General features: G+C 43.4%; 61 protein-coding genes (2 of these 61 running past the window's edge). 35 read left to right on the plus strand and 26 right to left on the minus strand.

The genetic code is table 11. The annotated features are described in order from the left end of the window. From J6I44_RS10290 to J6I44_RS10315, 6 genes are all read left to right on the plus strand, one after another. Positions 1-754: the 3' portion of a TolB family protein gene (locus tag J6I44_RS10290; RefSeq protein ID WP_265766011.1), read on the plus strand. 299 nt of this gene lie to the left of the window's left edge; the window shows 754 of its 1,053 coding nt (coding positions 300-1,053); the start codon falls outside the window, past its left edge; the stop codon is at positions 752-754. A 140-nt stretch (positions 755-894) separates the two neighbouring features. Next, positions 895-1,248, plus strand: a complete 354-nt coding sequence (locus J6I44_RS10295) for a hypothetical protein (RefSeq protein ID WP_265766012.1) — start codon at positions 895-897, stop codon at positions 1,246-1,248. A gap of 256 nt (positions 1,249-1,504) precedes the next feature. Next, positions 1,505-2,221: a CPBP family intramembrane glutamic endopeptidase gene (locus tag J6I44_RS10300; RefSeq protein ID WP_265766013.1), complete on the plus strand. Its 717-nt coding sequence runs from the start codon at positions 1,505-1,507 to the stop codon at positions 2,219-2,221. 306 nt (positions 2,222-2,527) lie between these two features. After that, the gene (locus tag J6I44_RS20860; protein ID WP_265766014.1) at positions 2,528-3,337 is read left to right on the plus strand and encodes a helix-turn-helix transcriptional regulator; all 810 of its coding nucleotides are present in this window, start codon (positions 2,528-2,530) and stop codon (positions 3,335-3,337) included. An 82-nt stretch (positions 3,338-3,419) separates the two neighbouring features. Continuing rightward, the gene (locus tag J6I44_RS10310) at positions 3,420-4,067 is read left to right on the plus strand and encodes a hypothetical protein (protein ID WP_265766015.1); all 648 of its coding nucleotides are present in this window, start codon (positions 3,420-3,422) and stop codon (positions 4,065-4,067) included. Further along, a complete protein-coding gene (locus tag J6I44_RS10315; protein WP_265766016.1) occupies positions 4,042-5,148 on the plus strand; it encodes an erythromycin esterase family protein in 1,107 nt (368 codons plus the stop codon). Before J6I44_RS10310 ends, J6I44_RS10315 begins: the two co-directional genes overlap by 26 nt. A 149-nt stretch (positions 5,149-5,297) precedes the next feature. Here the strand turns inward: J6I44_RS10315 and J6I44_RS10320 are convergent, their stop codons facing one another. Further along, positions 5,298-6,104 (minus strand): hypothetical protein, encoded by an 807-nt coding sequence (locus tag J6I44_RS10320; RefSeq protein WP_265766017.1) that lies wholly within the window; start codon positions 6,102-6,104, stop codon positions 5,298-5,300. Positions 6,105-6,170: 66 nt separating this feature from the next. Next, complete coding sequence (locus tag J6I44_RS10325) at positions 6,171-7,274, minus strand: serine hydrolase domain-containing protein (RefSeq protein ID WP_265766018.1); 1,104 nt, start codon at positions 7,272-7,274, stop codon at positions 6,171-6,173. 299 nt (positions 7,275-7,573) lie between these two features. On the opposite strand from J6I44_RS10325, the gene J6I44_RS10330 reads away from it, so the two are divergent. The 15 genes from J6I44_RS10330 to J6I44_RS10400 all read left to right on the plus strand — a co-directional run bounded on the left by J6I44_RS10330 (position 7,574) and on the right by J6I44_RS10400 (position 20,444). Further along, a complete protein-coding gene (locus J6I44_RS10330; protein WP_265766019.1) occupies positions 7,574-9,100 on the plus strand; it encodes a serine hydrolase domain-containing protein in 1,527 nt (508 codons plus the stop codon). A gap of 577 nt (positions 9,101-9,677) precedes the next feature. Then, positions 9,678-10,796, plus strand: a complete 1,119-nt coding sequence (locus tag J6I44_RS10335) for a sensor histidine kinase (RefSeq protein ID WP_265766020.1) — start codon at positions 9,678-9,680, stop codon at positions 10,794-10,796. Beyond that, positions 10,789-11,562, plus strand: a complete 774-nt coding sequence (locus J6I44_RS10340; protein WP_265766021.1) for a LytR/AlgR family response regulator transcription factor — start codon at positions 10,789-10,791, stop codon at positions 11,560-11,562. The genes J6I44_RS10335 and J6I44_RS10340 overlap by 8 nt, the downstream gene beginning before the upstream one ends. Before the next feature lie 124 nt (positions 11,563-11,686). Continuing rightward, positions 11,687-12,175 (plus strand): YybH family protein, encoded by a 489-nt coding sequence (locus J6I44_RS10345; RefSeq protein ID WP_265766023.1) that lies wholly within the window; start codon positions 11,687-11,689, stop codon positions 12,173-12,175. A 19-nt stretch (positions 12,176-12,194) separates the two neighbouring features. Continuing rightward, positions 12,195-12,788 (plus strand): serine hydrolase domain-containing protein, encoded by a 594-nt coding sequence (locus J6I44_RS10350; RefSeq protein ID WP_265766024.1) that lies wholly within the window; start codon positions 12,195-12,197, stop codon positions 12,786-12,788. A gap of 10 nt (positions 12,789-12,798) precedes the next feature. Continuing rightward, a complete protein-coding gene (locus J6I44_RS10355) occupies positions 12,799-13,284 on the plus strand; it encodes a serine hydrolase domain-containing protein (RefSeq protein ID WP_265766026.1) in 486 nt (161 codons plus the stop codon). Between the two features lie 184 nt (positions 13,285-13,468). Beyond that, entirely contained in the window at positions 13,469-14,344 is an 876-nt protein-coding gene (locus J6I44_RS10360; RefSeq protein WP_265766027.1) for a transposase, read from the plus strand. Positions 14,345-14,593: 249 nt separating this feature from the next. Continuing rightward, the gene (locus tag J6I44_RS10365) at positions 14,594-14,878 is read left to right on the plus strand and encodes a type II toxin-antitoxin system Phd/YefM family antitoxin (RefSeq protein WP_265766028.1); all 285 of its coding nucleotides are present in this window, start codon (positions 14,594-14,596) and stop codon (positions 14,876-14,878) included. Beyond that, on the plus strand, positions 14,879-15,181 hold the full coding sequence (locus J6I44_RS10370; protein WP_265766029.1) for a type II toxin-antitoxin system RelE/ParE family toxin: 303 nt from the start codon (positions 14,879-14,881) through the stop codon (positions 15,179-15,181). A 237-nt stretch (positions 15,182-15,418) separates the two neighbouring features. Further along, positions 15,419-16,180 (plus strand): metallophosphoesterase family protein, encoded by a 762-nt coding sequence (locus tag J6I44_RS10375; RefSeq protein WP_265766030.1) that lies wholly within the window; start codon positions 15,419-15,421, stop codon positions 16,178-16,180. 415 nt (positions 16,181-16,595) lie between these two features. After that, positions 16,596-18,077: a serine hydrolase domain-containing protein gene (locus J6I44_RS10380; RefSeq protein ID WP_265766031.1), complete on the plus strand. Its 1,482-nt coding sequence runs from the start codon at positions 16,596-16,598 to the stop codon at positions 18,075-18,077. 350 nt (positions 18,078-18,427) lie between these two features. After that, a complete protein-coding gene (locus J6I44_RS10385) occupies positions 18,428-18,646 on the plus strand; it encodes a hypothetical protein (RefSeq protein WP_265766032.1) in 219 nt (72 codons plus the stop codon). Between the two features lie 294 nt (positions 18,647-18,940). Continuing rightward, a complete protein-coding gene (locus tag J6I44_RS10390; protein WP_265766033.1) occupies positions 18,941-19,273 on the plus strand; it encodes an ArsR/SmtB family transcription factor in 333 nt (110 codons plus the stop codon). Beyond that, positions 19,263-19,769, plus strand: coding sequence for an SRPBCC family protein (locus tag J6I44_RS10395; protein WP_265766034.1), 507 nt, complete (start codon positions 19,263-19,265; stop codon positions 19,767-19,769). The genes J6I44_RS10390 and J6I44_RS10395 overlap by 11 nt, the downstream gene beginning before the upstream one ends. A gap of 81 nt (positions 19,770-19,850) precedes the next feature. After that, on the plus strand, positions 19,851-20,444 hold the full coding sequence (locus tag J6I44_RS10400) for a dihydrofolate reductase family protein (RefSeq protein ID WP_265766036.1): 594 nt from the start codon (positions 19,851-19,853) through the stop codon (positions 20,442-20,444). Positions 20,445-20,951: 507 nt separating this feature from the next. Here J6I44_RS10400 and J6I44_RS10405 read toward each other — a convergent pair. Then, a complete protein-coding gene (locus J6I44_RS10405) occupies positions 20,952-21,533 on the minus strand; it encodes a TetR/AcrR family transcriptional regulator (RefSeq protein ID WP_265766037.1) in 582 nt (193 codons plus the stop codon). 145 nt (positions 21,534-21,678) lie between these two features. Then, on the minus strand, positions 21,679-22,434 hold the full coding sequence (locus J6I44_RS10410) for an SDR family NAD(P)-dependent oxidoreductase (RefSeq protein WP_265766038.1): 756 nt from the start codon (positions 22,432-22,434) through the stop codon (positions 21,679-21,681). A gap of 620 nt (positions 22,435-23,054) precedes the next feature. Between J6I44_RS10410 and J6I44_RS10415 the strand changes: the two genes are divergently transcribed. Continuing rightward, positions 23,055-25,499 carry a hypothetical protein gene (locus tag J6I44_RS10415; protein ID WP_265766039.1) on the plus strand — a complete coding sequence of 815 codons (2,445 nt, stop codon included), beginning with the start codon at positions 23,055-23,057 and terminating at the stop codon, positions 25,497-25,499. Between the two features lie 44 nt (positions 25,500-25,543). On the opposite strand, the gene J6I44_RS10420 is transcribed toward J6I44_RS10415, so the two are convergent. Continuing rightward, positions 25,544-25,669 (minus strand): hypothetical protein, encoded by a 126-nt coding sequence (locus J6I44_RS10420; RefSeq protein WP_265766040.1) that lies wholly within the window; start codon positions 25,667-25,669, stop codon positions 25,544-25,546. 426 nt (positions 25,670-26,095) lie between these two features. After that, positions 26,096-27,211, minus strand: a complete 1,116-nt coding sequence (locus tag J6I44_RS10425; RefSeq protein ID WP_265766041.1) for a winged helix-turn-helix domain-containing protein — start codon at positions 27,209-27,211, stop codon at positions 26,096-26,098. 162 nt (positions 27,212-27,373) lie between these two features. Between J6I44_RS10425 and J6I44_RS10430 the strand changes: the two genes are divergently transcribed. Continuing rightward, positions 27,374-28,474, plus strand: coding sequence for a hypothetical protein (locus J6I44_RS10430; protein WP_265766043.1), 1,101 nt, complete (start codon positions 27,374-27,376; stop codon positions 28,472-28,474). A 129-nt stretch (positions 28,475-28,603) separates the two neighbouring features. Here J6I44_RS10430 and J6I44_RS10435 read toward each other — a convergent pair whose 3' ends face one another. Then, positions 28,604-29,011 carry a nuclear transport factor 2 family protein gene (locus tag J6I44_RS10435; RefSeq protein ID WP_265766044.1) on the minus strand — a complete coding sequence of 136 codons (408 nt, stop codon included), beginning with the start codon at positions 29,009-29,011 and terminating at the stop codon, positions 28,604-28,606. A gap of 507 nt (positions 29,012-29,518) precedes the next feature. Between J6I44_RS10435 and J6I44_RS10440 the strand changes: the two genes are divergently transcribed. From J6I44_RS10440 to J6I44_RS10490, 11 genes are all read left to right on the plus strand, one after another. Beyond that, positions 29,519-29,962, plus strand: a complete 444-nt coding sequence (locus J6I44_RS10440) for an RrF2 family transcriptional regulator (protein ID WP_265766045.1) — start codon at positions 29,519-29,521, stop codon at positions 29,960-29,962. 18 nt (positions 29,963-29,980) lie between these two features. Next, positions 29,981-32,428 (plus strand): heavy metal translocating P-type ATPase, encoded by a 2,448-nt coding sequence (locus J6I44_RS10445; protein ID WP_265766046.1) that lies wholly within the window; start codon positions 29,981-29,983, stop codon positions 32,426-32,428. Beyond that, a complete protein-coding gene (ccoS, locus tag J6I44_RS10450; RefSeq protein WP_265766047.1) occupies positions 32,419-32,610 on the plus strand; it encodes a cbb3-type cytochrome oxidase assembly protein CcoS in 192 nt (63 codons plus the stop codon). The genes J6I44_RS10445 and ccoS overlap by 10 nt, the downstream gene beginning before the upstream one ends. Further along, positions 32,610-34,808 (plus strand): cytochrome-c oxidase, cbb3-type subunit I, encoded by a 2,199-nt coding sequence (gene ccoN / locus J6I44_RS10455; RefSeq protein ID WP_265766048.1) that lies wholly within the window; start codon positions 32,610-32,612, stop codon positions 34,806-34,808. The genes ccoS and ccoN overlap by 1 nt, the downstream gene beginning before the upstream one ends. A 4-nt stretch (positions 34,809-34,812) precedes the next feature. Further along, positions 34,813-35,010: a cbb3-type cytochrome oxidase subunit 3 gene (locus J6I44_RS10460; protein WP_265766049.1), complete on the plus strand. Its 198-nt coding sequence runs from the start codon at positions 34,813-34,815 to the stop codon at positions 35,008-35,010. Continuing rightward, on the plus strand, positions 35,007-35,624 hold the full coding sequence (locus J6I44_RS10465) for a cbb3-type cytochrome c oxidase N-terminal domain-containing protein (RefSeq protein WP_265766050.1): 618 nt from the start codon (positions 35,007-35,009) through the stop codon (positions 35,622-35,624). Before J6I44_RS10460 ends, J6I44_RS10465 begins: the two co-directional genes overlap by 4 nt. Before the next feature lie 48 nt (positions 35,625-35,672). Then, complete coding sequence (gene ccoG / locus J6I44_RS10470; RefSeq protein ID WP_265766051.1) at positions 35,673-37,124, plus strand: cytochrome c oxidase accessory protein CcoG; 1,452 nt, start codon at positions 35,673-35,675, stop codon at positions 37,122-37,124. 10 nt (positions 37,125-37,134) lie between these two features. Then, complete coding sequence (locus tag J6I44_RS10475) at positions 37,135-37,617, plus strand: FixH family protein (RefSeq protein ID WP_265766052.1); 483 nt, start codon at positions 37,135-37,137, stop codon at positions 37,615-37,617. Between the two features lie 3 nt (positions 37,618-37,620). Beyond that, a complete protein-coding gene (locus J6I44_RS10480; RefSeq protein WP_265766053.1) occupies positions 37,621-38,259 on the plus strand; it encodes a sulfite exporter TauE/SafE family protein in 639 nt (212 codons plus the stop codon). Between the two features lie 156 nt (positions 38,260-38,415). Further along, positions 38,416-39,729, plus strand: a complete 1,314-nt coding sequence (locus J6I44_RS10485; protein ID WP_265766054.1) for a two-component system sensor histidine kinase NtrB — start codon at positions 38,416-38,418, stop codon at positions 39,727-39,729. A 20-nt stretch (positions 39,730-39,749) separates the two neighbouring features. After that, positions 39,750-41,105 carry a sigma-54-dependent transcriptional regulator gene (locus J6I44_RS10490; RefSeq protein WP_265766055.1) on the plus strand — a complete coding sequence of 452 codons (1,356 nt, stop codon included), beginning with the start codon at positions 39,750-39,752 and terminating at the stop codon, positions 41,103-41,105. A gap of 67 nt (positions 41,106-41,172) precedes the next feature. On the opposite strand, the gene J6I44_RS10495 is transcribed toward J6I44_RS10490, so the two are convergent. The 4 genes from J6I44_RS10495 to J6I44_RS10510 all read right to left on the minus strand — a co-directional run bounded on the left by J6I44_RS10495 (position 41,173) and on the right by J6I44_RS10510 (position 43,857). After that, positions 41,173-41,376 carry a YgaP family membrane protein gene (locus J6I44_RS10495; RefSeq protein ID WP_350356692.1) on the minus strand — a complete coding sequence of 68 codons (204 nt, stop codon included), beginning with the start codon at positions 41,374-41,376 and terminating at the stop codon, positions 41,173-41,175. A gap of 117 nt (positions 41,377-41,493) precedes the next feature. Beyond that, positions 41,494-42,477 (minus strand): universal stress protein, encoded by a 984-nt coding sequence (locus J6I44_RS10500; RefSeq protein WP_265766056.1) that lies wholly within the window; start codon positions 42,475-42,477, stop codon positions 41,494-41,496. Between the two features lie 29 nt (positions 42,478-42,506). After that, positions 42,507-43,235, minus strand: coding sequence for a YceI family protein (locus J6I44_RS10505; protein ID WP_265766057.1), 729 nt, complete (start codon positions 43,233-43,235; stop codon positions 42,507-42,509). Positions 43,236-43,254: 19 nt separating this feature from the next. Then, positions 43,255-43,857, minus strand: coding sequence for a YceI family protein (locus J6I44_RS10510; RefSeq protein ID WP_265766058.1), 603 nt, complete (start codon positions 43,855-43,857; stop codon positions 43,255-43,257). A gap of 381 nt (positions 43,858-44,238) precedes the next feature. On the opposite strand from J6I44_RS10510, the gene J6I44_RS10515 reads away from it, so the two are divergent. After that, positions 44,239-44,643, plus strand: a complete 405-nt coding sequence (locus tag J6I44_RS10515) for a response regulator transcription factor (protein WP_265766060.1) — start codon at positions 44,239-44,241, stop codon at positions 44,641-44,643. A 196-nt stretch (positions 44,644-44,839) separates the two neighbouring features. Here J6I44_RS10515 and J6I44_RS10520 read toward each other — a convergent pair whose 3' ends face one another. From J6I44_RS10520 to hemN, 15 genes are all read right to left on the minus strand, one after another. Next, positions 44,840-46,159 (minus strand): hypothetical protein, encoded by a 1,320-nt coding sequence (locus J6I44_RS10520; protein WP_265766061.1) that lies wholly within the window; start codon positions 46,157-46,159, stop codon positions 44,840-44,842. Between the two features lie 438 nt (positions 46,160-46,597). Further along, positions 46,598-47,884 (minus strand): acetyl-CoA hydrolase/transferase family protein, encoded by a 1,287-nt coding sequence (locus J6I44_RS10525; protein ID WP_265766062.1) that lies wholly within the window; start codon positions 47,882-47,884, stop codon positions 46,598-46,600. A gap of 68 nt (positions 47,885-47,952) precedes the next feature. Further along, complete coding sequence (locus tag J6I44_RS10530; protein ID WP_265766064.1) at positions 47,953-48,603, minus strand: SCO family protein; 651 nt, start codon at positions 48,601-48,603, stop codon at positions 47,953-47,955. Between the two features lie 10 nt (positions 48,604-48,613). Next, positions 48,614-49,405, minus strand: a complete 792-nt coding sequence (locus J6I44_RS10535) for a formylglycine-generating enzyme family protein (protein WP_265766066.1) — start codon at positions 49,403-49,405, stop codon at positions 48,614-48,616. Between the two features lie 32 nt (positions 49,406-49,437). Further along, positions 49,438-50,892 carry a copper-containing nitrite reductase gene (nirK, locus tag J6I44_RS10540; protein WP_265766068.1) on the minus strand — a complete coding sequence of 485 codons (1,455 nt, stop codon included), beginning with the start codon at positions 50,890-50,892 and terminating at the stop codon, positions 49,438-49,440. Positions 50,893-51,027: 135 nt separating this feature from the next. Then, positions 51,028-51,435, minus strand: coding sequence for a cbb3-type cytochrome c oxidase subunit I (locus J6I44_RS10545; RefSeq protein WP_265766069.1), 408 nt, complete (start codon positions 51,433-51,435; stop codon positions 51,028-51,030). Positions 51,436-51,479: 44 nt separating this feature from the next. After that, on the minus strand, positions 51,480-51,932 hold the full coding sequence (locus tag J6I44_RS10550; RefSeq protein ID WP_265766070.1) for an NnrS family protein: 453 nt from the start codon (positions 51,930-51,932) through the stop codon (positions 51,480-51,482). After that, the gene (locus J6I44_RS10555) at positions 51,920-52,141 is read right to left on the minus strand and encodes a DUF3565 domain-containing protein (protein ID WP_265766071.1); all 222 of its coding nucleotides are present in this window, start codon (positions 52,139-52,141) and stop codon (positions 51,920-51,922) included. Before J6I44_RS10555 ends, J6I44_RS10550 begins: the two co-directional genes overlap by 13 nt. Positions 52,142-52,145: 4 nt before the next feature. Further along, entirely contained in the window at positions 52,146-52,604 is a 459-nt protein-coding gene (locus J6I44_RS10560; RefSeq protein WP_265766072.1) for a hypothetical protein, read from the minus strand. Positions 52,605-52,618: 14 nt separating this feature from the next. Beyond that, positions 52,619-52,783, minus strand: coding sequence for an acetyltransferase (locus tag J6I44_RS10565; RefSeq protein WP_265766074.1), 165 nt, complete (start codon positions 52,781-52,783; stop codon positions 52,619-52,621). Continuing rightward, complete coding sequence (locus J6I44_RS10570) at positions 52,776-53,198, minus strand: group III truncated hemoglobin (RefSeq protein WP_265766075.1); 423 nt, start codon at positions 53,196-53,198, stop codon at positions 52,776-52,778. The genes J6I44_RS10565 and J6I44_RS10570 overlap by 8 nt, the downstream gene beginning before the upstream one ends. Positions 53,199-53,207: 9 nt before the next feature. Further along, entirely contained in the window at positions 53,208-54,407 is a 1,200-nt protein-coding gene (locus J6I44_RS10575) for a hypothetical protein (RefSeq protein WP_265766076.1), read from the minus strand. 64 nt (positions 54,408-54,471) lie between these two features. Then, complete coding sequence (locus J6I44_RS10580) at positions 54,472-56,277, minus strand: hypothetical protein (RefSeq protein ID WP_265766077.1); 1,806 nt, start codon at positions 56,275-56,277, stop codon at positions 54,472-54,474. A gap of 85 nt (positions 56,278-56,362) precedes the next feature. Beyond that, entirely contained in the window at positions 56,363-57,097 is a 735-nt protein-coding gene (gene ric / locus J6I44_RS10585; protein WP_265766078.1) for an iron-sulfur cluster repair di-iron protein, read from the minus strand. Positions 57,098-57,099: 2 nt separating this feature from the next. Further along, positions 57,100-57,671, minus strand: the final stretch of a protein-coding gene (gene hemN, locus J6I44_RS10590) for an oxygen-independent coproporphyrinogen III oxidase (RefSeq protein ID WP_265766079.1). Its footprint extends 808 nt past the window's final position; the window shows 572 of its 1,380 coding nt (coding positions 809-1,380); its start codon lies off the right edge, out of view; the stop codon is at positions 57,100-57,102.

Below are 57,671 nucleotides of genomic sequence, written 5' to 3' on the forward strand. Positions count from 1 at the left end.
TCCTTCTAAATTATTCACTGTGTCAGAAGGAAATTCTGTGGATAAACTTAATTTAGCTCTTGATGATGCTATGCGAAGAGTGCAGGAAGAATCACGTCAGGATTCGTTATATAGCAAACTAAAAAAACTTGGAATTCAGATTTTTAATTCTGAAAATTTTAGTGTCGAAGAGCCGATATATAACAATGAAAAAAATTACTTGGCATTTATTTACTCAACCCCAAGATCTTTTTTGGTTGTCTACAATTTAAACACAGATAAATTACACTACATCGACAAAATTCCTGGCTCATCTTCCAATTTTAAGTGGTCACCTAATGGAAAATATTTGGCCTATTCTTATTCTATTTTAGACGGACTATTTCCAAAGGGAAGTAAAAATGTAATTATTGATATAGAAACACTTGAAGTATCAACCCTCGAATTGGATAATGAAGATCTTAGATTTGAAAATTGGTCTTTAGATGGAAAATACTTGTTACTATCTAACCGATTTGAAAATGAAAAAGGCCATTTTATAACTGATGGATACAAACTCGAATGGCCAACCCAAAAAGTTCAAAAAATTAATGAAAACCTACTTCCTTTTGTCAGCAGCTGGATTCAAATTGTTTCTGATAATCAGTATTTAGTACAAAAGTTTGATGAGGATAGTAATTTTGATCTTTGGATAATTGATTCTGATGGTGCCGATGTACAGAGATTAACTGAAGATGGACGCTTGAAATTTGTTACAGATACCAAGAGTAATTAAGTATAACAAGCGCGTCAACTCGGACGTGCCTCGCCATTGGCTGTCAAGTTTTAATTCATCAATTACTGTAGTACATTTTTAAATAATAAACGTTGTTCCGCACGCCGGTTATGCGCAATGTCGTTATATGCACTTAATTCATGAATAGAATTTCATACTCAGATATTGATCCTATACTTAATGAATGGGCTAGTCGGCATGGCCTTCATATTTCTACCAGATATAAAGATTATGAAGTTCGTGCTGTGACTATTGTCGATGATTCTGGCGATATGTATGGTCTAGGAGTCTGGCCGATAGAGAATTCAGGAAAAGTTGAAGTGTCAGTTAATTTGAAAGAACGTTCTCAGCGTCGCACCTCAATTCCAGAGAAGAAGAAATTGCAGGCATCAAAAGAAGTATCTGTCTCAGATCTGCCAAAAACCTTAGAAGAATTCTACAATTTAGTTGAGGATTGGATCTCCGAAGAAGGCCACACACGAACTACGCCATAAATCCCTGCGTGCATATAACAAGCGCGTCAACGGCGGACAGGCCTCGCAATCCCTTGCTAGCTTAAGGTTTTATAGTTAACCTTTCACTTGTAAATAGTTCAAGACTTTGGCGCCTGCCGGTTAAGCGCCAGACCGTTATAGGGCTTCACTCATTCAGACACATCGACTCATAACAATTTTTTCCGCATATATTTGTAACAACTCAAAATATTATTCCGTAACGGCTTCTAGTTAAACATTAATCATTTGCAAACGGATGAAGACAGCCCATAGAACAGTTAGCAGAAAAAAAACACTTGTGGTTTTTATATGCACGATTGTTGCAGGATTTATTTTATTTGCTCTCCCAAACTTATTCTTCGGTATTACAAAAGTTAACGGTGGTCTTACAGGGATAAATTTATTGATCATTGCCCTCTTCCAGCTTACCGCTGTTTGTTCGTTAATTTATTTTTCACTCAGATTATTGCACAAAGATTTCCAGTACATCGGCTGGTCTGGAAAAAACTGGCAAACAGATAGTCTGCTGGGATTGCTAACTGGATTGGCTTGGACAGCTCTGCAATTCGGATTAATAATCCCGAATACGGGAGGAGCGCAAAGGACTGATATTGCCCAGATGGTCTCGATGTTCGATGGAACACTATTAGGCACACTTTCTTTTATAGCTTTAGGAGTAATTGGAGGCGGCATTACAGAAGAGATTTTTAACAGAGGCTACTTCATCAATGTCTTAAAAGACATATTTAACAATCCAAAAACAGGACTTTGGACTGCTGCTGTCATATCAATTGCATTTTTTGCTATCGGACATTTACCGGCCGATGCTCTAGGCTGGTTTGATATTTTAATACCAACCACTGCTTATACAGCGTTATTCTTATATACCAAGCGATTAACGGCATCGATCATAGCCCATGGAATTTACAACATGTCAGCCATCTTATTGACATACTATATTTATTATCATTGAAGCCATTATCAAACTATGGAATACTTGCCTTTTCTAAACCTAAAATCCTATCATCCCAATCAAAGCCCTATAACGACCTTGCGGACTACTACGCCGAAGTAGCACGGCTACGTAGGCTGTACATAAGCTGCACGCGCAAGAATGTTGATTAGTTAAATAATTAACGAAGAGCTAAAAAGCCAGAAGTTGGCAGGCCCAGGCGAGGCGTGTCCGCAAGGTCGTTATAGGGCTTTATTTTTTGCTTAACTAATTCGAGTGCTGTTCGTATAGCAATCTCACATTATAATAACCCCTTGGGAAATACCTGTGTTAGATTTTGAAGAGCATATCTTAGAAAAAGGACAATCTCTTGCCCCGGTATTCACAACCTATCATCTCCAGGGTTTATTGATTGGTATAACGGAATACCCCAATTGGGTAGAAACAGGCCAGTGGCATGCCCATAAAAACCCTATGATTAGCTTTGTGCTGGAAGGAGGGAATATTGAAAACAGAAAAAATAAACAACTCCAGCGAAACTGCGGGAGCATTGACTTTTATCACGCTTTCGAGCCCCACCAAAACATCTATCAGGTATTTCCTTCCAAACATTTCGGCATCGAAATAGATGAGGATTTTCTGGAAAAATATGAACTACCGGAAAATAAGATTGAGGTAGCGATTGAAGAAAATCCCTTTAGCAAGTTTATTTTTCTTAAGATCTTAAAAGAAGCCCTCCTGAACGATTCTTTTACTCCGGAGTCGGTAGAAATGCTTTTCCTTGATTTGGTCAATGACACCCCCTCAACAAACAGACGCGCTTGCCCGAACTGGGTACCTGTACTAAGAAAATTCCTGAATGAGAATTGGAACCGGAAGCTAACTCTTCAGGAGCTGTCGGATAAAGTTGGAATTCACCCGGTGACTATTTCCAGCAATTTCAGAAAGTATTTTTCGTCAACCTTTGGGGAATATATGAGGAGAATCAAAATCGACCGTTCGCTAACCATGATCAGGGAATCGAATCAATCTCTTACCCAAATCGCTTATGCATGCGGGTTTGCTGATCAAAGTCACTTTACCCGAACATTTAAAAGTCAGATAGGCTTTTTACCAAAACAGTTTCAGAACTTATAGAACTGATGGGGGCTAAGATCATTCTATTTTTAAACCAATAGCATTACTACGTTGGGATCGAAACATAATTTAACCAGCAGATATGCGTATAAGATCTCAGAAATTATACACAGCAGTACTATTTTTTATCATCCTCTTTTGGGGAGGTCTCGAATCCGCAGAAGCTCAATTTTTTTGGAATACGGATTTTGAATATGGAGTCAATAAATCACAGCCACGGAAATGGGCCATTGAGGGAGAGGGTGAAGAATATACTGGATACCTGGTTAATGAAATAAGCAAGACAGGCAACAAGAGCCTGTTTATGTCCCTGACAAATTCCGAGACTTACACCATTTTAAACATTCCCGGTGAGTTGGTCGCCGGAAAAGCGGTTTCGGTCAGTGGTTATATCAAAGCACAAGATGCAGATTCTCTTCAGGTACAGCTGATGATATTTAATCCCGCAGAAGGAAATGTACTTGCCTCTGCTGATCAGCAATTAGTTAAAAATAGTTGGCAGCCCACCTCACTTAGAACCTCAGTGAAAGAGAGTAATGGCCCGAATGATATACTATTCGCCCTGGTAGCCAAAGGAAGTGGAAGCTTTTGGTTTGATGCAGTTCAAGTGAAGATCAGTGAAAAAGTTTTTGGAGATGATGCCCCTGACTTCAGCGAACCCACCAGAGATGAGATAGCCCAGCTGAATAAACAGGCTATTCCTTTTGAAATGCCCCCCCCCGGGAAGTGAAGCGCATGGTTTAAAGGGGCTTTCTGAAGTAGTAGGAAACGCCCGACTGGTAGCATTGGGAGAAAACTCACACGGGTCATCTTCAATTTACGAGCTCAAGCTTCGCATAATCAAACACCTCGTTGAACAGGAAGGATTTTCGGTATTTGCATTAGAAATGCCTGCCGTTGAAGCCGAATATATTAACGATTATGTAAAATATGGGCGGGGTAACATCGACCAGGTTCTTCTCAAACTCACTTACCCGAGCTGGCAGACACAAGAGGTGATCGATATCATTCAGTGGATAAAGAAATATAACAGTCAGCACGAAAACAAAATTGAGTTTCGGGGCTATGACATGCAAAATGGATGGTCGGCCTTGGGAGCAGTTAAAAATTTTGCGACTTCTAATGACTCGGTCTTATTATCCAAATTAGAAATAATAAGCACCCTCTATGAAAAGTCACTCAATGCCGGGCAACCGGAAGCCTCCCTTCTTAAGAAATCCGATGAAGTGGTGCACTATTTAAAGACGAAAAGTTACGGAAGCCTCTCCATTGCCAAGGTGCAAACTATCCGTCATTATATGGATATATTTGTTCAAAGCCTGGCCTTTCATTTCGGCTTAGAACATGCAAAAAGCCGGGACGAATATATGGCTGAAAATATTCAGTGGATTGTTGAAAACTCACCGGATACGAGCAGGATAATTATTTCAGCAGATAACACCCACATTACCGAATCCGGAAGTAAAGCTGGTGCTTTCCTTAACCGCTGGTATGGGAAAGATTATGTGAGTTTCGGTTTTACCTACAAAACGGGGACGTACTCCGCATATGGCCCAAAACCATTTTACGAGGTTCACCTCCCCTATGTGGGTACGTATGAGTACTTCTTTTCAAAAAGCCGATATAACAACTTCATCCTGGATCTAAGGCTGGTAGAAAGTATCCCGTTATTAAACCAGAGAGCCGGATTTCGTTCAATTGGATCCCGCCCGCAGGAAGTAACACAGTTCTATGAAATAGCAATCAAAGATCATTTTGATGTGCTTGTTTATATAGCTACTTCTAAACATACTTCTCCTCTGAAAAAGTAGGTTTATACTTTCCTTTTTCATATGTACTCTAAAACGATGGTTAAACCTTAAATCCATTAAGAGGATAACCTCAGTCATCATACATTTGAAAAGATAGCCGGGGTACTACCTTTTCGAAATCTCAGTCGTTATCCAGTTCCATTTAGTGGTCAATCCCGGTAAAAGATATTTCGCTTATACCAGTTATCCCGATAAGTCTTTTCAATCCAGTTTCCATGTTCATCGTAGCGGTATTTCCAGCTTAAATCCACGTCCGTGGCTTTTGTGGCATCAAATTGGAAGCTTGTCGGCGTTCCCCGTTCAGAATAAAAAATTTGGTGGGTTTGGTACACATCCAGATAAAAAGCCCGGAGCTTGAGAGCTTCATTCCACTCCACAAAATATGCTCTTGTACTTGCTTTGCGATTGCCGTTTTTAATCACAAAGAGTTTTATATCGGCCCTGTTTTGATCCGCCAAATATTCAAAGTTATACTCAAAAAGTGTTCCATTTTTATCCCTCGTAATGGTTTTAAGCCGGTTTTCCTGATCGTAACTAAATTCAATTTTCTTCTCACCGGCTATATTTACATGCGACAACTGCCCATACTCGTAATAAAAATCATAATAATACCGAGACAACTCTCCGCCTCCGCGATCTACCTGGTACATAATCTGGCTTAAGCTTCCGGTCTCATCAAACCGATAAGCTACCAATTCATCCTGGCCGGCGATGTGGGAAGTAACTTCAATACGCTCTGCCTGCCCTTGATAAATCTGCGGGGCGTAATTGAGCAAGGCCTTTAAATTCCAATGCTTTTCGGTCAGCTCATAGCTAACGAACAGATCATGAATCAGGATTTGATTTAGTTTCTTCGTCCGCTCAACTTTTTGGGAAAGCTCAACAAGATTTGACATCGAACAGGATGTAAACAGCAGACCAAGGAGCAGGAATTGAATATTTGCAAATAGTCGCATGTGTAATAATTTCTGATGATTAATTAAAAAAGGGAACGGCGTCGCCAAAAACACTGGACCTTTATGTTATCGTTGATTCCGCATCTGATAATGAACAGTCAACGGAGAATCCGGATCTATAAGTTCAATAGCTTTTGGCATTGCTGATATCCCACGACTATGGGGCGCGTTGAAGAAGATGAGGAGTCCATCATGCGACTCTGGATAAAAATAGGCCAATGCTACCTCCGACCAATCACTGCCGCCATGCCAAACTAACTTATTGTCGCTAAAATCTAGTATACGCCATCCAAGTCCGTACCCCTGAGCCTGTGGACATTGACCGGGAGAAGCCAAATCACAATCAACCCATTCTGTTTTAGAATGTAATGTATTTCGCTCAGTTTGCATACTGTTTTTATATCCCTTCCCATTCATGATTGAAATCATAAAATTCGCATAGTCCTTCACAGTAATTACCATGTCATCAGCGGCTGAATACTCTCCTTCTTCACGGCACCAACCACTTGGCCGGCAATAATATCCATAAAAAGCCCCATCTCTATCCACCGGCCGCGCAATATTACTAAAATTCTCTTTTTGCACACTAAAGGAGACCCCGACCATACCTATAGGATCGAACACATTCTCTTGCACCAGTTTGTCGAAATCGGTATTTAATTTCTGCTCGGCATACCGGGCTACATATTCGAAGCCTTCTCCGGAATAGCCATAGGTAGTACCCGGATCATTTACAAAACGAAGCGTATTATCTTTTGAAAAAAAGCGCCAATTTCTGAATCCTGTTGTATGGGTAAGAGCCATACGCGGGGTTAATAACTCATGACGGGGATCATCTGTAATATCCGGGTCAACCCAATATTCCGACATTGACTCGTCGAGTGACAGTTGTCCATTATCTACAAGACGTAAAATTGTTTCCGTTGATACGGTTTTGGTAATGGAAGCTACGTCAAACTGCGTTGTTTCTGTTGCCGGTTTTCCCGGTCTTTCATCCCCATAATACCCCTCCCAGACGACTTCCCCATTTTTTACCACGGCTACCCCGGCTGTAACCAGATTATGTTCAGCGAGTAATTCAGAAAACGCTTGGTCAAGTTTTTCTGCCCGCTGCCGGGAAACCGGCGGAATATCATGATGAGACAGCGATTGGCATCCGCTTAAAGCCATGACAGTTATAAGGCTAATCACAGTGAAAGTTTTTATCATATACGTGATCCTTCCTTTAAGTATACTCATCCGGGACTTTGATTATGTTACTGTTGATATATCAAATGAGTAGACGGCTCTGTAAGCATTTTGTTACATTATTGAAGGAATAGTGTTATATAAAGACTATTCAACTTCGGCTGATACCCAACAATTTAAATAACCAGGAAACTTTGTAACCATTTTCTTTTGTAGGAGTAGATTAATAGTGAGATCTATTTATAGTGAAACACCAACTACAGACCTGCAAATACTTGCCTATGAGTAACACCGCTTTAATCCTGTCATTATTTCTTTTCATTAATTTTTCAGCTGCAGGTCAAGAGGCATCAACATTTTATTGCCCGCCCTGTGATTGCCAAGCCCATGAAGCAAACGAAGCGTTCAATGAAAGCGGCACGTGCCCCTATTGCGGGATGGTACTGATAGAGACCGAAAGTTCACCTGTCCCATCTATATCCTATCAAAAGCTACTGGAATACGAAGGCAAATATGAATACGTCTCGGGCTCAACATTAAAAATTATGGCTTCACCAATGGATACCACGCTTTATGCAGTTATTAACAATGCTAAATATCCGCTATCCCATGTTGAAAGAGATACCTTTTCCAATGTTCAAAATATCCCCGTGGCCTTTCAGAGAGATAACCAGGGCAACATCAGCGGTTATACGGTTAATGGTCAATCCTTTGGGCTAATTACAACTGATATTGAAAAATTGGTGATGTATCCCCGTAAAGAGTTGTTTGATCATCCTGAGGATTATACCTATCAGACTCCCGAAGAAACAAATGATGGCCTTGAAATCGGGAATATCAACAATGCCTTTAAAAAGCCGGTACTGCTTAAAGAAATGGTTAAAGAAACCATTAAAGGTGAATATCCCGATGTTCACAGTATTTTAATTTATAAAGACAACAGGCTGGTCCTGGAAGAATATTTTTATGGATATGACAAAAATACAAAGCATCAGCTGCGATCAGCAACCAAAGCATTCATCGGATCACTGGTAGGCCTGGCAATAGAAGCCGATGCAATCGGGAGCGAGCAGGATCAACTCTTGCCGTATTTTAGGGACGAATACGAGAGCTTTGAGCATATGAGCAAGCAGAAAAAAAGTATTACCATTCAGGACTTCTTAACTTATCGTCACGGGCTGGATTGCGAAAACAACAATCCCGAAAGTGCTGGCAATGAACAACAGATGATGGAAAATGCCGACTGGGTAAAATACACGCTCGACCTTCCGGTCGTCCATCAGCCCGGGGAATTATCATCATATTGTACGGGAGCGGCATTAACCCTGGGGCGGCTTATTGAGTTGGCAACGGGTCAAACGTTAGAAGCCTTTGCCAATGAACATCTCTTTACCCCTATGGGCATCACCAACTACGACTGGCGGTTTGCCCCTGACTCCACAAGTCGACAGACCTTTAGTCAAATGTACCTGCAGCCCCGAAACCTTGTGAAACTTGCAGTAATGTATATAAATGAGGGCCAATGGCAGGGCGACCAAATTCTTCCGGCAAACTGGGTGCAGAAAACATTTAACAAACATACGCCCGAATTTGGCTACTTATGGGAACACAAATATGTTGTCATTAATGGAAAACGATATACCTCCTACATGGCATCGGGTAATGGAGGCCAAAAAATAAATATATGGCCTGCCTACAACATGATTACCGTTTTTACGGGGGGAAATTATAATTCCTATGAACTGTATGGAAAAAGCACACCTCCGAATCAAATGATCCCGAAATATATATTACCGGCCCTTGATTAAGCTGGTGTTATACCCCGCACTTTATTAGTGCTATCCCGACCTATCCGGATATGCAAAAACGTCTTTCTTATTACAAATACCAGCACGGCGGGAGACAAGCTAGCCCCCCCCTACTTAGGTCACCCCGGCCGCTCACAGTCCTTCTTCGATTCTTCCAAGATATGATTATTTTACTTCCCTGAATTAATTATATGCACGGTGCTTATACCATATATAATGAACTCTTATATCAAAAAGAGTATGACTCATTAAACAATAACAAATACGCAATTAATAAAGAACTCATTCTATACGGCATCAAGAAGTTGGCCCCATTTAATCATGCTGTAACTTTTGAACAGAAGGAAAATGTAAGTCATCTATAACAACGATTCCAACACAGACCTGACCGCTGATTGCCATATTAAAAGTTGTAAGCTAACAGAAATTTAGCATTTTAAACTAATACCTGCCTATAGGATTACGCTGGTTAAACCGTGGGTCGTTATTCTATTAAAACATGCTTAGCTAAGTAAATATTAGTAACAATAAATCCATATCGTCAAAAACACTTTTTGGCTACAATCGCTTTCAGTGGTTGGCAATTATTAGCACCGTCTGGATTGTATTAGGACTCGTCTGTGCTGCACAAATATATTTCAAAAGCGTGTTGGCTGATGATGGGGCTGTTACCGTAACCAGAGCATTGAAATATGCATTACCGATTTGGATGATTTGGATTCCAGCTACTTATGGAGTTATTGGCCTTTGCCGAAGGTATCATTTCGGAAAGGATAATCGGCTGGAGAGTTTTTTTATTCACTTATTGGGTAGCTTTGGCTTTGCCCTTCTTCATATGGTATTTCATGCTTGGTGGTTGTTGGTCCGCTATTCTATTTCGGTTGAATTTAAATCAATGTCTGCTCAAACGATCCATTTGTTGGATGATATCTGGCTTCAGCTTGATCTGCTGGTTTATTGGGGAATCGTTGGCGCTTATTTTTCACTGAATTATTACGCCCAAAACAGAAAGCGTGAAATTCATAATCTCCAAATGGAATCTCAACTTAATGAAGCTAAGTTAACAGCCCTGAAAGCGCAGATTCATCCTCACTTTCTGTTCAATACACTCAGTGCCATTCAAACAATGGTAATGAAGAAAGGCACGTCAAAAGCTGTTGAGATGATCACAAAACTAAGTAATTATCTACGGTTAACACTGGAGGAAAATTCGAAACAGGTAATGACATTGGCCAAAGAGCTCGATTTTGTTAAACACTATTTGGCCATTGAGAAATATCGTTTTGGCGATCGACTGGATGTAAAGTACAGCATCGACAAAGAAACGTATGATTTGATACTACCCAGCTTTTTGCTCCAACCAATCGTAGAAAATGCTATCAAACATGGTCTGGCACCTAAAGAAGGTAAAATGCTGTTGGAAGTTTCTGCTAAAATGAAAGATAGTATGCTGGAAATCCGTATTTTGGACGATGGCGCTGGCAAACAGGCAAGTAACAGGCATACCCTTGGCACCGGACTTCAGCATACTGAAGAGCGCTTACAAAAAATGTATGGATCTCATTATAGTTTTGATTTCAGCTATCCTGAAACCGGAGGGTTTTTAGTAACTATCAAGATTCCAACTTTGGAGGAAAAATCTGATACTATTTTTGATGACAAAACGGTAACCTCAAGTTCTTCAAGTAATGATTAGAACTATAATCACGGATGATGAGCAATTGGTCCGAGAAAATATTCGAATGCGCCTTGCTGATCATAATGATGTAACAATCGTTGGAACGTGCACAAATGGCACAGAGACTATCCGAAAAGTAAACGATCTTCAACCGGATTTACTCTTCCTTGATATTCGGATGCCGGGCTATAATGGATTTGAAGTGTTAGCTGACCTAAAGATAAACCATAAACTCCAGGTGATTGTTATTACGGCCTATGACCAATACGCTGTAAAAGCATTTGAAGCTAATGCTGTAGATTATCTCTTGAAACCCATAAATACAGAACGATTTAACGAGGCGCTGAACCGTGTAAGAAAGAATCTCAATGATATTGATGTAAATGAACTGAAAATACTGTTGAAAAATCTGGAAAATCGAAAAAATAATTCTTTCTCCATCAATCAATCTAAGCGTCTGGCAATTAAAATGAAAAACAGGACCCGATTTATAGTTGTCGATGACATTTCGCACTTGCAGGCAGATGGGGATTATGTGAAAATAATGCTCGGTGAGAATCAAAAACCGTACCTCAAACGTGATACAATGAAACGCCTTGCCAAAAAACTGGCCCCTTCGTTTATACGAATTCATCGCTCCTATATCATCAACTCAGAAAAAATAGTAGAGACCATCCGCAGTAACACCGACGATTTGTACGTGAAGCTCAAGAGCGGTATAAAACTAAAGGTAAGCGAAAATTATAAAGCTGATTTAGAACGTTTACTACAAAACAGTTATTAGCACAAGGTATCCAGCGCATAAACACCCCCATCTGCCGATAAAAACCCCGGTTTCACAGAACCCATCTTCTTATCACCCATTGATTTTGCTATTCTTTTAGAAACATAATCTGAAAGACAAATCAATGCTAAAGAAAATCCTAACGCTAACACTCTTGGTGCTGTGGAACATCACCGGAAGTATGGCACAGTCACCCGAAACTGGAATACAACAAATATATCAACAATTCAGCAAAGCATACGAAGAGTTGGACCCCACGATGATAGCTCCTCTTTATGCGGAAGAAACTTATTATTTAACTCCTGATCCAGAGGAGGGCATCCGTAAAGGAAAAGAGGAAGTACTAAAAAGTTTTATCGGGACGTTCGAGCAGGCCCAAAAACGAGGTTCCAAGTTGAAGATGACCTTTAAGATTATAAAACGGAACCAGTCGGGAAATCTCGCATACGATGTTGGGTACTACAAATTTCAAGCTTTTCCAAAAGAAGGTGAACCCTTTAAGGCCGCAGGCAAATTTGTGACTGTCCTTCAACAAAATAATAACGGAGAGTGGCAATTTGTAGTTGATGCTTTTAGTAGCGCCCCTGTCAACCTATTTGAACAGATCAAATAATCCGAAAACTCATTTCCTCATGAGACAAAGAACGATACTCCCTTTTGCAACCCTCCTATTGGCTTCTCTTTCGGCCGAATTATATGCTCAACCGGCTACGCAATCGCCTATTTATCCTGATACAAGCTGGATGCAATATTCCACTCCGGAAGAAGCCGGATGGTCATCTAAAAAAATTACGGAAGTCAAAGCATTTGCTGATTCGCTGGGTTCTGATGCCGTAATGTTAATTTATAATGGAGCTATTGTAACTGAATGGGGACACAATACCGAAGTAGAATTTATCGCTTCTATCTACAAAAGCTTGTTCAATGCGTTATATGGCATTGCTGTAGAAGATGGCAAAATCGATACCTCATCGACACTTGGCGAACTTGGAATACAGGCTAACCCATCACTTTCTGAAACGGAAAAAGAGGCTAAGGTCATCCATCTACTATCAGCAAGTTCCGGGGTGTATCGTACGCCAGAAGGTCGTGGGCCGGTGCCCGGCAGTGCACGACCGGGAGAACGATGGTATTACAACGGTTGGGATTTTAATGCATTGGGTAGCATATATGAGCAAGAAACTGGAGAAGTAATCTTTAAAGCTATTGAAATAGTATATAGCTAAACCGATAGGCATGCAGGATTATGAAGCCAGATGGGGTCACTATTTTTCACAGCCATGGCGATCAGAACATCCCAGTTATAATATATGGATGTCGGCCCGTGACCTGGCACGTTTTGGTCTTTTATATTTGCGAAATGGTCGATGGAAAGGTAATCAAGTTATTCCATCCAGTTGGATTGAGACAAGTATCAAGCCCAGATTCAAATATGTTATCGGTAGGGAAATCCCAGTCCACTACGGACTATTATGGTGGATAAAAGGAAATGAACTTGAAAAGTATGATACGTTTCTCGCTTCAGGCACAGGAAGTCAGTCAATAATTGTTTTGCCCAAATTAGATCTTGTTTTCGTTCACCGTGCTTCGCGCGATTACAATCAAGGAGTCTATGGACTTGACGCCGAGAAAATCTTACTTCAACTTATTGATGCCAAAACTCAAAACGCTTCATCTAACCCCGAGTTGATACCTGTAAACTGGAGTCAAGAATCAGAATAAACAAAGAAACCTAACACGCGCATCAGGCTTCGAACCTAACGCTTAAATCAGCCCTTCCGCCGGTGGTATTGCCAAAAGCTAAATAGCATTCCAGCCGGGATTACTCCCAGGCTTTTAATAGCGTCAGGTTCCGTAATACAATGCTGGTATTATCAGCATACCATGAATAAAATGTGCATTTGTTATGGATACTACAACCCCCACGTCCTATCACCATTTTCTGGGCATTGATGTGTCAAAAGATACGATCGACTGTTGGTTGCGTCCCCGCGGGGAATACAGCCAATGGACAAATCGAGACGAAGGCTTCCAGCGCCTGCACCAGTGGCTCAAAGGCCACAACTGCTCCCAACAATATACGTTAATTTGCATTGAAGATACCGGCGTTTACAGCGACCAGATTAGCCCTACGCCTCCGCCGAAAGAGCCTGTCAAACAGCTGCAGCAGCTGTACGCCGAACGTCAGCGGATTATTAGTGCACGCAGTGCCACCCAAAATCGCAGCCAACAAGCCACCCACGCCCAGGTGCCCTCTGCGTTGCTCGAGGAGCAGTGGCAGCAACAACTGCAGCTATATAAGCAACAAATTGAACAGCTGGAAAAGCAGATCCACCAACTTATTACCACTCATCAGGGACTGAATCGATATTACCAGCTGCTGCTAAGCATCCCCGGCATAGGAAACGTCACCGCCTGGCTGTGGCTTACATTGTTTTACGGGCAGCAAAAGCTCAATCATAAAAAGATTGCCTCACGGTTTGGGTTTGCCCCGCACGGTCACCGCTCCGGCACCTCGGTACGAGGTCGGACCCGTTCCTCCGGGCACGGAAACAGCCAGATGCGATCCTGTATGACCATGGTTGCCCGATCGGTAAGCCATCATTACGAGCGGTTTGCTCGCTACAAACAACGGAAACTTGATGAGGGGAAGCCGTGGCCGATCGTCAGAAACAATCTAATTAACAAAATGATTAAAATAATCTGTGCTATCTGGAACAGCGGGCAGGCCTTCCGGAAAGATTATGAGTCTCGTTTTGATCGGCAAAAAAATGCGGCATAATACTTGACAAAGTCATAGCATTCAAGGGGACCCCAAGCGTGCCTCCCACCTACGCCAAGGCTTCGGCGGGCATGCCCTTGCCCACTTTGGCTTTTTAGCTCTCCGTTCTTTATTTAATAAATCAACATTCTTGCGCGTGCAACTTATCCGCAATGTCGTTAGAGCAACCTATTTGCATTTCGCTCGTTGTTAGTTTGTACTTTTCTTTGTACTATTTAAAAGTCACTTATTAACACAACCTATAGCGTTATGAAACGTGTCCAACTTGATAAAGACATTCAGCCGTTGTCCGAATTTCGGGCCAATGTAGCCTCAATGATTGAAAAAATTAAAACGGAACACCGTCCCCTTGTTATTACACAACATGGAAAAAGTTCTGCTGTATTGCTTGATGTGGGTGATTATGAGCAAATGATCGATACCATTGAATTGCTTCAGGAAATCAATCAAGCCCGTCAAGAGATTGAAGATGGCAAAGGTACCGAGCATGAAGACGTTATAGGTTCATTGAAGGAACGGTTGGGGAAAGCATAAATGCGTATTGTCTGGTCTCCTACTTCTCAATGGAAAATAGATAAAATTGTAGACTATATTTCAAAAGATAATGTAGATGCTGCATTGGCGTTGGTTGAAGAGTTTGAAAAGCATGTCCAGCATTTGAAAAAACATCCTCGTTCAGGCCAAATGGTTCCAGCCCTAAATGATGAAATGGTCCGGCAGCTTGTGGTTCAGACAAATTATTTGATCATCTATGAAATCAATCAGAATCAAATCGATATTTTGACTATTCGTCACGCCAGGCAAGATGAAAATGAATCTGATATTAAGCCTGAATAAAGGTTGCTCTAACCTACGCATTAACTCGGACGCACCTCGCCAATTCTTTTCCACCCTTGGTTTTGATACTCTTCTTTAGTTAATTGCTGATTCAACACTGAAACGTGTCCAGTTATACGCTAGTCGGTTAGGCATGCTAAATCATTTCAAGCAATTAAAAAAACTTGTGAAAACTAATTACAGCATGTACACTTCTATTCTCAACAAGCTTCATAAACCTAACTCTTTTCCTATTATATGCGTGTTGCTGTGATATATGACATTCACGGAAACCTTCCGGCTTTAGAGGCTGTGCTCAATGAAATCAAAATGACTAATGTCGATTGCATCATTGTTGGCGGAGATGTGATTGCTGGTCCTATGCCCACCGAGACTTTATCGTTATTACAGAATGTTAGTATTCCTACACATTTTATTTATGGTAATGCAGAATCTGAACTTTTAAGACACTTAGCTGGTAAAAAGCCACAAGGGCTATCAGAGCGAGCAGATGAAGCGACCTTTTGGACTTCGAAACAACTGACCAAAGACCAAAAGCATTTTATATCGCAGTGGCCTGCAACTTATGAACTAACTTTAGATGGGTATGGAAAAATTCTTTTTTGCCATGCCACGCCCCACAGCGATATTGTAGTTTTTACTAAAAATACGCCGGAAAGGAAATTAGTAGATCTCTTTGAGGGACAAAACGCAGCTTTAGTTATTTGTGGGCATACCCATATGCAATTTGACCGAAATATCGGGGGGCTTCGGGTAGTCAATGCCGGAAGTGTGGGGATGCCGTTTGGTCATACAGGAGCTGATTGGCTTCTCATCGATACTGAAATCGAGTTCAGGCATACTAGCTATAATATTTCGAAAGCGGCTAAGAAGTTAATACAATCTAACTACCCTCATGTTGAGGATTTTTTAACAAACAATGTATTAGAACCACCATCCGAGACGAAGGCTCTCGAGATGCTCTCTCGGTTGGAGGCGATAACAGCTGATAAAGAGTAAGTAGCTTCCTAAGAAGTTCATCAAGTAGGGATTGTAGAATGCCCCTGCCTGGCTCCTAAGATATGTCGTTATGTTTTTCTTGGAGATGAGCCCTTCGTCGAGACGCTTTTGTTGGTATAAATTAAGGTTCTCAAAGTTAGGGCTGTTTTCTTGCAGTGTCATTATTCTTCACTGGTTTCTTCAACCCAAAAGACTGTTTATTATCTTGCTTCATATCCTTTAGTTCTTATCCGTCCCCACCAAAACTCAAGAAACATCCAGCCATAAAAAATTGAGGGATGAAATAGTTTATTTAAGCTATTTCATTAATCGATTCTTATTTGTTTGATAAGTATTTACATCAACTCTGCAACTACTCATACCTAAATCCCGTAGTAGTGGGCAATTAACAATCTAAATTGTAATTAAAATCATTATGAAGAAACTATTTTGGGCAATAACAATCATTTTATTGATGACTAATTCATCAATAGCCCAAACAAAAAACACAAGCAAATTCCCAAAAGCACATCCCCAATTTTCCTCAAAATTTGAAAACCAATTAAAGAACATCTACAAAGAAAATGCATTATTTGGCGATTTTATTTTTGCCATGGTTGATGAAAATGGATTGGCTTATTCATTTGCTATCAATAGAGCGATTTTAACTGGCAAAAAATCGTCTCTAAATAATAATTCCCCCATATATATTGCATCCAGTACAAAATCATTCACAGGAACATTACTCAAAATATTAGAACAGAAAAAGGTACTCAATTTAAACAAATCACTTAATGATTACCTTCCTCAACTAAATTACAATGACAGTATAGACACCAAGAAAATAACAATTAAAAACCTTTTAAATCACACTCACGGCACATTTAGCACAAGTATGACGTGGAAAACAGCCTTTTTGGGATATAGTGGTAAAAATGAAGAGTTAATCAACGATTTAAATACTGACTTCCTTTTTGACCCATCAGCTAGATTTCGATATTCAAATGTTGGTCCGATCATTGCCGGTATGGTCGTGGAAAACGTAAATGATAAAACGTGGAAAGATGAAATGAAAGACTATATTTTCACACCATTAAAAATGGAAAACACAAGTGCATATGTTAGCGATTATGAATTAAAAGATATTCGTCCATCACTTACCATTTCCAAAGACAAAGGAATCATTGAAAAGGGCTTTTACAAAGAGGACATCACAATGCACGCATCAGGAGGGGTAATTTCAACTGTAAATGACCTTTCAAAATGGTTAAGTGCAAATATTAGAGAAGATAGTATTTTACTAAATAAAAATTCTTGGTCAGAACTTCATACTTCAACCACACCCCAAGACAAAGAATACTTCACTTACCACCGCTTGGGCTACAGTTTAGGATGGGATATTGCTGAATACCAGAATGAAAAGATTTTGACACGTTTCGGAGGTTTGGCAGGAATAAGTTTCCATATCTCATTTATGCCAGAGAAAAAAATTGGGGTTATTGCTTTCTCGAATGACAACAGAGCTTATTTATTGCCTCATTTAATGGCAGATTATGCTTACAATCTAATAAACGCATTACCTGCAGACAGTATTTTCAAGAGTGAAAAGCCAAAATTTGATGATAGTTTTGAACGTGAGAATCAAATCTCATACCCTAACGATTCGCAAATTCTATCTGCAAGCAATGAAAATGACAAGATACTAGGCACATATCAAAATGCGGAAAATTGGCCGACCATTTCCATTGACAAAAAGGATAATTACTACATTTTTAATTGGGGCATAGTAAATGGCAAAATCTATGAAACCGAAGAAAGTGGTTACTCTAGTAATTTGGGAGTTCTAACAAGGGATTTTGAAATAACAAACGATACCCTTTTGACAGGCTCATTGATTTACAAAAAGGCGAAGGAATAAAAACTGCATACAACAACGGCTCATAAGCTATGGCTTGTGACTTTCCCACTCGTCCAGGCACAGCCGAAACGGCGGATTTTCGAATCCAACGAAAGCGTCCTATAACCCGCCTTTAGATTACCCCTACCAAAAAAATGACTTATTTTGGTGGTATAACCGCTACTGGATCTACCGGGGTGACCTAGATAACCCGCTGGCTTTCGAGCTAGCCTGCGTATGAGTCCCCGGCAGGGTTTCCGGCCAGAACCCGCTCGTTAGAATGTAAGTCTCAAGGACTCACAGGAGGTAATAGTGGCTAGTCCTACCCAGTAAACGTCAATCATTCACTTGTAAATATAGGAGGAAATCGCATGGAAGCCAGCTATTATATAGGTATTAACATCTCAAAACAGCGGTTGGACTGGCAGGTAAACGACAACCAAAATTACTCACATAAAAACGGCCAAGCTGTAAACATTCCAAAAGGAATCAACAAAATGATTAAGATCATCTGTGCCATCTGGAATAGTGGGGAGTTGTATGATCCAAACCATACTTCCCGGTTTGACCGGGAAAAAAATGCGGCTTAATACTTGAAAAAATCATAACATTCAAGGGGACCCCAAGCGTGCCTCCCACCTACGCCAAGGCTTCGGCGGGCATGCGCCAATCCCAGCTTTTTAGCTCCTCGTTCATTATTTAACAGATCAACGCGCGCCTTAAGCGCTAGGCCGTTATAGGACTTCTTTTTACAGCATATCCTTATAGTTCTTGTCTCAACCTCCCCTCCATTGTTAAACCCGTATACAGAAAAAGCCAACCGACTTGCGTAAGTATTTGCTTACACTTATATTTATGTAATCAAATACTTACATAAAATTTGTATGGAAAAGCGAAGAGATGTCTTTCAGGCTATAGCCGACCCGACCAGGCGGGAAATACTGTGCCTGATTGCCAAAGAGCCGTTAAACCTGAATTCAATTGCGGAAAATTTTGATATGAGCCGCCCTGCTATATCACAGCACATTAAAGTACTGGATGAAAGCGGTCTGGTCGCCATGCGTAAAAAGGGAAGGCAACGGTTTTGCCATATTCGTCCTCAAAAAATGAAGGAAGTAGACCGATGGCTTGAGCAATTCAGACAGCTTTGGGAAGACCGTTTCAGTCAGCTTGACCAGGTACTCAATAATTTAAAAAACCAAGACAATGAAGAATAAATTAATGACAGATTTCTCTGTAGATAAGAAGAATAAAACCGTGAAAGTAAAAAGAGAATTTATGTCCCCGAAAAAGCATGTGTGGGCGGCCTGGACTGAGCCTGAGCTTCTCGACCAATGGTGGGCCCCCAAACCATGGAAGTCAAGAACAAAAACAATGGACTTTAAAGAAGGTGGAAGAAGACTTTATGCCATGGTGGGACCTGAAGGCGAAGAGCATTGGTCATTGGCTGACTTCAAGTCTATTACTCCCAAAACAAATTTCAAATATCACAGCAGTTTCTGTGACAGCCAAGGGAACTTAAACACCGATATGCCACAATCAGATTGGAGCGTAGATTTTACCGAATCAAATGGTTCTACTACGGTGTATGTCGAAATTAAGCCCGAAAAACTTTCTGATTTGGAAAAAATGATTGAAATGGGCTTCAAGGAAGGATTCACTGCTATACTGGAAGAGTTAGCCGAAATACTTCCAACTATAAGCAATCAATAAAGAAAAATTCGATCAGAGACATAAAGCGTCAAGTATTAGACCAATAGAAAAATCAATTACAAAATTAAATGGTGAAAGGTTATGAGAAAAATAATCGTCTTATCAATGATTACAATAGATGGAGTAATGCAAGCACCTGGAGGACCAAAGGAAGATACATCAGAAGGATTTAAATATGGTGGTTGGACTGCACCATATGGTGACGAAGTTTTTGGCAAGGTGGTGGAAAAAGAGATGAAACCTGCAGAATATCTTTTGGGCAGAAAAACATTTGAAATATGGGAAAACTACTGGCCAGAACACGCAGACATGTGGCCGGGTATCAATGATGGCACAAAATACGTAATGTCGGAGAGCAGGAAACAGTCGGATTGGAAAAACTCTGTATTTCTCAATAATGTGGCAGATATCAAAAAACTCAAAAATTCAAAAGGTTCTGACATTCAAGTTTGGGGCAGCAGTGAGCTCATCCAAACACTATTCGAAAACGATTTAGTTGACGAACTCCGACTAAAGATTTTCCCGATAACTCTTGGAACAGGAAAAAAGTTGTTTAATAATGGCACAATACCGGCAGCATTTACATTAACAGAAAGTATAGTTACTTCAACCGGAGTGATTATTGCCTATTACAAGCGAGCCGGAAAAGTTAAAACAGGTTCTGTTGGAGATTAATACAGCTAACTTAAAAGTTCAATCTATAACCAGCGCTACCCTTAGCTAAGAATCAAGTAAAAGTTTTAAAAAGGGTGACTAAGATGCACCTCGCCGTCGGCTGCCGGTTTCAACTTTGTCAGTTTCCAAAGTACATTTCAAAACAAATTCAGCATCATTTTACACGCCCCCTTATGTACAGCCTATGTAGCCGTGCTACTTCGGCGTAGTAGTCCGCAATGTCGTTATACCGTCATAAATTCTTACTTTTATCTCGAACTGGCGTTAATTAATGAAAGAAACCACATTCCGCACCATTTCCCCAAGCTCTTAAAGCCATTGAAAGTGATACAGAAAATAGCGATTTCAATATGCCTTCTGAGCGAAAGATGGCTTCCCTGCTGGGGACCTTGGTTGAGTCAAAGTCATTTGCTGATCTGCCCTCTGGTCAGTTTCTGAGAACTGAGTTTTGATTTGTGTACATCCCAACCTCATAATTAGCTCATTCAGTCGCAAGCAGTAATAAAATCAATCCAATATTGACAATAGATTATCCACCGTCCGTAGCGTTTCCTGCTCGTTGAAACTTACTTTACTTACAATTTTGAGCCCACTGTAAAAAGTGTAAAAGAGCCTGGCTATGGACTCCAACTCTTTATCGGCAGGTATTTGACCGTTTTCCACCCCCTCTTTCAAATAATCACGAAAAGTTCCTACAAACTTCTGTTGGTTTTCTTGTAGATCTTTAAGAAAAGAATGATCGTTCGGAACCAATTCGGCAGTTGTATTAACAACAAAACACCCCTTTGCCTCCTTATCGTTTTTTGATTCCTCAATTGCCTTTTCAAACAGAGCCCGAAAACCATCCTTAACACCCTTGTGTGATTCAAGAAGTTGAGAAACAGCTTTTAAGTTTTTATCTCTATAAAGCTGAAAGGCCTTTTCAAACAGCTGCTTTTTTCCACCAAAGGTATCGTACAAACTAGATCGGCTAATCCCCAACTCATCCACCAGATCCTGCGCAGAAGTATCATAATAGCCCTTTTTCCAAAAGAGATTCATGGCCTTAATGAGCACTTCCTTTTCGTCAAATAATTTAGCTCTTGGCATAGATACAAATACAAAGTTTGCTTAATAAACAATCTATATGGATTATAAATCTATCTAATCCCATTAATTAATAAAGGGCAAGAAAACTCTTGCCCTTACAAACTACAGTATTTGGAATAGTCATTCCAATTTTTGATAAAAAAATTTAACCGATTAGAGGATTTATATTAACACCTCCATCTATATTGTATTCTCCACCAGTAATAAACGAGGCTTTGTCAGAAGCCAAAAAACTTACCAGCTCAGCAATATCTTCTGGCTCACCAAAACGGTTTAACGGAATACGATTTAGCATAGCCTCAGCAAAGCCATCTATCTGTTCTTCGCTCATACCGGTTTTGCCAAATATTGGTGTGGATACCGGACCCGGATTTACCGAATTGATACGAATATTTCTGGGTGCTAATTCTGTAGCAGCTATGCGAGTATAGGAATTTAGCGCTGCTTTAGATGCTGCATATACAGCGGTATTAGACATTCCCGCGTAAGCATTTACAGATGCCAGATTGATAATACTGGCTCCATCGTTTAATATTGGCAAGAATTTTTCTATGGTAAAAACAGCCCCTTTAAAATTAATACCCATTTGATGGTCAAACATCTCTTCAGTTATTTGACCTACTGGCGCGGGTTGAAAAATTCCGGCATTCACAAACAAAATATCGACATTGCCAAACTCATTTTTAACCTGATCTACTGCCCTTTCAACAGCTTTCAGATCCGTTACATCAGCAACAATACCTGTGACACCAAGTTCATCAGCAGCCTTCTGTACTTTTGCCGTGTTTCTGCCGGTAATGATAACGGTTGCTCCTTGTTTCTTTAATTTTTTGGCGGATGCATATCCAATTCCGCTGTTACCACCGGTAACCACGGAAACTTTATTTTCTAACTGATTCATATTTAAGTGATCTTGAAGTTAATTATTATGGAATGATCGTTCCTATACCGAATATAGCCATAACGGAACGTTTATTCCAAATAAAAATATCAAGTCAATCAGCAGTATTTTTGATGAGGATTTGAATAAATTGAGAATACTTTTCTCTATAACAAATGATTTGAATTATCCTGCAATAAAAACAAGAATTTAGGCATGTAACAACGCATTAAGGGACAGTCCGTGCCTATTGTGATTTTTAGCTTATGCGTTCGTTATTAAACTAATCGACATTTACTCGTGCACACCTTATGTACAGCCTACGGAGCCATGCTGCTTCGGCGTGGTAGTCCGCAATGTCGTTATTCACTTCAATTTACAATCATAAATGAAATCTGTAATGGTTTGCATATACAGCTCATTATGCTAACATTACTATTAAGTTAATCTCATTGTTTAAGAATATTGCATGTGATGCAAACTCGCTCTGCGACCTGGGTAAGTCGATTTGGTGCGTGTATCACAAATCGGCAACCCTCAGGTAGAATTCCCATTTTCCACTATATAGCCTTAGCACCTTAATTTAAGGAGTAGCGAGTTTGCCCTAATATTAGCGGTAGAATTAAAGGTTACTCTTTGATATGGCTCACTTACGAAAAGTTACCACGGGCGGCTTCGAAGCAACAAGCGATTGGACGGCGGTTGAATTCCCGGAGATAGACTCATCGGGTCAACCCGTCGTCGTGGGATCCATCACTACTTTTCACGGTGGAGACACGGCTGGGCTCCGGATGCGCAACGTCACCGCCGGCAGACTCGAGACGTTTATTGAGGAGGAGACCTCAGGCGATGCCGAGACGTCGCACACGACCGAGGCTGTCCGCTTCATTGGAGCACCGAGTGGACCGATCGTGGGCGCAGCCGGTGACGTTATAGGGGAAGCCGGCGTCGTCGATCTAGACCAGTCGGACGCTGACCACTGGCACACCATTACGCTCAACCACAGTTTCCACAACCCGGTCGTGCTCACTCAGATCATGACATACAACGGCGCCGACGCCTGTCATGGGCGGGTCAGGAACGTGCGAGCGCACCGCTTCGACTACAAGATCGAGGAGTGGGACGTCCACGACGGATCCCACATCGAGGAGACGATCGGATACATAGTTGTAGAATCTGGTGTCCACACTCTCGAAGACGAGGACCCCGTCTCCAATGGGCTGCCGCTCGAGGTGCAGACCGTGTCGGTGGATGACGAGTGGACGCGGGTGTCCTTTGCCTCAGAATTTGGGAACAATCCCATCGTCGTAAGTCGCTCGCAGACCCACAACGGGCCACAAGAGATTGTGACGCGTCATCGGCGCGTCAACGACGCTGGCCTGGAGATTCGGCTCCAAGAAGAGGAGGCCCGGGACGGCAACCATGTCAATGAGGCGATCGGCGTCGTGACGACGCCACGTCGCGATATCGAAATCGGTTTCGGCCGCTTGTCAAACGTCAATCACAACTGGACGGGGTTCAAGTATGAAAGCCGGATCTCTTCAAGGCCTATTGTTTTGACGAATATCGACACGTTTAACGGTCCGGACACAGCCGCGCCACAGCTGCGAAATGTTAAGCCAACAAATGCCCAGGTTCGCATCGAAGAGGAAGTCTCCATGGATAGTGAGCGACGCCACAACGAAGAAACGCTGAGTGTTGTCACCCTCCGGGACGGTCCGATTGAGGACAAAAACGGTAACCAGATCGGGTTTGCGGGAACCCTGTCGTTCGATCAACCGAACCGATCCTACTGGCACACTCTCCGGTACGGCGGCCAGCGGCTCAATGATTCGATCGTCTTCGCGGACGTGCAGACGTTTAATGGCGAGGACCCTTCGCACGTACGTCTTCGGAACGTCGGGCCCGAGTCCTTCGAACTGCAAATTGAGGAATGGGATTATCTCGACGGCCAACATTTTGAGGAGACAATCGGCTACTTAGTCTTGGAGTCGGGGACCCACGATCTTGCCGACGGCTCGACTCTACACGTCGGGAAGATCCAGGCCACCCACCAGTGGTTCAACGTGAATTTCATCCCGAACTTCCGCAACCAACAACCCTCGCTCCTTACACAATGTCAAACCAGAAACGGCTCCGACCCAGTTGTGACCCGAACGTTGAACCTCGATCCTCACGGGTTCAATCTCCGGCTGCAGGAAGAGCAGGATCAAGACGGCGACCACTTCATAGAGTACGTCGGGTTTCTCGGCATTGCCCAGCCCGGCCGAAGTATACCGGGCTATGAGACCGAGCGAGTCCTCGACGAGTCTGTCAATGGCTTCAGCGTTGGGGACTGTGCCTTTGCGTTCTCGAATGACTTCCCCGCTGGACAGTACACGCTGCCGAGACCGATCAGTCTGGGTCCATTTGGGGAAATCAATGAAATCGGCGACACCACGAACGGGATGTGCGGCGGGATGGTGCTGGCCGTTAGAGACTACTTCGAGCAAGGCCTCTCTCCCTGGTCGGACGATCTGGTCTCGCGAACGCCCCCGAATTCCCCGGTTGACAACGATCCGCCAGCGGAGGACACACCACTGTTCGACTTCCTCTCCGAACGGTTGTTCGATAGCTTCATGCCCGGCGACGGAAACCCTCTCGGGGCGGGCATCTATCAGACACTGATGAACACGGCGAACACGGAGGTCACAGGCTTCTGGTCGGTGACCCAACCGAAGAAGAGCAGGACCAAAGTGATGCGAGACGAGTGGGAGAACGAAATCAAGCCCGCTCTCGATAACAATACGCTCTGTCCCATCGGGTTGATCCACGTCGATACCCACGGGCAACCCTTTAGAAGCGGCCTCAACCAAATCGGGGAGAATCACCAAGTGCTGGCGTATGGCTACACGAAGTCCGGGAACACGATCGAGATATACGTCTATGATCCCAACGCGCCGAACGATGACCAGCGTCGGATCCAGTTCACAAAAAAGAATGATTTGAGCGAATGGTTCGAGCCGACCTACATCGGCTCTTCAAACCCGATGTACGCCTTTTTTGCTGTTCCGTATTCCTTTAAATCGCCACCAACTACGTTCTAACTGCTGGGTTATCCTTTCAGCCCCGGAAAGTACCAGTTGCTCGTTCATTCGACAATGGCTTGAATCAGCTCATTAAAATGGATGAAACATTCTTCCAACCGAGCCTGTGAGGTCTGCAGTCGTTCTTCCAGAACTACCTCTCCATTACTGTTTATTGCTACAGTTGCCATATTATCAGGGTAGGGTGAATATTTATTCCTGAGTAAATCATCGCCCCCTCCAAGTGGTTAGTTACAGGTTGATCAATGCTAATTTACCTGGATGGGTTCTTATAATAAAGATCAGGCGTTTCAAGCGGACTCATACGCAATGAGGGTCTTTAATTTTAAAATTCAGACTCGCCGCTCAAGCGCCGGGTAGTTAGCCCTGTCAATCTTACCATGCTCTATACTTTTTTGTTTTTATCTCGTGTTCTTATGTTAATATTATCGTAAGAATATAAGGCAACAAGATTATGATTAAACAACTGCAAAAAATTAGCAACAGCTGCGGTGTTATTATCCAAAAAGCCCTGCTTAAGCTTTTGATAGAGCATACCATAGAAAAATAATGCGGCCAACCGGCATATTTAAAGAAATGAACCTCCCTCCTATGTTTTAATCTTTGAAGGACAGCTGTTTTTTCAGGTAGACGATAGCTCCCACCACACAGGCGCCAAATAGAAATCCTTCCACACCTGCCAGCACCGTCTGTGTTATAAGCCCAAAATTTATTTCACCAAAGAAGCGGCCAAAAGCATCTAAGCGCAAGTGTGAGCCGGTAAAGGAGCGCGTTAGAAGATCCAGGCTGCCGCTCATAAGGTGTCCCCCGCTGATGGTAATCAGTACACCTGCTATTCCACTGGCCGTGGCGGCCGCTACAACCGGGCGGATTCTATGTGTGGCATTAAGACCGCCACCAAACATTGCACCCAGGGCCACGGCTGCCCCTAATACGGCTCCTTCTAAGCCTCCGGTAATGCCTTCCGGAGCCGTACCGAAAAGCAGCGTAAGGGCGTCAACGACCAACAGTTTTGCCAGGCTGCCTATCACTAATCCTCCGAAGGCAGCGCCAATAACAGTCCATATCTTATTTCCACCGGTCGAAATAATGGCCGCGGCCATCCCAGAGCTTACTCCCAGTCCGCCCATCCCTCCTATGATTACATTAAGGCTTGTGAGTACCAGAAGCATTGAAGTAGCCCCCATAGTCGTATCGCTGGGCGCATAGGCCAGGCCAAATCCATAGAACAAGCCTCCTAACAAACCAGCCGTAATGCCCCCGATGGCTCCCATCCCACCAATATGTAACCCTTGCTTCAGCTGATAGCTTTGAGTGGATGGGGATGAAGTTGCTACTCGGGGCCTTTCAGTGGCAGATTTATTCCGACCAGGCTCGGCTGAGGGGTTGGCCTCTACTCGCCCAATGAAACGATAGCCATAGCCAGGTACCGTCTGTATATAACGAGGATTGGAAGCATTATCCCCCAACTGCTTACGGATGTCTTTGATGCACTGGGTGAGAGCCGAATCACTTACAACAACATCTCCCCATACTTCCGAAAAAAATTGATCCTTCTCCACGAGCTGTCCGTGCTGGTGGACCAGCAACACAAGCGCATCGAAGTACCTGCCGTTCAGATCCAGCTGCTGACTCTCATACCAAAGCTGCCTGTTCTCAACGTCAAGGTCAAAATCATCAAAATGGTAATGAGAATGTGGTTCAAAAGACATAATTATAATTGCTCACAAAGATATCATAACGTGCTCACGTGGCTCAGCCGGTGTATCTCTATAATAGCTGAAGATAGTTTCTAATTGCAGGTTTTTATAATACAGACTTGCAACATAACAATCCATTAATCTAAAACCCTAACCATTAATAGAGACACAACTATGGATATATATCACGGGAAACCAAAAGAGCAAAAGGAAACCATCGTAGCTTTCGCCCTTGCACTGGCTGCAGCTATACTCATAAAAACTCCCGCTTTCTTTGGCATTCAACTAGACCAAGACGAAAGCTTCTATATCCGCAATATGAGTCTTTTCGTACTGCCTCTACTGACCGGCTATTTTGTCTGGAAGCGCCAACTTGAAGCCCGTACCCTCCCCGTGCTCGCCCTTGCCTTCATCGCGGCGGCAATATTCGCCAATATTTACCCCTTTGATCCGGGCGGTGATACCGAAGCACTCTTCGCACTACATCTGCCTATTGCACTTTGGCTGATCGTGGGCGTAGCTTACTCGGGGGGACGATGGGACCAGGTTAATGCACGCATGGACTACATCCGATTCTCTGGTGAACTGTTCATCTATTACGTGCTGATAGCCCTCGGTGGCGGAGTGTTAACCGGATTTATGGCCTTAATTTTCGGGACTATCGGTATTGACATAGAACCGTTCTTTGAATCCTGGATCTTGCCCTGTGGGGCCACAGGGGCCGTCATCGTTGCCTCATGGCTGGTGGAAACAAGAAAAAGTTTAACCGAGAATATAGCCCCCGTACTGGCGCGCCTCTTCACCCCTCTTTTCACTATCATACTGATCACCTTTCTGGGAACCTTGTTATGGACCGGGCGTGGCGTGGACATCGAACGCGACGTACTCATCGCTTTTGACATGCTCCTATTGATCGTGCTGGGACTCCTGCTCTACTGCATCTCTGCCCGGGATACAGGATCCTCTCCCGGCCTGTTTGATGCAGTGCTGGTGGTGCTGGTGGTCAGTTCGCTGTTAGCTGACGCCGTCGCGCTATGGGCCATCACTGAACGAATTACTGAATTAGGTTTTACCCCAAATCGAGTAGCGGCCCTGGGCATGAATATCATCCTTTTGATTAACCTGCTCTGGTCCACGGTACTTTATCTCAGATTCCTTAGCAGAGGCGGGTCGTTCCAGGCTCTTCTCCGATGGCAGACCGCCTACCTACTGGTGTATGCCGTCTGGGCAGCAATCGTTGTGATCGTCTTTCCACCACTGTTCAAATTCGGTTAACCATGCGACTTTGGCCAGCCAATTCCTTGGCGACCTCGACTCGGGCTATGGGTTCAGTAATTACCACTAACTCCAATATTTATATCCTTAGGTAAAATAAGTGGATATACTCTTTCCAAGGTTTTGGATCTACATTGCTTTGGCTTTGACAGGATTAACGATTGTCGCCGTATCCACAGCCTGGAAAAAACGACTAAGCTTTTCACTTTTTACCGTCCAGACATGCACTGCATTGGCTTTGAATTTTTTGCCCGTCGCTTTCCATGTTCCTGTGTAATAGCCGGTCATAATTACACGGTCATCGCATTCCATAAGCTCCTCAATTTCTATATTGAAGTTTTCATAATACTCAGGAATCAAGTTTAAAACCTCTTTAGCTACGGCTTCTGGTCCTTTGAACACGCCGTTGCCCTCGATGAAAGGAAATCCTTGGCATTCATGCCATTCAATATTGGGATCGAACATGTCTAAAACACCCTCAATGTCACCATCAGCGAATTTTTTATATCCGGTTTTAGCTAAATCTATATTTTTCATAATCCACCTCCTGTATTTGTTTGGGTATACCACAAAATAAGCACTTTTGACATGAAAAAGACTTACTTGTTCATTCCATATCAAATAATTGTAAATACTTCTAACTCTTTGAATAGAGATAATTAAAGACTCATGCTTTTTTTATTATAAGAAGGCTTCGTAGGTCTCAGTGTAGTGAAACAGCGCATCTGTCAGGCACTCCCTGCCTATTGAGATATCCAACAACCTTTCTCATAATACAAATACCAAGACGACGGAAGACAGGTTGGCACATACATTAGCCATAGGAGTACCTACGGTAGAATCGACTACGTAACTGACATAGGTGGTTAGGCAGAAGTCCTATTTTTTAAGTGATCCGAACAGAGAGAACCCAACCTCCTACTCAAGGCCACACTTTTGCTCTGCACTTCCGCCCAATCTATATTGTGTCTAAGCAATACGATCAGTAAAATCTAATATTCATATTAGAATATAGTAATTGTATTATTTAGCAACATTTAACGAATGAAACTATTATCACAAGGGTCGCAATACGCGATCTCCGCCGTTATAGCTTTAGCAAAACAGCCGGAAGGGACAACTGTTTCGGCAGCAGATTTGGCCAGACCATTGAACTGTCCAGCAGCTTATTTATCTCAGATTTTATCAAAATTAAAACCCTCAGGTATATTGAAGTCGCGAAGAGGCTTAAACGGGGGAGTATATCTTGCAAGAAAACCCCACGAAATTTCGATGATGGATGTAATTGAAGCCATTGACGGCACTGATTTTTTTGAAAGATGCTTTCTGGGCATCGAGGGATGTGGAAAAATTGAGCCCTGCCCTTTCCATACCTTCTGGTCAAAAGAACGGAAAAAAATACAGCAGTGGCTCAGTGATACGACTTTTGATAATATAGAAAAAGCAGTTTCCGATGCTTGGTTTGACTTAAGACTTCAATTTGCCTGACCCATAATAAATATATCAATGAACTCAGAGGTTGTTACAGCAAATAGTGTCGTTTGCTACCATTGTGGTAATGATTGCAATGGAGAGGTAGTACATTTGCATGACAAGCCATTTTGCTGCAGCGGATGTAAAATGGTCTTTCAGATTCTTGATGACAATGAACTAAACACTTATTACAGTCTTGAGGATCAGCCGGGCATCTCTTTTAAAACTTCAGGCTCTGCATCAAAATTTGATTATCTCAATGATCCTCAGGTTAGAGATCGCCTCGTTGATTTCAAAAACGATACTTTCGTCTCGGTCAGTTTTTATATTCCTAATATTCACTGCACCTCCTGCATCTGGCTGCTCGAAAATTTATTTAAGCTTGACTCAGGTATCATCAAGAGCAGCGTTAACTTTTTAAAACGAGAGCTGAGCATTTCCTATGAGGAGGATAAAACCAGTCTCCGATCAATTGTAAAGCTGTTGGCATCCATAGGCTATGAGCCTGAATTACGGCTGGAAAAGCTGGATGCCCAAGCCCCTTCTCACACGAACCGTAAACTGTGGTTAAAACTGGGCGTTGCGGGCTTTGCATTCGGAAACATCATGCTATTCAGTTTTCCGGAATACCTGTCGGGCTCCTCACTCAATACCCAGGGCTCATTCTATCTGTTTTTTGGCATCCTCAATATCATTCTTGCTATTCCGGTATTGCTGTACAGCAGCAGTGATTATCTAAAATCCGCCTGGGCCGCTGTCAGGCAGGGCAATATTAACCTGGATGTGCCAATATCCATCGGTATTCTATCGCTATTCACCCGCAGCGTCTATGAAATAACGGCCGGCATCGGGGCTGGCTATATGGACTCCTTGACGGGCTTGGTATTCTTTCTATTGATTGGACGCCTCGTTCAACAAAAAACCTACGAGCGACTTTCCTTTGACCGCGACTATAAATCCTACCTGCCCATATCGGTAACAAGCCTTGATGAGAATGATGAAGAACATTCCAAGTCTATTGACCAGTTGAAAGAAGGCACCCGAATAGTAATCAGAAATAACGAGCTGGTCCCTGCCGATTCAGTACTTCTCTCCGAACATACCTTTGTTGACTACAGCTTTATTACCGGGGAGTCGGAACCGGTGGAAGTCCAGGAAGGCGAAACGGTTTATGCCGGTGGCAAATTAGTGGGGGCTGCGACTGAGATGCGTACGGTTAAAGAAGTTTCAAACAGCTACCTAACGAAGCTTTGGAATGATTCCGCATTTGATGAATCTTCCGAAAAGCTAACAGTAAGTTCGCTTGCCGATCGCATTAGTCCGCATTTTACGCTGGGCGTATTAGCTATTGCCATCAATGCCGGCATCTTGTGGTGGACGGTAAGTACCGAGATGGCGCTCACCGTATTTACCGCTGTGCTAATCATTGCCTGTCCCTGTGCATTGGCCCTTTCCACGCCTTTTACCCTGGGCTCCGCCCTTAATATCTTTGCCCGAAATGGTTTTTTCATTAAAGGCATCGATGTTATCGAGCGCCTCGCCAATACGACCGCCATCGTCTTCGACAAAACCGGCACACTAACCAAAGCGGACCATGCCGATGTATCTTTTCAGGGAGAAGCGCTTTCCGATTATGAACGTGGATTAATACAGTCGGTTTGTAAGCAATCGGTGCATCCGCTCAGCCGAAAAATCGCCGATCACGTAAACTCTTCATCTCCCAGAAAGGTCGAAAATTATGAAGAAAAGGTTAATAAAGGAATTTCTGCAACAGTGGACGGGAAGCAGCTCCTGATTGGGTCAACCGACTTCATCAGTGCCTATTGTGAAAATGAACCCATGCAGCGAAGCACCTCCAAGGGTGATTTTTCGGTGGTGCATATTGCTATCGACGGCCATTGGAAAGGATGGTTTGAAGTTGCTAACCACTATCGGACGGGGATAAAGAAATTACTGGATAGTTTTAGAAATCGCTTCTCTACCTTCCTTTTGTCTGGAGATAATGATGCTCAAAAAAATCAGTTCACAGACTATTTCAATGAACCATCGCTTCGGTTTAATCAGACTCCGCAACAAAAGCTTAACTTCATTAAAGAACTGCAAGAGAACAATCAGAGGGTAGTGATGATTGGCGACGGCCTCAACGATGCCGGAGCCTTGAAACAAAGCGACTTTGGAATTGCCCTAACGGATAATGTAAGTTCTTTTACCCCGGCCTGTGATGCAATAATAGACGGATCTAAGTTGCAGCGGATGGACACTTTTATCAATTTTTCACAGGTTAGTATTACTATTATCAAACTGAGTTTTGGACTGTCACTCATTTATAACATTGTGGGATTGGGATTTGCCGTGTCCGGTCAGCTTTCGCCGTTGGTAGCAGCCATACTGATGCCATTGAGCTCGATCAGCATCATGATCTTTACAACATGCTCCACCCATTATGCCGCAAAAAAAATGGGACTACAGATATGGAAGTAATTTTTATTCTCATTGGATGCAGTCTGCTGGTAGCGCTTCTTTTCCTGGGCCTTTTTTTCTGGTCTGTACGGAACGGTCAATATGATGATCCGCATACGCCAGCCATCCGCATTCTATTTGATAACAAAAAATCTGATACAGAAAACAACACAACAAACCCTCCAAAAAATACAAACGATTAATGGCTGTAGATACTTTTCACTACGACAATAAGATCGTCAAAAAATTCGGGATTGCGACGATATTCTGGGGTATAATCGGTTTCCTCGTTGGATTAACCGTAGCACTAAAGCTAGTATTCCCGGACTTTCTTGGCTTCATTCCTGAACTTTCCTACGGACGATTGCGACCATTGCATACGAACGCGGTTATCTTTGCCTTTGCAGGAAATGCTATATTTTACGGCGTTTACTATTCCCTTCCCCGTTTGTGTAAAACCCCAATGTGGAGCAATAAGCTCAGCAAACTCAACTTTTGGGGATGGCAGGCAATTATTTTATCGGCTGTTATCACACTCCCACTGGGGTTCAACACCAGCAAGGAATATGCAGAGCTGGAATGGCCTATCGATATAGCGATTACGGTTATCTGGGTGGTTTTTGGTCTTAATATGCTCATGACCATCTGGAAACGCCGTGAGAAACATCTCTATGTTGCTATCTGGTTTTATATAGCGACTTTTGTTACGGTAGCAGTGCTACACCTTGTCAATTCGGTGGAGATACCTGCAACGTTCTTAAAAAGTTATCCCGTTTATGCGGGGGTACAGGATGCACTGGTGCAATGGTGGTACGGGCACAACGCCGTAGCCTTCTTTTTAACCACCCCCTTCCTGGGAATCATGTATTACTTTATACCGAAGGCCGCTAATCGCCCGATTTTCTCGTACCGATTGTCTATTGTTCACTTCTGGTCATTAATCTTCATATACATCTGGGCCGGCCCGCACCACCTGTTGTACACCGCCCTTCCGGGTTGGGCACAGGCACTTGGTACCGTATTTAGTATCATGTTAATCGCTCCTTCCTGGGGTGGGATGCTCAACGGCTTGCTTACCCTGCGCGGAGCCTGGGATAAAGTACGTGAAGACCCTGTACTAAAATTTCTCGTAGTGGGAATTACCGCATATGGTATGGCGACGTTTGAAGGACCGATGCTCTCCATCGGCAACGTAAACGCCATAGCCCACTACAGTGATTATATTATCGGCCACGTGCATCTCGGAGCTTTGCTTTGGAATGGCGGGCTTACCTTTGCTATGCTGTATTACATAACGCCACGGATTTACAAAACAGAACTCTATTCTGTAAAGCTGGCAAATGTTCACTTCTGGTTTGCCACGATGGGTGCGGTCTTTTATGTAATTCCCATGTACTGGGGCGGTATCACCCAAAGTCTGATGTGGAAGGAATTCACGACTGAGGGACTGCTGCAGTATCCTAACTTTCTTACCACCGTCGAGCAAATCATCCCGATGTATTCTCTACGCGCCTTAGGAGGAGCTCTATTCATTATAGGAGCCTGTTTTTCTGTGTATAACCTGTTTAAAACGGCTCAAAGCGGATCGCTTGTAGAGATGGAAGAAGACCAGGCACAGCCGATACTGGATCATTCGGCAAATGAAGACGAAAAATGGCACCGCAAGCTGGAAAGCAGACCGATACAACTAACAGGACTCGTTCTTGTTGTTATTCTCATTGGTGGTATCATTGAATATGTGCCCACTGCCGTCGTTGATTCCAATGTACCTACCATCTCCAGCGTGAAACCCTATACCCCACTGGAAGTAGAAGGACGCGACATCTATATCGCTGAAGGCTGTAATAACTGTCACTCACAGATGATTAGGCCATTCCGATCAGAAACGGAGCGATATGGCGAATACTCGAAGGCCGGGGAATATGTCTACGACCATCCCCACCTTTGGGGTTCAAAGCGTACGGGTCCTGATCTACACCGCATAGGAGGTAAATATCCGGATTCCTGGCACCTGCGCCATATGCACGATCCGAACTCTACATCTCCGGGCTCCATCATGCCGGCCTACCCATGGTTGCTGGAACAGGATATGGATATGGGAACCATAGATGAACGTATTTCAGCACTGCGTACGGTAGGTATACCGTATGCCCCGGGGTATGAGAATGAAGCACTGGCAGACCTGAAGGCACAGGCCGAAAATATCACCAATCAACTGCATGAAAACGGATTCCAGGAGGTCGATGGCATCGAAATTACATCCGACAAAAAAATAATCGCCATTATTGCCTATTTGCAGCGGTTAGGCATCGATATTAAAGGTGAAAATGATCCCTTCGAGGGCCTTCCCTCCAGCAAGGTATTAAGCAACAAAGTCAAGAATAACCCATCAGAACAGTAAAACTATGTATAAAGAGGTGCTTCGATCTATTGAAGGAATAGGAGTTTATCCCAGTATCGCACTGGTCATGTTTCTAACCTTCTTTATTGGACTCATAATCTATCTGAACAGGCATGGGCGGGAATATTTTCAGGATATCGCCCGCCTGCCACTTGAAGATGAAAAGGATGTAAATAACAACCACAAGGGTGCACACTCATGAAATTATTTGACGACGAGAAAGACAAGCTAATGGACCACGAGTACGATGGTATTCGTGAACTGGACAACCACATGCCGACCTGGTGGCTTTGGCTATTCTATTTTTCCATCGCCTTTGCCGTAGGATACATGCTCTACTACCAGGTTTTGGGTTGGGGGCCCACTCAACACGAGGAGTATGAAATGGCCGTGACCGCGGCAGAAGCAAAGTTTGGATCTCCTGAAGAAGCAGATCCGGTTGAAGATTACACCTGGACTATTTCTGAGGATGAAGCGGATATTGCCGCTGGAAAAGAATTATTCATGAGCTCAAGTCAAATATGTTTCACCTGTCACGGCAATAACGGACAGGGTATGGTAGGCCCGAACCTAACGGACAATTTATGGATTCACGGCTGCCAGCCCGAGGATATTGCCTCGAGTATCATTAATGGGTTCCAGGAACAGGGAATGCTGGCTTATGGGAGCGGCGCCAAAATAAGTAATGAAGAGGTTCAGCAGCTGGTCAGCTATATTGCTTCTATACAGGGAACAGAACCCGATGGTGCAAAAGAACCGGATATGAGTCGAGCACAGCCTTGCGGTGAAGGCCCCCTGGCACAGTCCGACTTGTAACAATAACCCTCAACACTGCCTACAAGGCTAAATATTAAACCAATAACCATGTCTTCTGATAAAGATCGAAGAATAGATAAGGATTCCTTTCGCGATCACCTTTCTACGGTTGATAAGGAAGGCAAGCGAAACTGGATTTTCCCCAAGAAACCCAGCGGGCGCTACTATAAGGCTAGAAATATTGTAGCGGTATTATTGCTGCTTTTATTTTTTTCGGGCCCGTTTATTACCATTAATGGGCAGCCTATACTCCTGTTGAATATCATAGAACGTAAATTCGTAATATTTGGGATGGCCTTTTGGCCGCAGGATTTAGGATTGCTCGTCTTTGGAGCACTGTCGTTTATCATTTTTATCGTATTATTTACAGCAATTTTCGGGCGGCTATGGTGCGGCTGGGCATGTCCACAAACAATATTCATGGAGATGGTCTTCCGCCGGGTAGAATACTGGATCGAAGGTGATCGTGCCCAACAAATTCGGCTCAATCGGTCAGAATGGAACTGGAACAAGATTTGGCGGAAAACTTTGAAACATAGCGTATTCTTTGGGATGGCCTTCCTTATTTCCAATCTATTTCTGGCCTATATTATTGGCAAAGATCAGCTGTTTACCATCATCACCGACCCACCTTCACAACATCTCGCCGGGCTGGCCTCAATCACGGTCTTCAGCGGGGTCTTTTATGGGGTATTTGCTTTTTTACGTGAACAGGTATGTCATTTTATTTGTCCCTATGGGCGTATGCAGTCGGTATTACTGGATAATAACTCCATCAATGTGATGTACGACTACAAACGAGGGGAACCGCGAACAAAACCTCAGAATCGCGATGACCTTGGCCGTAAGGCCACACTGGATGATTTGGGCTTGTCCCCGGAAACCAATTATGGGGATTGTATCGACTGCCATCAGTGCGTGCGCGTATGCCCAATGGGTATCGACATCCGCAATGGCACCCAACTTGAATGCGTGCACTGCACGGCCTGTATTGATGCTTGCGATGATGTGATGGATAAAATCAACAAGCCACGGGGACTCATTCGATACTCATCTGAAAATGCCATCCGTAAAGAAAATGGAAAAAACTTCACTCCACGCGTTGCCGGCTACAGCAGTATATTGGTTGTGTTGCTCATCACTTTTTTTACTTTTCTGAGCATGCGTGCCGATACCGAAACCTCCATTCTGAGGCAACCCGGGACCATGTTTCAGAAACTGCCGAATAATCAATACAGTAACATCTATGAGGTTAAAGTTATCAACAAAACCTTTGAACCCATCCAGTACGAGGTAAAACTGCTACAACCTGGTGGAGAGTTGACCCCACTGGGTGATTTCAGTGAGGTCCCTGCTCAAGGATCAACCAAAGGTCGGTTGCTTGTTAAGCTCCCAGTTGAATTGTTGGCGGGCTCTCAAACAGAACTCACCTTTAACGTATATGCCAATGGCGAAAAAGTGGAAACCATAACTTCAGGCTTTATTGGTCCTAATCTTTAAATTCTCCAGAATGAATACCGAATCTGAACAGAAAAAAAGTGGTGGTTTTAGCTGGAACTGGGGTAACGGTATTGCCCTTGTCATTATCTTGTTTATTTGTACCACAATGGGCGTGGTTGGGTATCTTATCTCCCTGGATTTTTATGTCGTATCGGATAACTATTACGAAAAAGCAGAAGAATACCAGCAGCATATCGAACGGATACAACATACCAGTGCCATGGATCAACCGGTTGAAATAATGCTATCCGATGATAAACAAAACGTGACCATACAATTTCCTACGGATACCAACAGCCAAGAAACAGACGGTAAAATCCAGTTGTACCGACCCAACGATTCTTCTCTTGATCACACAGTGAAGTTGACCCTTAATGACCAACATAGGCAAAGCATTAGTACCGCCAATCTTATGAAAGGCAAATGGGTGATTAAAGTAAGCTGGACTATTGACCAAAAAGGCTATTACAAACAAAAGAACATCTTTTTATAGTATATGGAAACCTGGACCGCCTTGGCTATCGGTTTTTTTGGCAGTTTTCACTGCATTGGGATGTGCGGTCCCATTGCCCTTGCCTTGCCGGGGCAAAATGACTCTAAATTATTTTTCATTTCCGGAAGACTACTTTACAATATCGGTAGAATTGTCACTTATAGTCTTCTTGGGGCATTATTCGGGGTTATAGGGTATTCCATCATGCTGGCCAAACTGCAGAATACCTTATCAATTTTCCTGGGAATACTCATCATATTGGGTTCCGTTTCACAGACCAGCTTCTTTCAGGGATGGAAAAAAAAGATGAAACTAAACCTACCGTTTCAAAAACTTAAAAAGTTGATTAACTCACAATTCAACAAAAGAGGTCAAGGCACGCTGTTTACCATTGGCCTTCTAAATGGACTGCTGCCCTGTGGATTTGTTTATATTGCGCTCGCCGGTTCCATTACCACTGGCTCAATTGTTGGAGGAAGTATCTTTATGGCCCTTTTTGGTCTGGGTACGCTCCCAGCTATGTTTGCCATGGCACTGGCCCCGGGCATGATCAGCCTGCAGCTACGCAGGAAAATTAATACTATTCTTCCTTTGTTGGCGGCCGGATTGGGAATCTATCTTATCTACCGAGGAATAATGTGATATTAAAGATGTCTGGATATCGAAGGCCGACAATGCTCTGTGTGTAGCAAGCCTGATATCATTCTAATTCTTTACTCCAAAAAGGATTAAGAACATTTTTTAAGTTTAAAATAAGGTTATATATATACTTAACGGATTCAAAACAATTTAAAGAGTATGATGGGTAGAGATTTTTGGAACTTTATTAAGCACGTACGATCAGGGTACCTGCTATTTACATCACTGTTAATTTTAGGATTTTTCTATGGTAGCTTTGAAATAATTAAAATCGTTTTCTTTGATAATACCTCTGATGAAACAATGCAAGTTCTCTATTTTAGCAGAGGTATCACCGTATCTCTATCACTCATGGTCTGGGCCGCTTGGACCGTATATAATTATCGCGAACTGTACCAAGAGCAACTGGATACAGCCGAACAGAAATACCGGGATATCATAGAACATTCTGCAGATGCTATTATAACACTTAACCATGAAAACGAGATCACTTCTTGGAACCAAGGGGCAGAACAGATCTTGGGGTGGGAGGCGGATGAAATTGTAGGAGCTCCATTGGAAAAAATCATCCCCCAGTCACTTTTGGAAAAGGGAGAATTGAAACAGATCCAAGAGGCTATGTATCCTAATGGATATACAACAAATTATGAAACAGAACGCTTGCATAAGAATGGAGAAAGTATCCTTGTTTCGCTGACAGAATCTCTTATTCGTAATGAAAATGATCAGGTTATCGGTCGGTCAAAGATTTTACGTGATCTTACCGACCTTAAGATCAAAGAAGAACAGATTCAGCATTCTGAGCGTCTGGCCACACTTGGCCATATGGCTGCTGGGGTAGCACACGAGGTTGGAAATCCACTTACCGCTATCTCATCGCTCGTACAACTTTGTCAACGCAGAACCGATGATCCATTTATACAGGATCAACTAACAAAAGTACGCGAACATATCCACCGTATCACTAAAATTGTGCGCGACTTAGTTGACTTTTCTCGTCCTTCCAGCTTGGAAACGGAAGTGATGAACATAAATACTCTTGTAGAATCTGCTGTAGGACTTTTAAAGCATGATGCCCGCTGCCGTAATGTAGAATTCATCATGAACCTATCACAAGATCTTCCAAAACTGGAAGGCGTTCCCGATCATATTCATCAAGTATTTGTAAATATTCTTTTGAATGCCGTAGATGCTATGGAAAAAGTAAAAAAACCGGCTATCACAATAGCCTCGAGGGAAGAAAATAAGTCTATAAAAATATCTATCACTGATATTGGTATGGGAATCCCTGAAGAAGAACAAAACCGTATTTTTGAGCCATTCTTCACGACCAAAGAAGTGGGAAGTGGTACTGGCCTGGGGTTGTCAGTCAGTCATGGCATCATTAACCAAATGGACGGCAACATTGAGGTAGACTCCGAACCGGGCAAAGGGACCACATTTACCATAACATTACCTGTCCAACAAAAATAAATTGAAGGAAAAAAGTAAGTATGATAGGATCGATTTTAATAGCCGATGATGAAGAAGAAATTCGCAATTCGCTTGCCATCTTATTACGTGAAGAAGGCTATCGATGTGCTACTGCTCCTGATGGGAATACCGCTATTGAAGCCCTTAAGGAGCACGCATATGATATTCTCATTACGGACCTTAAGATGCCTGGTGCAAACGGTATTGAGGTTTTGGAGCAGGCCTTAGAATACTCCCCGAACATGCTTACAATCATCATTACCGCCCATGCTACGGTCGAGACGGCCATACAGGCTTTACGCAAGGGTGCCGCCGACTACATCCTTAAGCCACTGGATTTTGATGAGGTTACCCACCGAATTGAAAACCTGCTCAATCAAAAGAAGCTGATGCAGGAGAATAAATATCTTCGAGAGCAAATCGACCAAGAGTTTAACTTCAACCATATTATTGGGGAAAGTCCGGCCATGAAGCAGGTATACCGAATAGTAAAAAGGGTCAGCAGTGCCACCAGCAATGTACTTATTACCGGTCCCAGCGGCACTGGAAAGGAACTGGTAGCTCGTGCAATACACTCTCATGGCCAGCGTTCTTCCAAGCCTTTTATTGCCGTGAATTGCGGTGCGATCCCAAAAGATCTGGTGGAATCGGAACTTTTTGGACACAAAAAGGGAGCCTTCACCGGGGCTATTTCTCACAAAGACGGAGTATTTGTTGCTGCCCATGGTGGCACCGTTTTTTTAGATGAAGTGGGCGAAATTCCTTTAAGCCAACAAGTAAACCTGCTGCGGGTTATTCAAGAGCGTGAGGTAAAACCAATAGGTTCAAATAAAATGGTACAATTTGACACTCGTATACTTGCGGCAACGAATAAGGATCTCGGGCAAGAAGTAGAACAAGGCAATTTCAGAGAAGATCTGTATTATCGGCTAAATGTGGTAGAAATTCCCCTTCCAACACTTCAGCAACGTAAGGAAGATATTCCACTACTGGCCCAGCATTTTTTGCAAAAATACAGTAACGAACTTAACCGTCCCGTTCACGGGATCACCAGCGAGGCTATGGGTGCGCTCATGTCTTTTGAATGGAAGGGACAGGTGCGAGAACTTGAAAATATTATAGAACGCTCTGTACTGCTCGGAGATAACGACTTCATCAACCTTGATGATCTACCGGAGAGTATACGTACATCAAGCACGGAAGATTTTACCTATGATTCAAACTCCCTGGACAACGCCGTTCAGACCTTTGAAAAGCATCACATACTAAGCATCCTGAAACGCACCGACGGTAATAAAGCAGAAGCCGCCCGCCTGCTGGGGATCGACCCATCTACGCTGTATCGGAAAATGGAGCGGTATAAAATCGAGCTGTGACACGATCATACCTCCCCATCATCGTAATCTTTATCCCCAGCTGGCAAGCTTGGATATATTACCAAAGTCACCTTTCCTTACAGGTACTGAGTCCGAACGGGACATACAGAGGGCAAAAACTGATCATGCTTGTCAGTAAAAATATAACTGAAATCATAACCAGGATGATACCTACTGTTCCTGTTACGATATTTGTGAAATATAGCACAAGCATTACCAGTGCCAATATGCTTCGAATTATTCGATCAATGGTTCCCATATTAATTTTCATAGCATTTCCTCCTATTCTGTATTATTTGTTTGATTAATAAACGAGAACCATTAACCACTATATAGTTCTCTCCATATCTTATGGCGTTCTCATGATTATTATTTCATTATTTTTGTTCTAACCAACAGGCATTTCATCGAAATCCGGCTTTACCGTTATAACTGGCAGTGTTACATGGCGCGCCACATTTTCGGTCGTAGAACCAAGGAATACATGGGCCAAACCACTGCGTCCGTGGCTTGCCATCACCACCATATCAGCATTTTCAGCAGCATATTTTTCTATAACCTGGTGTGCTGAAATACCCCTGTCAACCACTAAAGTTACATCAATAGTTTTCTTTATCCCCTCCTCGAAGTATATAAACTGGCTTTCAAAATGCTCCCCTCTTTGCAATTCAATGGCGTCCCAGGAATGGGTTAGAAATTCTCTTATTCCTGTATATATGATGTCTCTGATATTTTCCTCAACCGAATGGGCCGGATCCATATGAATCACCTCTGCGGCCGTACCATATAATTCCTGTACATGGAACAGACTAATAGTAGCATTCAAAGTGTCGGCAAGTGATATTGCCATAGGCAAGGCTCTGAGTGATATTTGGGAGCCATCGGTGGGCAACAAAATATTTTCTACTGAGTCAAGATTTGATTCACCGGTAGTTAATACTGGAATTTTAGAATACCGGATAACTTTTTCTGCAATACTGCCGATCAAAAAATTGGAAGCATGTGCACCGAATGTTGCCATCAATATCAAATCATACCCTCCTTCTTCGGCACGCTTGGCAATAGCCCTGGCAGGTCCCGGAGCAATTTGTACAATATCCTTTCCTTTATTTTCGGGCTTCAAATAATCGTTCATCAATCTCTTAAGTTTATGAGAAGCCTGTTTTTTGAGCTGAGGATACATGTCCTCATTCATTTCCAGCGGTACACTAAGTTTAGCTATGCTTTTGTTAAAGTAATGCAGTGTTTGAATGATATGAATAACATCAACGGTGGCCCCAAAACGACGGGACAGCTGATGAGCTGCATTATAAGCGTTGATCGAATGATCCGAGAAGTCAGTGGGTACTAATATTTTTTTGATCGTGAACATGGCTCAATAGTTTTTAAATGTATATTTCCTTAATGATCACTAGCCTTGAAACTCTGGGGATCACTAAATGCATCTTTTAACCGCACGGTTACATCAAAATGTACGGTCAGTTCACTACTTGCTTTAATCAGGCCAAACATGGCTGTAGGGGGTTTAATATTGTAGGTATTCATGCTGATCTTCTTACTCCCTTTTACTCTAAAACGCTCTTCACTGATCAAGTGACCTGCCACGATTACTTGAGTCGTATCTTGAGTACCAGCAATTTCAAGTACCCCGGTTGTACTGATATTCATCCAGGATTCTTCTTGGTCTGCTGTTGCAGCTTCATCACCTTGCATCAATGAAGCAGATAACAGTTGATACCGTATGGATTGGTACTGTTTGGCTTTCAAGGCATCATACATATCATTGTTCATGCCCTTTTTACCACATTCCAAAGACTTAACGGGGATGGTAATCTCTATAGAGACCGCGCCGTGCCCCTGAACATTTTGCTGGGGTTCAGTAGTATTCTCGATGTTGCCATTTCCTGAGAGCTGTTCTGCATTGCAGGAATAATCTACAATACTGGCGGACCCTTCAATCCATAGCTTGCCCCCATCCTCTATTTCTATAGAGCCCTGTGGAGTAACCTGAGCTGCAGCCGCCCCCCCAATCATTATAAAGACAAGAGCGAGGAACAACCTCAGCACTGTGAAAGATGCTTGTTCATTCCGACTGTCTTTTACTTGATATTTGGGGCTCGACTGAAGCATAATTGGATCTCCGATAAAGTTATTTGGATACAAGAATATTGAATACAACCTCTACTTCCTCGCCACTCTTAATGGTTCCAAACATGGCGGAAGGTGGATCGACGTCATAATCCTTCATATTGATACTATAGCTACCTTCAAAGCGAAAGTTATTACCGTCAACCTGGGTGGCTTTTACCGGAAATGTTATGTCCCGGGAGTTTCCTTTGATGGTGAGTGTTCCGCTTGAGTTCAATTCAAAAGACTCTGAACTGGCATTACTCTCCACCAGTTCTGCTTTTGTAAGCTCAAATTTAATTTGTGGATAATCATCTTTTTCTAAGGCCCCATAAATTTTACGATTCATCCTGCCTTTTCCACTCTCAATAGATTCGACGGGAACCAAAATTGAAAAATTTGCAACAGGATTTGTTATAGGATCTTGCTGCAACGTTGCAGGCTCAAGTGCTATGTTTATGTCCATCTTTTCCACATCAGCTTCCCAATCGTGAATAGTAGAGGTCCCTTTAATAACCAAAGTGCTGGTTTCATTAACATTATAATTTACTGATTGTGCCCAACCTATGATGGGTAAAAAGATTATTAGTAAAGCTGCCAGTATGTAGTTTATTAACGTTTTCATAGCTGTAGAGAATTTAGGTTTTAGTATTTAATGTCTTCACTTATTTATATTGCAAGTGCCATTCCAAAACCTTTCAACTCATAACATTTTTTTGCTCAATTAATATTAGCTCTCTGTGAGCATATAACTGCGATTTAAACCCTGATCTTATTTAAGGCTATTATCAGGACCGGTTTACTCCTTGCATTCATGCATTTAACCTTGCTTTTGGTGTTGCATAATTGCAAGATCCGCTTCTCTCTCCCCTCCTCTTATTTCTGCATTGGTGTATGTTAAGCCATTTCCAAAAACGATGTATGCATATGCACTTCTTTGGTATCATGATTGCATTACTCTATTTAAACAATCGAAATATATAATCAATTCACTTAGGCCACCGGCATGAAAAAAATCATTTCTAATATCCCCACCATACTCGTGGCCGAACCTGAAGAAACTATCCGGGTATCTATCGAAATGATTTTAATAGAAGAAGGCTACGATTGTCATGCCGTTTCCCATCCGCAATCCTTGTTGCGGGCAGTTGAGGCATATAATTCTGATCTTATTATTGCAGATGTTGATATTCTTTACGACTATATTGAAGAAGTCCTCAGTCTACAGAGTCGTTCGCATAATTCAGAACCTCCTGGTTTCTTAGTCATTCTCAGCTACGAGCAAGTTCAGGATATGTTATACCTGATGCAATTTGGAATAACTGAGTATCTGATCAAACCCTTCCGGTTTGAGGAGATGACCAACCGAATTCGACATATGCTGGGCGACCATACCCAAAGTCATCACTAATCAGTGATAGGCAAAAAATAACTTCACAGCAGTACTCCCTCACTTACTTCTTTTTGATGCTCCCTCCCCAAAGACTGCGTCTAATCCAGCCGGTCGCACTACCCAATGAAATAAAAAACGGTACTGCCTTTCACAGCAGCACCGTCGTAGGGATGTTAGGGATAAGGTTTATTTCTTGTAGCTTCTATAACTATGCTTAGAAACTGATTATGGCTTCAAGCATGACTCCGTCGAATTCAGCTTCATCATAAGCCGTATCGATATAAGCATCACCGTCATAGGTTTGTTTTACATACTCAAATTTAGCAAGTACGTTTTTGGTCAGGAACCAACCACCGCCGATGTTGAAGCGGTCGACTTCGATATCCCCTCCCTGAGTTTCCCCTTCTACGTAGTTATAACGTCCGCCCAGGTAGAAGTTTTCATTGGCTCCCAGTCGGTAGAGTAGTTCCCCACCGTATTGATTGAACGTACGGGAATCAAATCCTTTAACATTTCCACTTGTATTTTCATATAGACCAAAGAACTCCAGCCCGCCCACTTTAAAGAAGGGGTTAACCATGATTGCCGTCATTTCACCGGCAGCTGCAGGTGCACCACGTCCGGGTGTAAAGTCGGGAGCAATACGTCCGCTTCGGAAATTGCCGCCCTCAATCACGTCGTAGTATCGGGAACCAGCACGATCTCCGGAGTATAAGTAGATGGATGGAGAGTTGGATACGTTAAGGATAGACCCTGTCAGGCGCAAACGCAGCTCTTCATTGAACTGCTTATCAAAGCCCAATTTTCCATAGAGTGTTGCATGAGTTTTAATATCTCCGGCTTCAACACTTTGATTCAATTTACCATTACTAACGCCAACCATCGCGAGCAATCCTTCGTTGAAGAAATAGAGCTCACCTGCTACTTCAGTAGTAAAGGAATCCATAAGATAGTTTCCAGCAAAAGGATTATGGATAGCAGCAGCATTATCGGTTCGACGGAAGTGAGCATCACCGTAGTTAAGCTCCATGTGCCCTACTTTAATACGGACCTTGTCCATTAAATCCGATAGTAACCCTTCCTGGATGAAGTCCAGGCGATCTATCTGCATATATCCGCCTTTTACATAGGTCTCCGTGTGGTGCTGCGAAGAAAGATAGGTACGCAAGTGCATGCGCAATCCATCCCCCAGCGCGACGTCAAGATCTAAGTTGGAAGTGGCCAGGTTGAAGTTGGACTCCAGCTCCGGCAATGTGCTTAAAATAGGATCGCCGGCTTCATCAACACCTGATGGCCATGGACCGGCATTATCCTGGCTAAGAGCCTGAAATTGTAATGTATTTGCACCGCCAATACGGACATTGAGACCATCAAATTCAACATCTGTCTCAAAAGGAGCTTCAAACTGGTTGAGTCCTCGTTGATCGGGATAGGTGAAATATTGCATTTCCCGGTCAAACTGAGCAAACGCACTTCCGCTTGCCAATAAAATAGCTAATAAACTCAATGCGATATGTGTAATTGTTTTTTTCATGATAGTAGCCTGTCTTAATTTATAAGTGAGGATTTAATTAGTATTGTTGTTTTTCACTATTACATAGACAAGGACTATTCCAAAGGAGATAAATATTTAAAGAAATACTTGTAGCAAATGAAAAACAGCCTCTAATTGCTATTAAGGCTTAAAATTAATGCCTGATAAATAAATTTTAAAGCCATGCTGTATTCGATTATTGCAACTATGCAACGCTCAAATATTTAAATTTGCAGTTATGCAATCGTGCCCGATGTATTTATCAGCTCACTCCTAACTTGCATGGCATATATTTTAAACTCTAACCTTATGCAAGAGTATTCGTTAGCTATAATGCTTAAAGCCGTCCCCCCGTTTATTAGTATTCTTGATGAGTATTCATATCAGGCTAATCCTCTTTTAGGAGTATCATATCAGACCGTTTTTTTGAAACTTGTTCTATACAGGTTGGTTGAAGCGTTCCATCACGGACTCTTGCAGGGCTTCCCGGTGATCGGGGTGGGCAATTTCAATTAACGCCTGGGCTCGCTGGCGCAGGTTCTTCCCATAAAGATTAGCCACTCCGTATTCGGTAACCACATAGTGCACATGCGCACGGGTAGTCACGACTCCAGCCCCCTGTTTTAGGTGGGGCACGATCTTGCTTTCCCCTTTCGCCGTAGTTGAGGGCAGCGCAATAATGGGCTTTCCACCCTCACTCAGAGAGGCACCACGAATAAAATCCATCTGACCGCCCACACCCGAGTAGTGATAGGTGCCTATAGAATCGGCGCATACCTGTCCCGTAAGATCTACCTCAATGGCACTGTTAATAGCCGTTACCTTAGGATTCTTTCGGATCACCGCGGTATCATTCACATATGCAATATCCAGCATGGCAATCATGGGATTATCATCCACAAAGTCATAAAGCTTACGGCTGCCCATCACAAAACCGGCCACAATTTTTTCGGGATGCGTTCTTTTTTTCTTGCCGTTAATAACACCGTTTTCGACCAGCTCCATCACGCCATCACTGAACATCTCAGTGTGGATACCCAGATCCCGGTGATTATTTAGTGCCTTTAGCACCGCATTAGGGATGGCCCCGATGCCCATTTGAAGGGTGGAACCATTCTCAACCAATTCGGCGCAATTCTCCCCAATTTCTTGCTCAATTTCGTTCGGCTCCGGGATCGTCAGCTCATGCAGCGGTTCCTCCGACTCCACTAAAGCATTAAAGCGGCTGGCATGGAAAATACCATCGCCATGGGTTCGGGGCATATTGGGATTGACAAGAGCAATAGCTTTTTTTGCACTTTGCAGAGCCGCCCGGCTGGCATCGACCGAAACGCCCAGCGAACAATAACCATGTTTGTCGGGGGGTGAAACCTGAACCAAAGCCATATCGATAGGCAGAATATCTTCGCGAAATAAACCCGGAACTTCACTCAAAAAAATCGACAGATAATCGGCACTCCCATAGTTCACGGCCTTGCGAACATTGGCTCCTACAAAAAGGGCATTGGTGCGAAATGTATCGCTGTATTCCGGTTTTACATAGGGTGCCTCGCCTTCGGTATGCAGGTGGATAATCTCAATATCTTCGAGCTCCGGAGCCCGCGCCGTCATAGCATTAATGAGCGGCCCGGGAGCCGCCGCTACGCTGTGAATAAATACGCGGTCTCCCGAAGTGATTAGTTTTACTGCTTCTTCTGCCGTCGTATAGTTGTTTTCAAAGGACATTATCTGTTCAAAATTTTAAATAATGATTACATATGGGTGGAGTAATTTTTGCTAATCACATATCTATTTTAAGAAGTAAGTACCTTAATATTTTTTACAATAGGAGTAGGATCATCATCCAACTTCTTTCTCTGATGGGCTACTTCTCCTTCCTTGTTTAATACGGTGATTATATTCGAATGTGTGAAATCGGTCTCGCTGATTTTCTTGTACTTTACCCCCAACAGGGCTGCTAACTCCAGGATATCTCCCTGCCCGCCATTCAGCAGGGTCCAGTTTGTATCAGAAAGTTCGTTTTCGGAGGCAAAATTTCTCAGCCGTTCCGGTATATCTCGTTCCGGGTCTATACTAACAATTACAAAATTAGTGGCCTTGAGCTCTTCTTCGGAAAGGCGGTCCCGGATTCGTTTCATATCAGCCAGAATACGCGGACAGGCAAACTCACAATGGGTATAAACCATGGCAACGACCTGCACTTTTCCGCGAAGGCTGCCGAGCTTAACCTTTTGGCCATATCGATTTAGCCAGATACTGCTGACGTTATAGATCGATTCGTCGGTCGGCTCTTCTGAAGCCATCTTCATTTGAGCATGCGCGGTATGGTCTCCCGCAGCCATTTGCTTTTTGGATTGCTGTTCTCTTTCACCGTCATTACCTGAACACGCTCCAAACATAATTGCCATTGCCAAAATTGCTATAACAAGTGGTCTAATGTTCATAATAGATACTCTACTGATTATCTTTGGCACATCTGAATCCTAAATTTCCAACGGAATAGTCTGCTTCAAGACTACCTCGAAAAGCAAAGCGCAGAAAGGCCGCATAGTTTTCCTTGTCGGTTTCGGATGCAGCAGAACTTCCCGCTGCGCAGTAAAACTGTTTAAGCTCTCCCTGGTCGCCACGCGACTCCCCGCTGATAAAAACGGTGTTAAAATCCTGCACCCACTCCCATATCAATCCATGCATATCATATACACCATGGACGTTGGGTTTCCCCTGCCCTACCCGGGGTAGCGTTTCAGGATTAGGTCGGCTGTACCAGTCCAATACTTTTTGTACAAACTCCTTATCACGGCTGGCCAGCGGTTTGTCATGGCTGGCTGATGCGACATATTCCCACTCATACAGCGTAGGAAGGCGCTTTCCTCTCCATTGAGCATAGGCCCGTGCGGCGAACCAGGAAACATTGGTAACAGGACTATTTTTGATCTTTTCAGCATCAGAGCCAAGATCCAGGTCTCCGGCCCAGTGTTTAAGGTAACCATCTTCGGCAAATACCGATTTGACGTTTGATCGTCGCCACTCCGGATTGGCCTTAACAAATTCCAGGAACTCAGCATTGGTCACTGCAAACTTATCGAGATAGAAGGGATCCACTGTTATACTGTCTTCTGTAGAGCTATAGAAGGGCATAAAAGTCCCCCCTTCAATACGGGCCATTCCATCGGGCTGAGCTAGGGCCGCCACGGAAAGACCGGCAAAAAACAGATTAAGGATAATGACACGAATCCAAGTGTTCATCGGGTATTTATCAGTATTATTCGGTTGATCAATTATGAAGTGGAAGCTTCTTGTTGGCGAACCCGTTCTACCTGCTCCGGGGTCACCTCTCCACCTTCGTTGCCAAAGTTATTGAGAATAAATGTAATGACATTCGCTACCTCTTCATTCGTCAGGTTCTGCCGGGGCATTACTCCATTGTATGTTTCCCCGTTCACAGTAATCTCACCCTGCAGGCCGTGCACAACCGCACTTATTGCCCTGTCAGGATCTTCATTGAGGTAATCGGATTCCGCTACCGGGGGAAAGGCTCCCTCGATACCACTCCCGTCAGCCATATGGCAAGCCTGGCATACCGACATGTACGTTTCCCGGCCAAACTCAATACGTTCTTCCGTGGTACTGGCTGTTGGTATTGCTCTTTTCTCCTGCGGAAGTTCCTGGATAGCTCCCCCTTCGGGTTGGTACACCCGATCAAGTTGCTGTCCCGTATAAATATTTTCGTCCTCCTCTCCGGAAACCGCCAGTGTAGCAAGCGCTCCCTTGTTAAAAGCCCGAAATATGGCATGGTCAACCAAAATGTAATTGCCGGGTACTTCGGTGATAAACTCCACCATAGCAGCCCCGCCGGCCGGTACGGATGTGGTCTGAACATTTTCCTGCACGCGGCTGCCACCCTCGTAATGGACCTTGTCAAATATTTCGCCGATTACATGAAAGGAGGAAGTCAGGTTTGGGCCGCCATTTCCCACAAATAACCGAACATTGTCGCCCTTTTGGGCCGTAATTGCATTCTTATTCATCATAGATCCAACCGCCCCGTTAAATACCACATAATCCGCATCTTCTTCGATGGCCTTATCCATATCAAAAGGCTGTAGCCCTCGTTCACCATAGCCACCTTCAGTATAAAACTCGCTTTGCATCACGTAGTATTCTTTATCTACCTCCGGCAGTCCCTCCCAGGGTTCCACCAAAATCAGTCCATACATTCCATTGGCGATATGCATCCCTACCGGGGCTGTGGCGCAATGGTACACATACAAACCCGGGTTTAATGCCCGGAACGAAAATACGGTCTCACGTCCCGGCGCTGTAAAAGTAGACTCAGCACCCCCGCCCGGTCCGTTAACCGCATGCAGGTCAATATTATGAGGCAGTTTGTTATCGGGGTGATTCTTTAAATGAAATTCGACCATATCCCCTTCCCGCACACGTATAAATTTACCCGGTACGGAGCCGCCGAAAGTCCACATGGTATATTCCACTCCGTCTGCGAGTCTCATCTCCTTTTCAACTACTTCCAGGTCCACAATGAGCTTTGTGGCGTCTTCTCTTTCGATGGGTGGTGGTACTTCAGGCGGAAGCGTAAGTTTGGCCTGCTGCTCACCAACAATCTCTGCATTCTCCGGCTGAAAATTATCTTGTTTGGGTAAGCATCCCACTACGGCGAGCGTACAAACTATTACAATGATTATATTTTTAACCAATATCTCTATTAAATTCATATCAATCCCTCTTTTTTATTATTACCACTGTACTGTACCGCCATTGTTAAAGCTCATAAAAAGTGTATCCAAAAACAATTATTACTGATGCCTGATCTAATTTAGATTAGCCTAAAAATTTGTACCTGGGCCTCCTCACCTCCGATAGCTTACCACTCGATTCCAATGCAGTATAACGAATAAACCAACAGCTCCAACCTCTGACAACCGTCCCCAAAACACGGCTTCTTCCGGTAAAAACTGTAAATAAGAAATAACATTTAGCAGTATTCCGGTATTAAACAGCACTACCATGGATTTTGCCAGCATGCTATTACCGCGACCTCCTGTTTTCAGATAACGCGGCAAAATCCAATAAGCGGTGCCCATAGTAAATTGAATGATCCATCCAAAAATGGCTATCTCAATATGGACAGGGAGCAGCTGCCAGACCTGCGGATATACCGGGTAGGCTTTACTGATAAGCATTGCGGCCCCAATGGCAAATCCTGTTAATAAGTATAACAGCGAACAGCGAATCATCCATCGGCTGGGTGCAGGCATCTTATTCGTGGTTTTTTTATTAACAATGTAGGATATGTTTGAGTCTAATTACCTTCACGCTTACGTTTCTTTTGCAGGTTTTTACGGCGCTGCTCTTTGGATTGTACCCGTGGCCAGAGCTCAATAGTATAGGCAACCGCAGCCGCAGCTTGCAAGATTCCTGACAGAAAGATCAGTATATCCCACACAACCAAACCTGATGAACTGACAACCGGTTCAGCTATTACACGAAAAATCAGGCCGATATTAAGCATGAGATACGTCAGCCATGCCCATTTTTGAGCCTTAACCCCCTCTTCCCGGGTCCTGCCGGGGAACATCCACAAGGAGACGCCAAAAATAATCTGGGTTATCCAGCCGACCATCAACAGATGCCAGAATAGTGGCATCATACCCGGAAAACTGATGGAATTAATCTCATAAGCTATAGCCAGGAGCAAGGCTGTCAACAAATAGATCAGTCCTGTTTTAATAAATATGCGAGCTATTCTTGGCATGGCACCTCATAATCTTTGGGTTCACCGCGGTCGCATTTTTTGCAGTCTAATTTTTTCCCAAGATGACTTTTCCTGCCTTCTGAAGTAATACCCCAGGGACGGAGCATCCAGGGCGGATTATGCCGGACATGTTGATGATGGCCGCACGCCAGCTCGGCTACCCAGTCATCTTCTTCGTCTTTGTGATAACCGGTTATCGGTTCCTTCATATTGCTAATTTCCGTCCTTTAATCGAGCCGATGAGATCGTTTCTCTATAATTGGAATGACAATTCACGCATCCCTGCTGGACAATACGGTAATGATGCAAAACTTCCTGCATATTTTCCTGCAGCGCAGCCAGTCGCATAGAATCCGCATGGTGATGTACGATCATGTCATATTCCACAAACTGTTCCATTTCTGCCCCCAGGGTCGTTTTTACTAACTTTTTATCTTTTTCGGTCATAGTAGGATGATCGGATATATTACCTGCCCCTTCTTCAATCAGTTCAAAATCCTCGGTATAAATACCGATGTCAACCTGGTGCATATCCGTTAGTAATTGCTGCATCATTGGGACCAATGGCATAGTTTCTGGCTGTGGTGACTCTTCCCGGGGATGTAAGACCCACCCCATAATGACAGAAACGAAACCAACAAGTAGGGTTGCAAAGAATAGGTTATGTTTCATCTGATGCTGGTTATTTATTGCTGTATTAATTGTTCAATATCCAGCTTTCTGATAGCACTTATTGCCGCTTCCATGGCGCCTTCGGCACATAAGCCGCTCATTGAGGCATCCATAAAACCTTCTTTGGCGGCCTCAATGCACGCCTGGCGAATTTTGCGGGCAAGACGTTTGTCAGCCACTGGTATTGTTTCTTTTGTATTCATGATTATTCTGGTCTTTTGATCGTTTATACTTTCCCTCCATCTCCATGCGAACAGAAAAGGAAGATGCAATCTTGCCGGCCATCTCTTTGGCGTATTCTGCTTTTTCTCCCCCAAAATGCTGGTCTGTGGTAGCTTTGAATAAGGCATACCAGCGCCCGAAATCTTCTTCTTTGATCGGCAGGGGCAGATGCTGGCGAAAGGGGCGTCCTTTATAGCGCTGGGTCTGAAACAACAAATTCGACCAAAAGTCCACCATTTTAGGCAGGTGGTCATCCCAATCCACCTGGGCGAAGTCATTAAAAATATAGCCCAGCCGTTCATCCTGCTCAACTTTACGGTAAAAACTATGGACCAATTTTTTTATATCTTCATCATTTTGGATGTCGCGCATAATAGTTAACTATCGTATGTTGTTTTGAGATTGTATCATCTTAAACCAGTAAGCCCCGATTGCAAGGACCGGCAGCAACGCCGCTACGGCCAGTAAGTAGAAAATCCACGGGCCGGACCACATAGCCGGCCAGAGGGACGTAAGGGACAACAGGCTTACGAGTACTATAACAACGGACAGCACAATTCCGTTGAAGAACCGAACCGGGATATTTGTTGACATATGCCACCAGGCCAGAATCGACAAGGAAAAGGCCCCCAGCAATAACAAATGCAAATACAATAGCCTCAGACTATGCTCTGATATCCAAAAATGGGCGGGAAGAACGGAAGCCGCAAACTGTGCCAGTGCCTTAATTCCGAGCAAGATCAAAATGAGTTTCCAGTACCAGGCTGTTTGGGCAACTGTTCCCCGATAAAGCAGGTAAAAATTCAACCCCAGCCCTGCAGCCGCCAGTAGGCCGCCGGCGCGGGCAGCAAACAGCAGCTGGTTAGACATTAATCCTTCAGAAATCCCATACGGGAATGTTAACGGCGCACCCAACAGGATGAGTCCGGTCAGTAGTGTCGGGGCCACGGGTAACTTGTCTGTATTAATCTCCATGCTCTCGTACAGCAATCCCAGCAGTATCAGGACCACCCAACCTTCGGTAAAAGTTGCCAGGAAAAAATGCGTCAACGCTTTGCCGAACAGTGGGTTTGCAACGCCCGAAAACTGTACCACTGCTACTCCCCAGGCGCCGAGTGAACAGATAAACAACATTAGCAGCGCCCCGTCGTAAAACCGGATGGGTAAATCATCGGAAATATATTTTCGTTCTTTCCAGTAACCTGCCATAAAGCCGTACCAGCAGAGCATCACCAGTCCCGAAAAAATAACAGAAAGCGGCAGATCCATCCCGGCCACCGGTACCGGCCGGTATCCATAGAGGAGAAAAAAGGGATAGGAGGCAACCCCCATAAAAATAGAAGCCATAGCCATGCGGGTCATCAAAATATTAGGCTCATTGGCTTTTAGTTCGGCATCCACTTTTTGGATAATAAAATACATGGGGAATGGGACAGCCCAACCAAAAAACATAAGGTGAGAATGAGCGTGACGAATATTTTCCAGGCTGAGATTCGAGGGCATCCAGCCAACTATCCCAAGCCGATAAAGAAATCCCGTCGTTGCGGCAATAACAAAACACCCCAGTGATGCTTTCCACAAAAAGGAAAAAGCGATTCTGTATTTTTTGCTTGTCCGCCTTGTATTCATTCCACGATGGATCCAGTTAAACAGGAATTGACAATCGATCAAAAATGGCGGATAACCGTTGGCGTTGCGGGGCAACCACCTCTGGGATCGATTGCAGATTTTCATTTTTATACGGGGTTTTGCGAGCAATTTGAAGGCAGTAGTCCATGCCCCGCTCCAGGTTCGTTTTGAATTTCTTCAATTTTTTCCGATTTACTTTGCCATTTTGATGCTGCTCGACCAGTTTCTCAACATAATCGACATACAGAACAATTTCATTAGCGAACATATGCGGACGCTCTGCCGGCACCAAAGAAACCCGGCGCCCATAGATATGATCCACCATTTCCAAAAGTGAATATTCCCCGTCAAACCAGGCGATATTGGGTCCGGGACAGATAGCCTGCGGAGCCCGGTATTCTTGTATTATTCCTAAATTTATCAGGGCCCCGTTCCCCAAATGATTACACAGACACGCTTTATCCAGCACCTCCTTCCGCTTGTCTTCTTTCTCTTCTTCGGCCATTTCACTATGGGCAATCTGGTCAAGCTTAAGCAATTGATACTGGGTCGAGGCCGTACAAATGGGCTGCTCTGTAAATTCGGTATTAGACTTAAGAAAACCCTTGGGACAGGGAGATCCGGGTTTGCCCTTGTCGATCCGCTTTTGATGCCATCGCATAGACCCGGTATTCAGCAGATTATTAAAGGGGACTCCCAAAGGAGACACACCACTGATATACAGTTCTTCTTCTCCCGCATTTTCCAATAACTCCCGTGTGGACTTATCGACGGTAGTAGCTTCAGGAACCAGCAGAAAGGGACTTCCCCACCCGGTGGAATCCATTTCAAAATCTTTGATCAGACGCTCAGCTTCCCCGCTTGTCCCTATCCCGCCCTGAACAGTCAGGCGGGGCTCCGAAATCTCCCACTCATCAGAAAAACCACCGGCATTTTCCTCATAATACTTCTTAATGAGAGGCTGTACCACTTTAGTAAGCTGGTCTTTCTTTTCCCGAAACTCACGGAGCAAAGTCGGCATAAGATGCCCTTCGGAGGGGAAGGCATGCCCCCCGCAATTCAATCCCGACTCAATACGATATTCAAAAACTTCCAATCCCTTTTTCGCCAGATACTTCCCCTGAATGAGGGCCGACCGGAAATCACTGACTTTCAGAATTATTTTCTTTTTTATTTCGCCCTCAGCGTCTCGGTAAAAGTCTTTAAATTTGGTAATATAATTGTACAATCGGGGGTTAAATCCTGCCGACAGCACCAGTCCGGATGCGAGTTTACTTTTGGCAAAACCCCGCAAGGCAGCACTGGCATCACTGAACTCGGCACTCATAGGTGTACCTGTTTTATCGTAAGTCGTACGATCAATCTTCGCCATAATATTTACATCGATAGAACCCGGTTGCATCAGTCGCGATAGTTTACACGACAGACGGTCACGCAAACTCCCCTCTTTCGTTTTCATCAGCTTATTATACAGCTCTTTCAGTTTAGATCTGTCAGGAAGCATATTAAAATATTTAGCCTTGTCATTATTTTCAAAAAACGGCTGATTTCTGATTGTATTAAATCTCTTCTCAACGATCTTTTGAACCAAATCCAGATATGCCGTTATCCGCCGGGCGCGGCCGTCTTCGGCGTTGCGGGCAATATTATTATATGGAAGTCCCAACTCCTGGCAATAGTATTTCCGGATGCGTTCAATCAACAGATCATCAACAATAGAAATGACCGAGTCGATACCATAGGGTCCGACACGGATGGGAGAATCGATAGAGTGACCGGTGCCCATGACGGGAATAGAAAAAGTATGAAGAGCTTTTGGCATAAGATAGTTAATGAGGTATTATCTTTACGGGAGAAGAAAAGGCCGAGCATCGCTTAATCTTTGTTGATCTCGGCCCTTGTTACATTTAGTTCAGCTGTTCTTCCAACCTGAGTGCTTTAGGAAACAGTATGTTGTTTTCAAGATGAACATGCTTGAACAGGTCATCCTGGAATCCTTTCAAGTTTTGAAAGTACACCCGGAATGTAGTACAAGCATCCTCAGGAGGAGTAAATCCGCTACTCAACCTTTCCAGTTCTGCCATTAGCTTGCCGGCTTCATCATGTTCTTCTTCCATCATTTTGATTGCCCGGGCGGCTAGTCCGCTCTGCAGTTCTTCAACAGGCTTCTTCTCATCATTCGTTATAGCCTCTCGCAGCTTTTTAATGTATGGAAAAAGGGTCTGCTCTTCTTTATCCAGGTGAGAAAGCATCTCTTCTTTAAGCTCCTGGAATACATTCAGCATCTTATTCAGTGCCGGATAGCTCTTGCCATGGACTTTTGCCACTTTACGGGCATAATCTTTGACCTCTGGAAGCTTCCGACGTACAAAATGATGATGGTTGTTGATGATATAATCAATCAAAAATTCAGGAGACCATTCATTATAGTTGTCTTGGTCTTCACTTTTTGTTTTAGTAATATTGTCGAGTTCAGACAGAAGTACATCCATGTCTACATCCTTTCGTTTGCAGGCCTCAGCAATGGATCTGCCACCTCCACAGCAGAAATCCATACCAAACTTTTTGAATATACCGGCGGTTCGATAATCTTCGGCAACTATTTCGCCTATCGTTTTTTCTGGAGCTGTTAACTGTGCCATAATTAAACTGTTTTTGAAAAGTTATGTGTTGGTTTATTGTCGGATAAATACTTATCAAAGCACATTGCGATATTTCGCAGAAATAACCGTCCCTGCTCTGTAATTTCAATCGAGTGTGACTTTAATCGTACAAGTTCGTCTTGTTGTAATAACTCTAATTTCTGGAGAGATGCGTTGAAATAACCGTCAAAATCAATATTCCATTTCTGTTCTACATCGATCTTGGATACCTTTCTTTTGCACATCAATTGCATAATCATCTCTTTTCGGAGCTGATCATCCTGATCCAATTCTAATATTTTCATAACCGGTAGTTTTGCCTGATCCAACGATGCATAGTATGCACCCAGATCTTTGGTATTTTGCCAGTAGTATTCTCCCACATTTGATATTCCCGACATACCGAAAGCAAACAAATCGGCCCCGGAATGAGTGCTATACCCCTGGAAATTTCGCTGCAAGGTGCCTTTATCCATCGCTTTTGTAAGCTCCCCGCCTTCTCGTGAAAAATGATCCATACCAATAAAGCGGTACCCATTGGAGCTAAAATGCGTGATGCTGAGCTGCAGCAGGG

The sequence above is a fragment of the Fodinibius salsisoli genome (assembly GCF_026229185.1).
In the GTDB taxonomy this organism is placed as follows: domain Bacteria; phylum Bacteroidota; class Rhodothermia; order Balneolales; family Balneolaceae; genus Fodinibius; species Fodinibius salsisoli.

Bases quoted from the DNA above. Each gene is read 5' to 3' on its own strand.
- J6I44_RS10430 (WP_265766043.1), top strand. From the start codon at position 27,374: ATGGATATATATCACGGGAAACCAAAAGAGCAAAAGGAAACCATCGTA.
- J6I44_RS10375 (WP_265766030.1), top strand. From the start codon at position 15,419: ATGCGTGTTGCTGTGATATATGACATTCACGGAAACCTTCCGGCTTTA.
- J6I44_RS10485 (WP_265766054.1), top strand. From the start codon at position 38,416: ATGATGGGTAGAGATTTTTGGAACTTTATTAAGCACGTACGATCAGGG.
- J6I44_RS10360 (WP_265766027.1), top strand. From the start codon at position 13,469: ATGGATACTACAACCCCCACGTCCTATCACCATTTTCTGGGCATTGAT.
- J6I44_RS10520 (WP_265766061.1), bottom strand. From the start codon at position 46,159: ATGAAAAAAACAATTACACATATCGCATTGAGTTTATTAGCTATTTTA.
- J6I44_RS10495 (WP_350356692.1), bottom strand. From the start codon at position 41,376: ATGAAAATTAATATGGGAACCATTGATCGAATAATTCGAAGCATATTG.
- J6I44_RS10400 (WP_265766036.1), top strand. From the start codon at position 19,851: ATGAGAAAAATAATCGTCTTATCAATGATTACAATAGATGGAGTAATG.
- J6I44_RS10355 (WP_265766026.1), top strand. From the start codon at position 12,799: ATGCAGGATTATGAAGCCAGATGGGGTCACTATTTTTCACAGCCATGG.
- J6I44_RS10330 (WP_265766019.1), top strand. From the start codon at position 7,574: ATGAGTAACACCGCTTTAATCCTGTCATTATTTCTTTTCATTAATTTT.
- J6I44_RS10535 (WP_265766066.1), bottom strand. From the start codon at position 49,405: ATGAACACTTGGATTCGTGTCATTATCCTTAATCTGTTTTTTGCCGGT.
- J6I44_RS10415 (WP_265766039.1), top strand. From the start codon at position 23,055: ATGGCTCACTTACGAAAAGTTACCACGGGCGGCTTCGAAGCAACAAGC.
- J6I44_RS10545 (WP_265766069.1), bottom strand. From the start codon at position 51,435: ATGCCTGCACCCAGCCGATGGATGATTCGCTGTTCGCTGTTATACTTA.
- J6I44_RS10425 (WP_265766041.1), bottom strand. From the start codon at position 27,211: ATGTCTTTTGAACCACATTCTCATTACCATTTTGATGATTTTGACCTT.
- J6I44_RS10380 (WP_265766031.1), top strand. From the start codon at position 16,596: ATGAAGAAACTATTTTGGGCAATAACAATCATTTTATTGATGACTAAT.
- J6I44_RS10340 (WP_265766021.1), top strand. From the start codon at position 10,789: ATGATTAGAACTATAATCACGGATGATGAGCAATTGGTCCGAGAAAAT.
- J6I44_RS10530 (WP_265766064.1), bottom strand. From the start codon at position 48,603: ATGAACATTAGACCACTTGTTATAGCAATTTTGGCAATGGCAATTATG.
- J6I44_RS10435 (WP_265766044.1), bottom strand. From the start codon at position 29,011: ATGAAAAATATAGATTTAGCTAAAACCGGATATAAAAAATTCGCTGAT.
- J6I44_RS10525 (WP_265766062.1), bottom strand. From the start codon at position 47,884: ATGTCCTTTGAAAACAACTATACGACGGCAGAAGAAGCAGTAAAACTA.
- J6I44_RS10465 (WP_265766050.1), top strand. From the start codon at position 35,007: ATGAAATTATTTGACGACGAGAAAGACAAGCTAATGGACCACGAGTAC.
- J6I44_RS10510 (WP_265766058.1), bottom strand. From the start codon at position 43,857: ATGAAAACGTTAATAAACTACATACTGGCAGCTTTACTAATAATCTTT.
- J6I44_RS10460 (WP_265766049.1), top strand. From the start codon at position 34,813: ATGTATAAAGAGGTGCTTCGATCTATTGAAGGAATAGGAGTTTATCCC.
- J6I44_RS10580 (WP_265766077.1), bottom strand. From the start codon at position 56,277: ATGCCAAAAGCTCTTCATACTTTTTCTATTCCCGTCATGGGCACCGGT.
- ccoS (WP_265766047.1), top strand. From the start codon at position 32,419: ATGGAAGTAATTTTTATTCTCATTGGATGCAGTCTGCTGGTAGCGCTT.
- J6I44_RS10320 (WP_265766017.1), bottom strand. From the start codon at position 6,104: ATGCGACTATTTGCAAATATTCAATTCCTGCTCCTTGGTCTGCTGTTT.
- J6I44_RS10345 (WP_265766023.1), top strand. From the start codon at position 11,687: ATGCTAAAGAAAATCCTAACGCTAACACTCTTGGTGCTGTGGAACATC.
- J6I44_RS10490 (WP_265766055.1), top strand. From the start codon at position 39,750: ATGATAGGATCGATTTTAATAGCCGATGATGAAGAAGAAATTCGCAAT.
- ric (WP_265766078.1), bottom strand. From the start codon at position 57,097: ATGGCACAGTTAACAGCTCCAGAAAAAACGATAGGCGAAATAGTTGCC.
- J6I44_RS10480 (WP_265766053.1), top strand. From the start codon at position 37,621: ATGGAAACCTGGACCGCCTTGGCTATCGGTTTTTTTGGCAGTTTTCAC.
- J6I44_RS10310 (WP_265766015.1), top strand. From the start codon at position 3,420: ATGCGTATAAGATCTCAGAAATTATACACAGCAGTACTATTTTTTATC.
- J6I44_RS10410 (WP_265766038.1), bottom strand. From the start codon at position 22,434: ATGAATCAGTTAGAAAATAAAGTTTCCGTGGTTACCGGTGGTAACAGC.
- J6I44_RS10515 (WP_265766060.1), top strand. From the start codon at position 44,239: ATGAAAAAAATCATTTCTAATATCCCCACCATACTCGTGGCCGAACCT.
- nirK (WP_265766068.1), bottom strand. From the start codon at position 50,892: ATGAATTTAATAGAGATATTGGTTAAAAATATAATCATTGTAATAGTT.
- J6I44_RS10570 (WP_265766075.1), bottom strand. From the start codon at position 53,198: ATGCGCGACATCCAAAATGATGAAGATATAAAAAAATTGGTCCATAGT.
- J6I44_RS10365 (WP_265766028.1), top strand. From the start codon at position 14,594: ATGAAACGTGTCCAACTTGATAAAGACATTCAGCCGTTGTCCGAATTT.
- J6I44_RS10390 (WP_265766033.1), top strand. From the start codon at position 18,941: ATGGAAAAGCGAAGAGATGTCTTTCAGGCTATAGCCGACCCGACCAGG.
- J6I44_RS10555 (WP_265766071.1), bottom strand. From the start codon at position 52,141: ATGAAGGAACCGATAACCGGTTATCACAAAGACGAAGAAGATGACTGG.
- J6I44_RS10440 (WP_265766045.1), top strand. From the start codon at position 29,519: ATGAAACTATTATCACAAGGGTCGCAATACGCGATCTCCGCCGTTATA.
- J6I44_RS10395 (WP_265766034.1), top strand. From the start codon at position 19,263: ATGAAGAATAAATTAATGACAGATTTCTCTGTAGATAAGAAGAATAAA.
- J6I44_RS10300 (WP_265766013.1), top strand. From the start codon at position 1,505: ATGAAGACAGCCCATAGAACAGTTAGCAGAAAAAAAACACTTGTGGTT.
- J6I44_RS10505 (WP_265766057.1), bottom strand. From the start codon at position 43,235: ATGCTTCAGTCGAGCCCCAAATATCAAGTAAAAGACAGTCGGAATGAA.
- ccoG (WP_265766051.1), top strand. From the start codon at position 35,673: ATGTCTTCTGATAAAGATCGAAGAATAGATAAGGATTCCTTTCGCGAT.
- ccoN (WP_265766048.1), top strand. From the start codon at position 32,610: ATGGCTGTAGATACTTTTCACTACGACAATAAGATCGTCAAAAAATTC.
- J6I44_RS10560 (WP_265766072.1), bottom strand. From the start codon at position 52,604: ATGAAACATAACCTATTCTTTGCAACCCTACTTGTTGGTTTCGTTTCT.
- J6I44_RS10370 (WP_265766029.1), top strand. From the start codon at position 14,879: ATGCGTATTGTCTGGTCTCCTACTTCTCAATGGAAAATAGATAAAATT.
- J6I44_RS10325 (WP_265766018.1), bottom strand. From the start codon at position 7,274: ATGGCTTTAAGCGGATGCCAATCGCTGTCTCATCATGATATTCCGCCG.
- J6I44_RS10445 (WP_265766046.1), top strand. From the start codon at position 29,981: ATGAACTCAGAGGTTGTTACAGCAAATAGTGTCGTTTGCTACCATTGT.
- J6I44_RS10350 (WP_265766024.1), top strand. From the start codon at position 12,195: ATGAGACAAAGAACGATACTCCCTTTTGCAACCCTCCTATTGGCTTCT.
- J6I44_RS10550 (WP_265766070.1), bottom strand. From the start codon at position 51,932: ATGCCAAGAATAGCTCGCATATTTATTAAAACAGGACTGATCTATTTG.
- J6I44_RS10500 (WP_265766056.1), bottom strand. From the start codon at position 42,477: ATGTTCACGATCAAAAAAATATTAGTACCCACTGACTTCTCGGATCAT.
- J6I44_RS10405 (WP_265766037.1), bottom strand. From the start codon at position 21,533: ATGCCAAGAGCTAAATTATTTGACGAAAAGGAAGTGCTCATTAAGGCC.
- J6I44_RS10420 (WP_265766040.1), bottom strand. From the start codon at position 25,669: ATGGCAACTGTAGCAATAAACAGTAATGGAGAGGTAGTTCTGGAAGAA.
- J6I44_RS10295 (WP_265766012.1), top strand. From the start codon at position 895: ATGAATAGAATTTCATACTCAGATATTGATCCTATACTTAATGAATGG.
- J6I44_RS10475 (WP_265766052.1), top strand. From the start codon at position 37,135: ATGAATACCGAATCTGAACAGAAAAAAAGTGGTGGTTTTAGCTGGAAC.
- J6I44_RS10385 (WP_265766032.1), top strand. From the start codon at position 18,428: ATGGAAGCCAGCTATTATATAGGTATTAACATCTCAAAACAGCGGTTG.